At 69.2% G+C, this 54,590-nt stretch carries 41 protein-coding genes and 1 pseudogene; 16 read left to right on the top strand and 26 right to left on the bottom strand.

What is annotated here, in order from left to right; all coding sequences use genetic code 11:
• Positions 1–92 precede the first annotated feature (92 nt).
• Entirely contained in the window at positions 93–1,271 is a 1,179-nt protein-coding gene (zapE, locus tag ITI46_RS07030; RefSeq protein ID WP_209238533.1) for a cell division protein ZapE, read from the top strand.
• 117 nt (positions 1,272–1,388) lie between these two features.
• Positions 1,389–2,804, top strand: a complete 1,416-nt coding sequence (locus tag ITI46_RS07025; protein WP_209238532.1) for an alkaline phosphatase PhoX — start codon at positions 1,389–1,391, stop codon at positions 2,802–2,804.
• 22 nt (positions 2,805–2,826) lie between these two features.
• Here the strand turns inward: ITI46_RS07025 and ITI46_RS07020 are convergent, their stop codons facing one another.
• Together ITI46_RS07020 and ITI46_RS07015 are read right to left on the bottom strand one after the other, a co-directional pair.
• Positions 2,827–3,504, bottom strand: a complete 678-nt coding sequence (locus ITI46_RS07020) for an ABC transporter (RefSeq protein ID WP_209238530.1) — start codon at positions 3,502–3,504, stop codon at positions 2,827–2,829.
• Positions 3,501–4,409 carry an ATP-binding cassette domain-containing protein gene (locus tag ITI46_RS07015; RefSeq protein WP_209238529.1) on the bottom strand — a complete coding sequence of 303 codons (909 nt, stop codon included), beginning with the start codon at positions 4,407–4,409 and terminating at the stop codon, positions 3,501–3,503. Before ITI46_RS07015 ends, ITI46_RS07020 begins: the two co-directional genes overlap by 4 nt.
• Before the next feature lie 45 nt (positions 4,410–4,454).
• Here ITI46_RS07015 and ITI46_RS07010 point away from each other — a divergent pair, with 45 nt between their 5' ends.
• The 3 genes and pseudogenes from ITI46_RS07010 to ITI46_RS07000 all read left to right on the top strand — a co-directional run bounded on the left by ITI46_RS07010 (position 4,455) and on the right by ITI46_RS07000 (position 8,488).
• On the top strand, positions 4,455–5,165 hold the full coding sequence (locus ITI46_RS07010) for a peptidyl-tRNA hydrolase (RefSeq protein WP_209238528.1): 711 nt from the start codon (positions 4,455–4,457) through the stop codon (positions 5,163–5,165).
• 152 nt (positions 5,166–5,317) lie between these two features.
• Positions 5,318–6,593, top strand: a pseudogene (locus ITI46_RS07005) (MbnB/TglH/ChrH family RiPP precursor modification enzyme).
• Positions 6,594–6,859: 266 nt separating this feature from the next.
• Positions 6,860–8,488, top strand: coding sequence for an alpha/beta hydrolase (locus tag ITI46_RS07000; protein ID WP_209238527.1), 1,629 nt, complete (start codon positions 6,860–6,862; stop codon positions 8,486–8,488).
• A 116-nt stretch (positions 8,489–8,604) separates the two neighbouring features.
• Here the strand turns inward: ITI46_RS07000 and hemQ are convergent, their stop codons facing one another.
• A complete protein-coding gene (gene hemQ / locus ITI46_RS06995) occupies positions 8,605–9,321 on the bottom strand; it encodes a hydrogen peroxide-dependent heme synthase (RefSeq protein WP_209238525.1) in 717 nt (238 codons plus the stop codon).
• Positions 9,314–10,744 (bottom strand): protoporphyrinogen oxidase, encoded by a 1,431-nt coding sequence (hemG, locus tag ITI46_RS06990; protein ID WP_209238524.1) that lies wholly within the window; start codon positions 10,742–10,744, stop codon positions 9,314–9,316. The genes hemQ and hemG overlap by 8 nt, the downstream gene beginning before the upstream one ends.
• Before the next feature lie 104 nt (positions 10,745–10,848).
• On the opposite strand from hemG, the gene ITI46_RS06985 reads away from it, so the two are divergent.
• On the top strand, positions 10,849–12,240 hold the full coding sequence (locus ITI46_RS06985) for an FAD-dependent oxidoreductase (RefSeq protein ID WP_209238523.1): 1,392 nt from the start codon (positions 10,849–10,851) through the stop codon (positions 12,238–12,240).
• A gap of 24 nt (positions 12,241–12,264) precedes the next feature.
• Here the strand turns inward: ITI46_RS06985 and hemE are convergent, their stop codons facing one another.
• The gene (hemE, locus tag ITI46_RS06980) at positions 12,265–13,362 is read right to left on the bottom strand and encodes a uroporphyrinogen decarboxylase (protein WP_209238522.1); all 1,098 of its coding nucleotides are present in this window, start codon (positions 13,360–13,362) and stop codon (positions 12,265–12,267) included.
• A 73-nt stretch (positions 13,363–13,435) separates the two neighbouring features.
• Between hemE and ITI46_RS06975 the strand changes: the two genes are divergently transcribed.
• From ITI46_RS06975 to ITI46_RS06955, 5 genes are all read left to right on the top strand, one after another.
• Positions 13,436–14,107: a DUF3000 domain-containing protein gene (locus ITI46_RS06975; RefSeq protein WP_209238520.1), complete on the top strand. Its 672-nt coding sequence runs from the start codon at positions 13,436–13,438 to the stop codon at positions 14,105–14,107.
• A 312-nt stretch (positions 14,108–14,419) separates the two neighbouring features.
• Positions 14,420–15,100 (top strand): response regulator transcription factor, encoded by a 681-nt coding sequence (locus ITI46_RS06970; protein WP_099884917.1) that lies wholly within the window; start codon positions 14,420–14,422, stop codon positions 15,098–15,100.
• Positions 15,101–15,232: 132 nt separating this feature from the next.
• Positions 15,233–16,492 (top strand): ribonuclease D, encoded by a 1,260-nt coding sequence (locus ITI46_RS06965; RefSeq protein ID WP_209238518.1) that lies wholly within the window; start codon positions 15,233–15,235, stop codon positions 16,490–16,492.
• Between the two features lie 125 nt (positions 16,493–16,617).
• Positions 16,618–17,832, top strand: coding sequence for a thiolase family protein (locus ITI46_RS06960; RefSeq protein WP_209238517.1), 1,215 nt, complete (start codon positions 16,618–16,620; stop codon positions 17,830–17,832).
• Positions 17,833–17,834: 2 nt separating this feature from the next.
• Entirely contained in the window at positions 17,835–19,955 is a 2,121-nt protein-coding gene (locus ITI46_RS06955) for a 3-hydroxyacyl-CoA dehydrogenase NAD-binding domain-containing protein (protein WP_209238516.1), read from the top strand.
• Between the two features lie 128 nt (positions 19,956–20,083).
• On the opposite strand, the gene ITI46_RS06950 is transcribed toward ITI46_RS06955, so the two are convergent.
• From ITI46_RS06950 to ITI46_RS06880, 16 genes are all read right to left on the bottom strand, one after another.
• On the bottom strand, positions 20,084–22,399 hold the full coding sequence (locus ITI46_RS06950) for a DUF6571 family protein (RefSeq protein ID WP_209238515.1): 2,316 nt from the start codon (positions 22,397–22,399) through the stop codon (positions 20,084–20,086).
• Positions 22,399–22,917 (bottom strand): type VII secretion target, encoded by a 519-nt coding sequence (locus tag ITI46_RS06945; RefSeq protein ID WP_209238514.1) that lies wholly within the window; start codon positions 22,915–22,917, stop codon positions 22,399–22,401. The genes ITI46_RS06950 and ITI46_RS06945 overlap by 1 nt, the downstream gene beginning before the upstream one ends.
• 198 nt (positions 22,918–23,115) lie before the next feature.
• On the bottom strand, positions 23,116–24,672 hold the full coding sequence (locus tag ITI46_RS06940) for an ArnT family glycosyltransferase (RefSeq protein WP_209238513.1): 1,557 nt from the start codon (positions 24,670–24,672) through the stop codon (positions 23,116–23,118).
• Positions 24,673–24,857: 185 nt separating this feature from the next.
• Complete coding sequence (gene dxs, locus ITI46_RS06935; protein WP_209238512.1) at positions 24,858–26,768, bottom strand: 1-deoxy-D-xylulose-5-phosphate synthase; 1,911 nt, start codon at positions 26,766–26,768, stop codon at positions 24,858–24,860.
• A gap of 305 nt (positions 26,769–27,073) precedes the next feature.
• The gene (locus ITI46_RS06930; protein WP_307808081.1) at positions 27,074–28,465 is read right to left on the bottom strand and encodes a sugar ABC transporter permease; all 1,392 of its coding nucleotides are present in this window, start codon (positions 28,463–28,465) and stop codon (positions 27,074–27,076) included.
• On the bottom strand, positions 28,462–29,268 hold the full coding sequence (locus tag ITI46_RS06925) for an ATP-binding cassette domain-containing protein (RefSeq protein ID WP_209238511.1): 807 nt from the start codon (positions 29,266–29,268) through the stop codon (positions 28,462–28,464). Before ITI46_RS06925 ends, ITI46_RS06930 begins: the two co-directional genes overlap by 4 nt.
• A gap of 12 nt (positions 29,269–29,280) precedes the next feature.
• Positions 29,281–30,393: a substrate-binding domain-containing protein gene (locus ITI46_RS06920; protein WP_209238510.1), complete on the bottom strand. Its 1,113-nt coding sequence runs from the start codon at positions 30,391–30,393 to the stop codon at positions 29,281–29,283.
• A gap of 470 nt (positions 30,394–30,863) precedes the next feature.
• Positions 30,864–32,051, bottom strand: coding sequence for an ROK family transcriptional regulator (locus ITI46_RS06915; protein WP_209238509.1), 1,188 nt, complete (start codon positions 32,049–32,051; stop codon positions 30,864–30,866).
• A 192-nt stretch (positions 32,052–32,243) separates the two neighbouring features.
• Positions 32,244–33,167 (bottom strand): carbohydrate ABC transporter permease, encoded by a 924-nt coding sequence (locus ITI46_RS06910; RefSeq protein ID WP_209238508.1) that lies wholly within the window; start codon positions 33,165–33,167, stop codon positions 32,244–32,246.
• Positions 33,167–34,063, bottom strand: a complete 897-nt coding sequence (locus tag ITI46_RS06905; RefSeq protein WP_247745590.1) for a carbohydrate ABC transporter permease — start codon at positions 34,061–34,063, stop codon at positions 33,167–33,169. Before ITI46_RS06905 ends, ITI46_RS06910 begins: the two co-directional genes overlap by 1 nt.
• A 154-nt stretch (positions 34,064–34,217) precedes the next feature.
• Positions 34,218–35,477, bottom strand: coding sequence for an extracellular solute-binding protein (locus ITI46_RS06900; RefSeq protein WP_209238506.1), 1,260 nt, complete (start codon positions 35,475–35,477; stop codon positions 34,218–34,220).
• A gap of 231 nt (positions 35,478–35,708) precedes the next feature.
• The gene (locus ITI46_RS06895; RefSeq protein ID WP_209238505.1) at positions 35,709–36,677 is read right to left on the bottom strand and encodes a carbohydrate ABC transporter permease; all 969 of its coding nucleotides are present in this window, start codon (positions 36,675–36,677) and stop codon (positions 35,709–35,711) included.
• 18 nt (positions 36,678–36,695) lie between these two features.
• Complete coding sequence (locus ITI46_RS06890; protein ID WP_372451858.1) at positions 36,696–37,748, bottom strand: carbohydrate ABC transporter permease; 1,053 nt, start codon at positions 37,746–37,748, stop codon at positions 36,696–36,698.
• 42 nt (positions 37,749–37,790) lie between these two features.
• Positions 37,791–39,215: an N-acetylglucosamine/diacetylchitobiose ABC transporter substrate-binding protein gene (gene ngcE / locus ITI46_RS06885; protein ID WP_209238504.1), complete on the bottom strand. Its 1,425-nt coding sequence runs from the start codon at positions 39,213–39,215 to the stop codon at positions 37,791–37,793.
• A gap of 26 nt (positions 39,216–39,241) precedes the next feature.
• Positions 39,242–39,376 carry a hypothetical protein gene (locus ITI46_RS35420; RefSeq protein ID WP_280634732.1) on the bottom strand — a complete coding sequence of 45 codons (135 nt, stop codon included), beginning with the start codon at positions 39,374–39,376 and terminating at the stop codon, positions 39,242–39,244.
• 201 nt (positions 39,377–39,577) lie between these two features.
• Positions 39,578–42,382 (bottom strand): aconitate hydratase, encoded by a 2,805-nt coding sequence (locus tag ITI46_RS06880; protein WP_209238503.1) that lies wholly within the window; start codon positions 42,380–42,382, stop codon positions 39,578–39,580.
• 403 nt (positions 42,383–42,785) lie between these two features.
• On the opposite strand from ITI46_RS06880, the gene ITI46_RS06875 reads away from it, so the two are divergent.
• The 3 genes from ITI46_RS06875 to ITI46_RS06865 all read left to right on the top strand — a co-directional run bounded on the left by ITI46_RS06875 (position 42,786) and on the right by ITI46_RS06865 (position 46,706).
• Positions 42,786–44,315 (top strand): helix-turn-helix domain-containing protein, encoded by a 1,530-nt coding sequence (locus tag ITI46_RS06875; protein ID WP_209238502.1) that lies wholly within the window; start codon positions 42,786–42,788, stop codon positions 44,313–44,315.
• 383 nt (positions 44,316–44,698) lie between these two features.
• The gene (locus ITI46_RS06870; protein WP_209238501.1) at positions 44,699–45,574 is read left to right on the top strand and encodes a hypothetical protein; all 876 of its coding nucleotides are present in this window, start codon (positions 44,699–44,701) and stop codon (positions 45,572–45,574) included.
• 43 nt (positions 45,575–45,617) lie between these two features.
• Complete coding sequence (locus ITI46_RS06865; protein WP_209238500.1) at positions 45,618–46,706, top strand: IS630 family transposase; 1,089 nt, start codon at positions 45,618–45,620, stop codon at positions 46,704–46,706.
• A 179-nt stretch (positions 46,707–46,885) separates the two neighbouring features.
• Here the strand turns inward: ITI46_RS06865 and ITI46_RS06860 are convergent, their stop codons facing one another.
• From ITI46_RS06860 to ITI46_RS34620, 5 genes are all read right to left on the bottom strand, one after another.
• Positions 46,886–48,403 (bottom strand): UvrD-helicase domain-containing protein, encoded by a 1,518-nt coding sequence (locus ITI46_RS06860; protein ID WP_209238499.1) that lies wholly within the window; start codon positions 48,401–48,403, stop codon positions 46,886–46,888.
• Complete coding sequence (locus tag ITI46_RS06855; RefSeq protein WP_209238498.1) at positions 48,387–50,534, bottom strand: ATP-dependent nuclease; 2,148 nt, start codon at positions 50,532–50,534, stop codon at positions 48,387–48,389. The genes ITI46_RS06860 and ITI46_RS06855 overlap by 17 nt, the downstream gene beginning before the upstream one ends.
• A gap of 166 nt (positions 50,535–50,700) precedes the next feature.
• Positions 50,701–51,114, bottom strand: a complete 414-nt coding sequence (locus ITI46_RS34630) for a Shedu anti-phage system protein SduA domain-containing protein (protein WP_247745587.1) — start codon at positions 51,112–51,114, stop codon at positions 50,701–50,703.
• 7 nt (positions 51,115–51,121) lie between these two features.
• Positions 51,122–51,625, bottom strand: coding sequence for a DUF4263 domain-containing protein (locus tag ITI46_RS34625; RefSeq protein ID WP_247745586.1), 504 nt, complete (start codon positions 51,623–51,625; stop codon positions 51,122–51,124).
• Between the two features lie 137 nt (positions 51,626–51,762).
• Entirely contained in the window at positions 51,763–52,758 is a 996-nt protein-coding gene (locus ITI46_RS34620; protein WP_247745585.1) for an AbiJ-related protein, read from the bottom strand.
• 275 nt (positions 52,759–53,033) lie between these two features.
• Between ITI46_RS34620 and ITI46_RS06845 the strand changes: the two genes are divergently transcribed.
• Positions 53,034–54,257, top strand: a complete 1,224-nt coding sequence (locus tag ITI46_RS06845; RefSeq protein ID WP_209238497.1) for a hypothetical protein — start codon at positions 53,034–53,036, stop codon at positions 54,255–54,257.
• Between the two features lie 156 nt (positions 54,258–54,413).
• Positions 54,414–54,578 carry a hypothetical protein gene (locus ITI46_RS06840; RefSeq protein ID WP_209238496.1) on the top strand — a complete coding sequence of 55 codons (165 nt, stop codon included), beginning with the start codon at positions 54,414–54,416 and terminating at the stop codon, positions 54,576–54,578.
• The last annotated feature ends 12 nt before the right edge of the window (positions 54,579–54,590 follow it).

Here is a 54,590-nt window from a genome sequence, read left to right as displayed (position 1 = left end):
GCTGTGCTCGATGGGAACAGGCGTCGCATGCGCGCAGTGTGGCACGGCGCACGCCCGGCGGGCCGCACGCCCGCGGGCGCCTGCCGACTAGCATGACAATCGTGTCAACGACCGAAGCGCAGATATCCGAGACCGGCACCGGCCCCGACGCGACCGGCGGGCCCGGCGACGCGTCCGGCGTCTCCGGCGCGCCCCTCGCGCCCGCGCCCGTCGCCCTCACCGCACGCGAGCCGCACGTTCCGGCCGACCAGCTGGTGGCCGAGATGGTGCCGCCTCCGCGCTTCGACGGTGTGCGCTTCGCCAGCTACATACCCGACCCCGCGCAGCCGAGCCAGACCGAGGCGGTACGCGTGCTCGGCGCCTTCGCGGAGGGTCTTGGCGGCGGACAGCGGCCCGGCGGCAGCGGCAGCGGGCCGAAGGGCTGGTTCCGCCGGGTGCCGAAGCAGTCGCGGCGGAGCGCTCCGGCCGGACCCCGCGGGGTGTATCTGGACGGCGGCTACGGCGTCGGCAAGACGCACCTGCTCGCCTCCCTGTGGCACGCGGCGCCCGCCGCCCCGCAGCGCAAGGCGTTCGGCACCTTCGTCGAGCTGACCAACCTGGTGGGCGCGCTGGGCTTCCAGCAGACCGTGCGTACCCTCAGCGACCACCAGCTGCTGTGCATCGACGAGTTCGAGCTGGACGACCCCGGCGACACGGTGCTGGTCTCCAGCCTGCTGGCGAAGCTGGTGGAGAACGGGGTCGCGCTGGCGGCGACGTCGAACACGCTGCCGGGCAAACTGGGCGAGGGGCGGTTCGCCGCGGCGGACTTCCTGCGGGAGATCCAGGGTCTGTCCGCGCACTTCCGCACCCTGCGCATCGACGGCGAGGACTACCGGCACCGCGGACTGCCCGAGGCGCCCGAGCCGTACGCCGACGACGAGGTCACCCGCGCCGCGCACCAAATACCCGGCGCCTCGCTGGACGACTTCCCCGCGCTGCTGGCCCACCTCTCGCGCGTCCACCCGAGCCGCTACGGAGCCCTGGTCAGGGACGTACGGGCGGTCTGTCTCACGGGGCTGACGCCGGTTCCCGACCAGTCGACGGCGCTGCGCCTGGTGGTGCTCGCCGACCGGCTCTACGACGGCGAGGTGCCCGTGCTGGCCTCGGGCGTGGCCTTCGACAAGCTGTTCAGCGAGGACATGCTCAAGGGCGGTTACCGCAAGAAGTACTTCCGGGCCATCTCCCGGCTCACCGCGCTCGCCCGGGACGGCGGCGAACTGACGGCGCCCTGAGGCGAACTGACGATCTCCTGATCCGGTTCGTGTCTGTTGTGTCCTGAGCGGTGTGCGGGCACTGGTGCGCGTGATACACACGCTTGGTCACCTGTCCGCCACCAGGGGAGAGTGCCCATGCCCACGACCCGACGCGAAGTGCTGGCAAGAACCGGAGCCGCTGGGGCGGCAGTCGCCTTCAGCGGCGCGCTCTCGGAACTGTTCACGGGGACCGCCGCGGCCCAGGCCACCGGCGGCAGCGGGGGCTACGGCCCGCTGGTCCCCGACCCCGACGGGCTGCTCGATCTGCCCAAGGGCTTCCGCTACACGGTGCTCTCCCGCGAGGGCGACCCGCTGCGTTCCGGCGAGGGCAAGGTGCCCAGCAACTGCGACGGGATGGCCGCCTTCGCCGGGCGCCGGGGCCACACCTGGCTGGTGCGCAACCACGAGAACCGGATGGACGGCCGGGTCCCCGTCCCCACCGTGGAGGGGCTGACCTACGACCCCGCGGCCAAGGGCGGCTGCACCGTCCTCGAAGTGGACAACGACAGCGGCGACTACGGCGACTACGGCGACTACGGCGACTACGGCGACTACAAGGTGCTGACCGAACGCGTCGGCATCGCGGGCACCTCCACCAACTGCGCGGGCGGACCGAGCCTCTGGGGGACCTGGCTGACCTGTGAGGAGACCGAGTTCAAGGCCGGTGAGGAGGGCTACACCAAGGACCACGGCTTCATCTTCGAGGTCGGCTTCGACCCCCGCCGCCCCACCTCCGTCGAGCCGCTGACGGCGATGGGCCGCTTCCAGCACGAGGCGGTCGCCTTCGACCCCGGCACGGGCGTGGTGTACGAGACGGAGGACGCCTTCGACAAACCCTTCGGCCTCTTCTACCGCTTCCTGCCGAAGAAGCCCAAGGGCGGTTACGGGTCGCTGCACGCGGGCGGCACGCTGGAGGCCATGCGGGTGCCGGGCGTACCCGATCTGTCCGCCGTCACCGAGACGGGCACCTCCTTCGACGGCATCGAATGGGTCGAGGTTCCCGATCCGCTCGCCAAGGAAACCCCCGTCCGCCTCCAGGACTTCGGCAAGGGCGGCATCACCCACGCGCAGAAGCTGGAGGGGTGCTACTGGGGCGGCTCCTGCGTCTACTTCGTCTCCAGCTACGCGCGCAGCGAGGAGGGCTCGCAGCGGGACCACTTCGGCCAGGTCTGGCGCTACGACCCGCGGCGCCGCCGCCTCACCCTCGTCATCATCTTCGGCCCGGACACCGATGTGCAGCTCCCGGGCGAGGAGCCGGACAACATCTGCCTCGCCCCCAGTGGCGGGCTGATGGTCTGCGAGGACGGCGAGGGCGCACAGCACGTCTTCGGCCTCACCCGGCAGGGCAAGGTCTACCCGATGGCCCGGGGCGCCCAGAACATCGGCACCCCGGAGGAGCCCGCGTGGGGTGAGTTCGCGGGGGTGACCTTCGCCCCCGACGGCCGCACCATGTACGTCAACTGCTATACGCCGGGTACGACGTTCGCGGTCACGGGGCCCTGGAAGCACTGAGCCGCAACCCGGCGTACCCCTCTCACTCCCGCCGGGCGGCCACGGCGCAGGCGGCGGTGGCGGCGAGAGCCGCCACCGCCACCGCGCCCAGCAAGGCCGCCCACGGCAGCTGCACCTCTCCCCGGGCCGAGCCGCTGACCAGCCCGGTGACCGCCGCGTTGGCCGGGGAGGCTCCGAGTGCGAGAGCCGCCACGCTGCCCAGCAGGGTGGCGGCCACCGCGTACCCACGGGACCTGATCAACGGCCGGTTGCCCAGGGCTCCGACGGCAGCTCCCATCAGAGCGCACGCCAGCACCCCGCACAGCCCTGCCCCCAGCGCGGGCAGCAGCGGCACAGCGGCGGACCCGTCGGTACTCCGCGGGGCACTCACCCCCGCCGTCACACCCAGCGCCGCGCACCCGAACAGCAGTGCCGCCACTCCCCCGGCGGCGACACCCGCGAGGTGCGCCCGCCAGGCGCCGGCGGCAGCGGCAGCGCAGTGCCGGGCCGCCTGCGGCTCGGCCGTCACACAGCTGCGCACCAGCCACGCCGCGGTCGGCAGCAGCGCGGCGGCGACGATCCCGAGCGAGTCCAGCACCGGCTGCCCCGCCCGCACGCCGACGGCCAGCAGCCCGGCGTACAGCAGCAGCGGCGCCAGCCAGCGCTGGGAGCGCACCAGCAGGGCGAGTTGGTAACGGGTCAGTGCGAACGTCGCCCTCATACGCGGTCCCTTTCCCGCTCCCCGAACGGCTCCAGCGGCCGTACGGAGCGGATGTGCCAGCCCGGCCGTGCCGTGAGCAGCACCCGCAGCGCCGTGTCGGAGGCGGCAGCGGGCAGGGTGAGCAGCAACTCGCCGTCGGGCGCGAGCGTGCACCGCGCGCTCGCCGGCAGGCCCTCAGGGACCCCGGCGCCGGGCGCCCCCAGCGCTTCGATGCGCGTCATCGCGGGCCCTCTCGCGCCGTCGCCGGCACCGGCGACCGCCACCCTCGCCTCTGGGGCCGCCGCGCCCGCCCCGGCAACCGCCACCCGGCCCCCGGTCCCGACCCGCACGATGACGTCCGGGGCGCCGGCGAGGCGTGCCGGGTCGTGGTCCACGAACGCGACGGTGCCGCCCTCGGCGACCCGTTCCCTGACCACGCTGTCCAGGACCTCGCGCGCCGGCTGGTCCAGGCCGGTCCATGCCTCGTCGAGCACCAGGAGTTCGGGGCCACCGACCAGGGCCTGCGCGACAGCGACCTTCTGCGCGCTGCCCTTGGACAGCTCGCGCATGCTGGTGGCGGCGTACTGCTGGGCGCCGAACCGCTCCAGCCAGCAGGCGCCCTCACGGGCCGCCGCGCGGCTGCCCAGTCCCCGCACCCGGCCCAGGTGGGTGAGGTAGCCCAGAGCGGTCAACGGCAGTGCGGCGGGGAAGCGTTCGGGGACGTAGCCCCGCGTACGGGGGCGCCCGCGGATCCGCCCCGCGCTGGGCGCGTCGATCCCGGCGACCAGCCGGAGCAGCGTGGACTTGCCGCTCCCGTTGCCGCCCTCCACCCGCACCAGGGTGCCCGCCCGCACGTCGAGATCCACCCCGCGCAGGACCCAGGGCCCGCCGGCCCGATAGCGCCGTCCCACCCTCTCCAGCCTCACGGGGCAGATCCTAGAAGCCGTACCGCCCGCTGGCAGAATCAACAGGTGACCGTTTCAGACTCCCCCGCACAGCAGCCGGCCGAACCGGAGCGCTTCGTCCTTCCTCTCGTCGTGCGGATCGAGCGCGCCGCGCCGCCCGACCGTACCGACGCGCTGGAGACGGCGGCCCGCGCGGTGCTCACGCTGCTGGCCGACCCGCGTACGGCCGGGGAGACCGGCGAGTGGCACAAGCGGGTGCGGCTGTGGGAGGAGCGCCAGATCCGCAAGGTGGTACGGCGGGCGCGCGGTGCCGAGTGGCGGCGTACGGAGCCGCTGGAGGGAATCACCGTGGCCGGGCGTACCGCCGAGGTGCGGGTCTTTCCGCCGGTGCCGCTGGACGGCTGGCCCAAGGAGCTGGCGCGGCTCCAGGTGTCGGGCACCGAGCTGGACGATCCGCAGCCGCCGCCCGCACCCGGAGCCGGCATGCCGGTGCTGTGGCTGAACCCCGCGGTTCAGATGTCGGCGGGCAAGGCGATGGCCCAGGCCGGGCACGGCGCGCAGCTGGCCTGGTGGCAGCTGGACGCCGCGGAGCGAACGGCCTGGCACCGGGCGGGCTTTCCGCTGGCCGTGCGCCCGGCCCGCGACGAGGCGCACTGGGCGGAGCTGACCGGCGGCGGCCTCCCGGTGGTTCGCGACGCCGGATTCACCGAGGTCGCGCCCGGCTCCTGCACGGTCGTCGCTGAGCACCCGGCGCTGCGCACCACCGGCGGCTCCTGACACCCCGCCGGGCGGCTGAAGCTCAAGTTCAGCTCTGAGCTGCCGGATGCCGGGCATGAACCCTCGCCGAGAGAGCAGGAGTGCTCTTGCAGACATCGGGCCGCGGCCGGGGGTTGGGGCCACAGCGCTGCGGCGACGGGGAGGAGCGGTGGATGGAGAGGCTGGGCACCGGGATCGGCTGGCGGCCGGAGATCGCGGAGGGCATCGAGGCACTGCCGGGCATCGACTGGGTGGAGGTCGTCGCGGAGAACGTCTGTCCAGGACACCTGCCCGAGTCGCTGCTGCGGCTGCGGGAGCGCGGCACCGTGGTGGTGCCGCACGGGGTGTCGCTCGGCCTCGGCGGTGCCGAGCGCCCCGACCCCGGCAGGCTCGCGGCGCTCGCGGAGTGCGCCGAGGCGCTGGGCACTCCGCTGGTGACCGAGCACATCGCGTTCGTACGGGCCGGCGGCGGCGAGACCGGGCTCCCCCGGATGGAGGCCGGGCACCTGCTGCCGGTGCCCCGCACCAGGGACGCGCTGGACGTGCTGTGCGAGAACATCCGCATCGCGCAGGACGCGCTGCCGGTGCCGCTGGCCGTGGAGAACATCGCGGCGCTCCTCAGCTGGCCGGACGAGGAACTGACCGAGGGCCAGTTCCTCGCCGAGCTGGTCGAGCGCACCGGCGTGGGCCTGCTGATCGACGTCGCCAATCTGCACACCAACCGGGTCAACCGCGGCGAGGACCCAGTGGCCGCGCTGGACCGGCTGCCGCTGGAGGCGCTCGCGTACGTCCATGTGGCGGGCGGCGTCGAACGCGGCGGCGTCTGGCACGACAGCCACGGGCATCCGGTGACCGAGCCCGTGCTGGACGTGCTGGCCGAGCTGTGCGCCAGGACGGTACCGCCCGGGGTGCTGCTGGAGCGCGACGAGAACTTCCCGCCCGTCGCCGAGCTGGCAGGGGAGCTGGACCGGATCGGCGCCGTGGTGCGGTCCGCGGGCCGGCAGGCCGCCCGCTCCGCAGATCCTGGAGCCGCGGGCTCCGCAGTCCCGGAGGCCGCGGTCTCCGCGGATCTGGAGGCCGCCCGTGTCCGATGATGCGCGGGCCCGGCTGGGCCGGGCACAGGCCGCACTGCTGTCGGCGCTGGTCGCCGGGGCGCCGGCGCCGCCAGGCTTCGATCCGGACCGGCTGGAGATCCAGGCCAGGGCGCTGCGGGCCAAGCGTGCCGACGTCGTCGCCAAGGTGGCGCCCGAGCTGCCCGAGCTCCTCGGCGGAAGGGAGTACCGGCGGCTGTTCGCCGCGTACGCGACGGGGCGGCCCATGGACGCCAACTACCGCTGGGACGCGCTCAACTTCGCCGCGTACGCGCTGAAGGAGGCCCGGCTTCCGCGCCGCCGGCGCCGGGAGCTCAAGCGCTGGTACAAGCACCGCACGGGGCCCGCCCCGCGCTGAGGGGAAGTGCCTCCCGGGGGCTTCCGGGGTGCCCCTGTCCGACGGCTGCCGGCTACCCGTCGTCGTCGGCTGGTCGCGCAGTTCCCCGCGCCCCTTCGAGGCGCTCTCTTCCCGCGGAGCCTGGGGCCCCGGCGCATCCGGGGGGTCTTCCGCGACACCGCGAGGGCGCTGCTTTACATCTACGTATGAGCCGCTGAGCATCCAATATGAACGGCGGTGCCACGGGCATGGCTGACGGAGCGACAGCGAGACCAGCGGGAGCCTCAATGCGCGCAGCAGCGATCCCCTCCACAGTCGGTGCCCTGGCCCTCACCCTGGTCTCCGCCTCGGCGGCGGCCTCGGCCGCGCCACCCCAGGCACCACACGGAGCGCCCCCCTCCGCGCGCAGCGTGCCGGAAGCGGTCGGGGTACGGGACGCGGCCGAGGACGCCGCGGACGAGGGCATCAGGTGGCGGCTCTGCCCGGCCGCCGAGCACCTGCCGAAGACCGCCGAGTGCGGCACCTTCCGGGTCCCGGTCGACTACACGCGGCCGGACGGTGAGCAGATCTCCCTCACCGTCAGCAGGGCCCGCGCCACCGGCAGATCCGCGGACCATCTGGGCCCGCTCGTCTACAACCCGGGCGGCCCCGGCGGCAACGCGATGAACTTCCCCCTCTATCCGAAGCTCGGCGGGCTGTGGAAGCGCCTCAACGCGCGCTACGACTTCATCGGTTACGCGCCCCGCGGCGTCGGGCGCTCCGAACCGCTCTCCTGCCAGAACCCGGAAGCCTTCCTCAAGGGCCCCAACCACTCCCCCCAGCACCCCTCCTGGACGTTCAAACAGGCCATGAACCGGAAGGCCGCCGCCTATGCCGCCGGGTGCGCCAAGGCGCAGCCGGGCCGGCTGCGGCACTACACGACGGCCAACAACGCCCGCGACCTGGATGTGCTCCGCGCAGCCCTGGGCCAGCGCCGGCTCAACTACCTCGGGGTCTCCTACGGCACGTACATCGGCTCCGTCTACGCGACGCTCTTCCCCGGACACGTCGGCCGCCTCGTGCTGGACAGCATCGTCGACCCGGCCACCGACAACGTGTGGTATCAGGCCAACCTCGACCAGAACCGGTCCTTCGAGCGGCGCTGGAGCGACTGGAAGTCGTGGGTCGCCCGGCACGACGGCACCTACCGGCTCGGGCGTACGCCGCAGCAGGTGCAGGCGTCGTTCGACGCGGTTCGGGCGGCCGTGGACCGCGAGCCGGCGGGCGGGACGGTCGGCTCCAAGGAGCTGGTGTCCGCGTATCTGGACACCGGGTACGCGGACGCGGCCTGGGCCCCGTACGCGCAGGCACTCTCCGACTTCCGCAGGGGCGAGCCCGGGCCGCTGGTGAAGGTGGCGGCGCCGAAGATGAAGAAGGCGAAGAGCGAGGAGAACGGCAACGCGGTCTACAACGCGGTCGAGTGCCAGGACGCGCCCTGGCCGCGTGACTGGGCGCGCTGGGACCGGGACAACACCGCCACGGCGGCGGTGGCGCCGTTCAACACCTGGGAGAACGCCTGGATGAACCTGCCGTGCGCCTACTGGAAGACGGAATCGGCCAGGCCGACGGAGGTACGCGCCGACGCGGGCCGGCTCCCTCCCGTCCTGCTGGTCGCCTCCACCCGCGACGCGGCCACCCCCTACACCGGCGCCCTGGAGACCCGGCGCCGCCTGGCCGGCTCCTCACTGGTGACCGAGCGCGGCGCGGGCAATCACGGGGTGAGCGGCGGCAACCCCTGTGCGGACGCACACATCGAGCGGTACCTCTTCGAGGGCAGGACCCCCGGGTCCGACGCGGAGTGCCCCGCACGCCCCGAACCGAAGCCCGGCGCCCGGCAACAGCCATCGCCGGGCGCCGGCACGCGGGCACTCCGCTGAGGAATCGCGCCCCGAAAGAGCGCGGGGAACCGCGCGACAAGCCACAACGGCACTCGCAGCCCGCAACGGCGACCAAGGGGCACCCCCTCCCCGGAAAGAAGCCCCCCGGGCAAGCCCTAAGCCAACCCCGCGACCAGCTCGCGCAGCGGCTTGCGGCGCCCCGTGAAGAAGGGAATCTCCTCCCTCACATGCCTGCGCGCTTCCGAAGCGCGCAGGTGCCGCATCAGGTCGACGATGCGGTACAGCTCGTCGGCTTCGAAGGCGAGGATCCACTCGTAGTCGCCCAGCGAGAAGGCGGGCACGGTGTTGGCCCGCACGTCGGGGAAGCCGCGGGCCATCTTGCCGTGGTCGGCGAGCATCCGGCGGCGGTCCTCGTCGGGCAGCAGATACCACTCGTAGCTGCGCACGAACGGGTAGACGCTCACGTAGGCGCGCGGCTCCTCGTCGGCGAGGAAGGCCGGGATGTGCGACTTGTTGAATTCGGCGGGGCGGTGCAGCGCCATGTTGGACCAGACGGGCTCCAGCGCGCGGCCCAGCTCGGTGCGGCGGAGGCGGTTGTAGGCGTCCTGGAGCGCGTCGGAGTCCTCCGAGTGCCACCAGATCATCAGGTCGGCGTCGGCCCGCAGCCCGGAGACGTCGTACGTACCGCGGACGACCACGTCCTTGTCGGCGAGCCGGGCGAACAGCTCCTCCACCTCGTCCGCGTACCCGGCGCGGTCCTCGGGCAGGACGTCGCGCAGCCGGAAGACCGACCAGAGGGTGTAGCGGATGACCTCGTTGAGGTCCTTGGCCTTCTTGCCCGCGTTGGGGGACTTCTGCGGTGCCTCACTCATGGCTTGTCTTCTCACCGTTCTCGTTGACCGACTCAGCTGATGCGGGTGCTTCCAGTACGTGCCGGGCCGCGCGCTGCCCACTGGCGACGCAGGCCGGGATGCCCACGCCCTCGTAGACGGCGCCGGCCACCGCGAGGCCGGGCAGCGCGTCGGTGGCCGCCTGGATGGCGGCGACGCGCTGGGGGTGTCCGACCGGATACTGCGGCAGGCCGCCGTCCCAGCGGGAGACGAGGGTGTCGACGGGGCGCGCTTCCAGCCCGGTGGCGGCGCGCAGGTCGCGCAGCGACAGCTCCACCAGTTCGGCGTCGTCCCGCTCCAGCAGCTGCTCCTCGCCGTAGCGGCCCAGCGAGGTGCGCAGCACGAAGAGTGAGGGGTCCTGTTCGGCGACCCAGCTCCACTTGTGCGCGGAGAAGGTGGCGGCCTTGATGGCGCGGCCGTCCACGGGGGGCACCAGGAAGCCGCTGCCGTCCGGGACACGGTCGGCCTCGGACCTGCGGAAGGCCAGGGTGACCAGGGCCATCGAGGAGTACTCGACCTCGTCCAGCAGCGCGGCGGCGCCGGGGGCGTGCGGGGCCAGCAGCCGCGCTGCCGCGGGTGCGGGGGTGGCCACCACGACGGCGTCGGCGCTGAGCGCCTCGGCGTCGGTCACGGCCAGCCAGCCGACACCGGAGGGCCCGCGCCGTAGCTCGCGCACCGGCGTATGCAGCCGGATGTCCGCGCCCTTGGCGGTGCACGCCTCGGCCACGGCCTGCGGCAGCCGCCCGATGCCGCCCTCGATGCCCAGGAAGACGGGGCTGTGGGAGGCGGGCTGTGCGGCGGCGCGGTCCTGTACGGCGCGCACCGCGGCCAGCAGGGAGCGCTCGGCGCGCGCTGCCTCGTACAGCTGCGGGACGGCGGCGCGCATCGAGATGCGGTACGCGTCACCTGCGTACACCCCGCCGAGCAGCGGTTCCACCAGCCGGTCGACCACTTCGCGGCCGAGCCGCCGGGCGACGTACTCGCCGATGGCCACGTCGTCGCCGACCTCGGTACGCGGCAGCCGCCCGTCCTCGGCGATCCGGGCCAGCCCCTCGGGCGAGAGCACCCCGCCGAGCGCTGCCGGGTCGCCGGGTACGCCCATCAGGTGACCCTTGGGCATGGGGCGTACGGCGCCGCGCGTCCAGATGGCGCCCCCGGAGACGGACGGGGGCTGGAGCCGGTCGCCGAGCCCTACGGCGCGCGCCAGGTCCACGGCCTCGGGCCGGCGGGCCAGCATCGACTCGGCGCCCAGATCGACGGCGGCCGTACCGGCGATGCTGCCCGCACGCAGCTTGCCGCCGAGCCGGGCGCCGGCCTCCAGCACGGTCACCCGCGCGCCGGACGCCAGCAGTTGGTACGCGGCGGCCAGCCCGGAGATTCCGCCCCCGATGACAAGTACGTGCATATCGGCAAGTCTCGCAGAACGGTACCGGGCGCATAGCGTGGGCCCTGTCAGTGGCAGCACGTCCGGTGGGCGGCAGGGTCCGCTCGGTGAAAGGAGCGTCCGCGATGGCGGCAGCGGAGCGGATGGTGGTCATCGGCGGGGACGCGACGGGGATGTCCGCCGCGGCGCAGGCCCGCAGGCTCAAAGGGCCCGAGGAGCTGGAGATCGTGGCCTTCGAGCGGGGCAGCTTCTCCTCGTACTCCGCCTGCGGCATCCCGTACTGGGTGTCCGGCGACGTGCCCGAGCGCGACAGCCTGATCGCCCGCTCGCCCGAGGAGCACCGCTCGCTCGGTGTCGATCTGCGGATGCGTACCGAGGCCGTCGAGCTGGACGTGGCCGGGCAGCGGGTACGGGTGCGGGACCCGGAGGGCACCGAGCGCTGGGAGGGGTACGACCAGCTGGTGCTGGCCACCGGCGCCGTCCCGGTGCGCCCGCCGCTGCCCGGGATCGACGCCGAGGGCGTGTACGGGGTGCAGACGCTGGACGACGGCCAGGAGTTGCTGGACTCGCTGGAGCGCCTGGTGGAGCCCGGCGGTGACTCCCGGCGCCGGGCTGTCGTGGTCGGCGCCGGCTACATCGGCGTCGAGATGGCCGAGGCGTTCGTGAAGCGCGGCTACGAGGTGACGGTGCTGGAGAAGGCCGAGCAGCCGATGTCCACCCTCGACCCCGACATGGGCAAGCTGGTGCACGAGGCGATGTGCTCGATGGACATCGAGACGGTGCTGGGCGCCGCCGTCACGGAGATCCGCACCGACGAGCAGGGGCGGGCCCGCGCCGTGGTGACGGAGGACGCCGAGTACCCGGCGGACGTGGTCGTGCTGGGCCTCGGCGTACGACCCGCGACCGCGCTGGCCCGCGAGGCGGGGCTGCCGCTGGGCGCCTCAGGCGGGCTGCTGACCGACCTGGCGATGCGGGTACGCGGCCAGGAGAACATCTGGGCGGGCGGCGACTGCGTGGAAGTCCTCAACCTCGTCTCCGGCCGCCCCCAGCACGTACCGCTGGGCACGCACGCCAACAAGCACGGGCAGATCATCGGGGCCAACATCGGCGGCGGCTACGCCACCTTTCCCGGGGTGGTGGGCACGGCGGTCAGCAAGGTGTGCGATCTGGAGATCGCCAGGACCGGGCTGCTGGAGGCGCAGGCCGCCGCCGTGGGGCTCCGCTTCGCCAGTGTGGTGATCGAGTCCACCACCCGGGCCGGCTACTACCCCGGCACCCAGCCCATCCACGTCAAGATGCTGGCCGAGCACCGCTCGGGGCGGCTGCTCGGCGTCCAGATCGTGGGCCGCGAGAATGCGGGGAAGCGGGTCGACATCGCGGCTGTCGCGTTGCACGCGGGCATGACGGTGGAACAGATGACCGCCCTCGACCTGGGCTACGCGCCGCCGTTCAGCCCCGTGTGGGACCCGGTGCTGATCGCCGCCCGCAAGGCCGCGGCCGCTGTACGGGCGGGCTGACAGCCGCGGCCGGCGCGAACGCCCTCAGCGGCGGCTGTGCTCGTGGACGTACGCCACCAGGTCCGTCAGGGCCTGGGGGTCCGTCTGGGGCAGCACCCCGTGGCCCAGGTTGAAGATGTGGCCCTCCAGCCCCCGTGCGGCTTCCAGGATGCGGGCGGCTTGCCGTTCCACGGCCGGGCGCGGGGCGAAGAGGACGGCCGGGTCCAGGTTGCCCTGGATCGCCTTGCCGGGGCCCACGCGGCGTGCGGCCTCGTCGACCGGCACCCGCCAGTCGGCGCCGACGACATCGGCCCCGGCCTCTCCCATGAGGCCGAGCAGTTCACCGGTGCCGACACCGAAGTGGATGCGCGGCACCCCGTAGCCGGAGACGGCCTCGAAGACCTTCCGCGAGGCGGGCAGGACAGTGCGCCGGTAGTCCTCCGGGGCGAGCGCGCCGGCCCACGAGTCGAAGAGCTGCACCGCGGCGGCACCGGCCTCGATCTGCACCTTCAAGAAGGCGGCGGTGATGTCCGCGAGCCGGTCCAGCAGTTCGGCCCACAGCTCCGGGTCCCCGTACATCAGCGCCTTGGTGCGCTCATGGTTCTTCGAGGGCCCGCCCTCGATCAGATAGCTGGCCAGGGTGAAGGGCGCCCCGGCGAAGCCGATGAGCGGAGTGGCGCCCAGCTCTCGGGTCAGGATGCCGACGGCCTCGGTGACGTACGAGACGTCCTCGGGGTCCAGCGGCCGCAGCCGCTCCAGGTCGGCGCGGGTGCGGATCGGCTTCTCCACCACGGGGCCGACGCCCGGCTTGATGTCGAGGTCGACGCCGATGGCCCTGAGGGGGACGACGATGTCGCTGTAGTAGACCGCGGCGTCCACCTTGTGCCGGCGCACGGGCTGCAGGGTGATCTCGGCGACGAGCTCTGGCCGCGTGCACGAGTCCAGCATCGTGATGCCCTCGCGTACCTTGTGGTACTCGGGCAGCGAGCGGCCGGCCTGGCGCATGAACCACACCGGTGTGTGCGGCACCGGCTCGCGGCGGCACGCGCGGAGGAACGGAGAAGACGCCGTATCCGCCACGGCGCTCGCTGCGGGGTTCGGTGTCTGCGTCGGCTGGCCCTCGGGGCGGTCGTTTCCACTCACACCCGAAGTCTCCCATGGCCTAATGGGGTGTCCCTACCAGCCTGAAGCCCGCCGTCCGCCTACTCTTCGGCCCATGACTGCGGCTCGGGCGGCGAAGGCGGGAGGCTCCGGCGGAGTGGAAGAGACCAGCGGGACGCAAGGCTCCGGCGGAGGGGGCGGGGACTCGGTGCCGCCGCCTTTCCGGGCGGCTGTCGCGGCGCTGAACGAGACCCGCCCGCGCCCCGAGATCCGGCTCGCCACCCTCCCTCCGCCCCGGCGGCTGGCGCCGTACTCGTTCGCACTGGAGGCGGCCGTGGCGGACCCTGACGACGCGGACACCGAACTGGCCGACGGGCGGTTCGTGCTGCTGCACGACCCGCAGGGCCAGGAGTCGTGGCACGGCACCTTCCGCGTGGTCACGCTGGTCCGGGCCGAGCTGGAGCCGGAGATCGCCGGTGACCCGCTGCTGCCCGAGGTCACCTGGACCTGGCTGACCGGAGCGCTGGAGGCGCGCGGCGCCGGGTACGGGGAGCCGAGCGGTACGGTCACGCGGTCCAGCTCGGCCTTCTTCGGCGGGCTGGCGGAGCGTGCCGCGGAGGAGCTGCTGGAGATCCGGGCGAGCTGGACGCCCGAGGGCAGCACCCCGGACGCCGCCGCGCATCTGACCGCCTGGTGCGAACTCCTCTGCCAGTGCGCGGGGTTGCCGCCCGAGACGGGCGACGGCTCCTCCGTCGTCCAGCTGCCGCAGCGCAGGGGCCCGCGCTAGCCCTTCGCCCCTGGCGCCTCAGCTTCTTCATCGCCGCACCCCGGCGGGAGCCGCTCCCGCCGGGGTGCGGCGTTTTGTCTACAAAGACGCTGCACAATTCCGGTCACCGCCCGGCCGGTCTCTGTGTAGACAAAGGAATCTTTTGGCTACGGAAAATGACCAAGGAAACCGGATTGTGGAAATTCGGGTCACTAATTCGTGATCTTTCTCTAAAGCGGTGTGGAGAAGGTGCCGAAGGAGTCTGTGACCCTTCACACGGAATACCCGACTCGTTCGGTTCCGTCCCCCACAGCCACTCCCTCAGGAGGCCCGGTGTCTGTTCTCCTTGAGCACCCCACAAGCCTGGTCGCCTACCGCCCGAACAAGCCGACGGCCATGGTCGTCGTGGCCGACCCCCGCGTCCGTTCCACCGTGACCCGCCACCTGTGGGCTCTCGGAGTACGGGACGTGATCGAGGCGTCGTCCATCGCGGAGGCCCGTCCCCGAATCGGCAACCCACGCGACATCTGCGTGGCCGACGTCCACCTGCCCGACGGCTCCGGGCTCAGCCTGCTGTCCGAGACCAGAGCGGCGGGCTGGCCCAACGGCCTGGCGCTCTCCGCCGCCGACGACATCGGCGCCGTACGCAACGCACTGGCCGGCGGCGTCAAGGGCTACGTCGTCACCGGCACCCGCACCAACCTGGGCGGCCCGCTGCCCACCCGGCACGGTGCTGCACCCATCGGCGCCGCCGCTGCCGCGCGGATGCACCGCAGGCCGGGCGGCGGACCCGGCGGTCCGGGCCATCCGGGCGGCTACCGGGAGCTGTCGGGGCGCGAGGTCGAGGTGCTGCGCCTGGTCGCCGAGGGCCAGTCGAACAAGGCGATCGGCGTCTCCATGGGCCTCTCGGCACTCACCGTCAAGAGCCACCTCGCCCGGATCGCCCGCAAGCTGGGCACCGGCGACCGCGCGGGCATGGTCGCCGTCGCACTGCGGACGGGCATCATCCACTGACCTCGGCCCCTGCCCCCCTACTCTCCGGTTCCGCTCCGTCCTCCCCCCACGCTTCCGCTTTCCGGACGCCCGTCGACGTAACGTTCCGTCGGCGGGCGTTCGCCATTGGGTGCGCGCGGATACCCTTGACTGGTGACCGACGCCCAAGAGACCGCATCAGCATCCGCAGCTCAGGCCCCCCTCCAGGACTCCGCCCCGGCGCCGGTCCCACTCCTGGAACCACGCGAGGGCATCCCGCCTGTCACCGTGACGCCCGAGGAGCTGGCGCAGGTGACCGGCGCCTTTGCCACGGGCAGCGGCCCGGTGGCCGTCGACGCCGAGCGCGCGTCCGGCTATCGGTACGGACAGCGGGCCTATCTGGTTCAACTGCGCCGCGACGGGGCAGGCACCGCGCTGATCGACCCGGTCGCCTGCCCCGATCTGTCGGCGCTGGACGCGGCGCTCGCCGGCACCGAGTGGGTGCTGCACGCCGCCAGCCAGGATCTGCCGTGTCTGCGGGAAATAGGTATGCGGCCCACGCGGCTCTTCGACACCGAGCTGGCCGGGCGGCTCGCCGGCTTCGCGCGGGTGGGGCTGGGCGCGATGGTGGAGAACGTGCTCGGCTACGCCCTGGAGAAGGGGCACTCCGCCGTGGACTGGTCCACCCGCCCGCTGCCCGACCCCTGGCTGCGGTACGCCGCGCTCGACGTGGAGCTGCTGGTGGATCTGCGGGACGCGCTGGAGCAGGAGCTGTCCCGGCAGGGGAAGCTGGAGTGGGCCCAGGAGGAGTTCGCGGCCATCGCCGCCGCGCCGGTCCCACCGCCGCGCAAGGACCCCTGGCGGCGCACCTCGGGCATGCACAAGGTGCGCAGGCGCCGGCAGATGGCCGTCGTACGGGAGCTGTGGCAGGCGCGGGACGCGGTGGCGCGCAGGCGGGATGTGTCACCGGGCAAGGTGCTGTCCGACGCGGCGATCGTGGAGGCGGCGCTGGCCATGCCGCCGAACGCCAGGGCGCTGGCCGCGCTGCCCGGCTTCGGCCAGCGGGTGGGCCGCAAGCAGCTCGACCAGTGGCAGGCGGCGGTCGAGCGGGCCCGTGCGCTGCCGGAGGAGGAGCTGCCGCAGCAGTCGCAGGCCACCAACGGCCCGCCGCCGCCCCGCTCCTGGGCCGACAAGGACCCGGCCGCCGCGGCCCGGCTGGCCGCGGCGCGGGCCGCCGTCACCCAGCACGCGGAAGAGCTGAATCTGCCGCAGGAGAATCTGCTGACCCCGGACACGGTGCGGCGCCTGTGCTGGGAGCCGCCGGCGGAGGTGACGGTGGAGTCCGTCTCGGGCGCGCTGCGCGCGCTGGGCGCGCGCGAGTGGCAGATCGCCCAGACCGCGGAGCTGCTGCGCTCCGCGCTGACGGCTTCGTGAGGGGCTGACCGGTTCCCAGGCCGGGCCTCGTGCCGAGCCGTGACGAGGGCAACCCTTGCCAGGTGGTTACCGGCAAGTAGCATGGGGGGCGACCGACCCCTGGCCGCACCTGGAGGAGAGCCAAAGTGCCTCGTACCGCAAGGGACGTCGTCTTCGTCGACGGCGTTCGCACACCGTTCGGCAAGGCGGGCCCCAAGGGCATCTATCACGAGACCCGCGCCGACGACCTGGTCGTCAAGTGCATCCGTGAGCTGCTGCGCCGCAACCCCGACCTGCCTCCGGAGCGCATCGACGAGGTCGCCGTCGCGGCGACCACCCAGATCGGTGACCAGGGGCTGACCCTGGGCCGCACCGCCGGGATCCTCGCGGGGCTGCCGAAGACCGTCCCCGGCTACTCCATCGACCGGATGTGCGCGGGCGCGATGACGGCCGTGACGACGACCTCCGGCTCGATCGCCTTCGGCGCGTACGACATCGTCGTGGCCGGCGGCGTCGAGCACATGGGCCGGCACCCGATGGGCGAGGGTGTGGACCCCAACCCGCGCTTCGTCTCGGAGAAGCTGGTCGACGAGTCGGCGATGTTCATGGGCATGACCGCCGAGAACCTGCACGACCGGTTCCCGCATCTGACCAAGGAGCGGGCCGACGCCTTCGCGGTGCGCAGCCAGGAGAAGGCGGCCAAGGCGTACGCCAACGACAGGATTCAGCCGGATCTGGTGCCGATCTCGATCCGCCGCACCTCCCCCGAGGGCGGGGAGACAGGGTGGGGCCTGGCTACCGCCGACGAGCCGATGCGGCCGGGGACCACGCTGGAGAACCTGGCGGGGCTGAAGACGCCGTTCCGCGCGCACGGCCGCGTCACGCCGGGCAACGCCGCAGGGCTCAACGACGGCGCCACCGCCTCGCTGATCGCCGCCGAGGACGTGGCCCAGGAACTGGGGCTGCCGGTGAAGATGCGGCTGGTGTCCTACGCGTTCGCCGGTGTGGAGCCCGAGGTGATGGGCGTCGGCCCGGTGCCGGCGACCGAGAAGGCGCTGGCCAAGGCCGGGCTTTCGATCGACGACATCGGTCTGTTCGAGATCAACGAGGCGTTCGCCGTCCAGGTGCTCGCGCTGCTGGACCACTACGGCATCGCCGACGACGACCCGCGCGTCAACCAGTACGGCGGCGCCATCGCCTTCGGTCACCCGCTGGCCTCCTCCGGCGTACGGCTGATGACCCAGCTGGCCCGCCAGTTCGAGGAGCAGCCGCACGTCCGCTACGGCCTGACCACCATGTGCGTCGGCTTCGGCATGGGCGGGACCGTCATCTGGGAGAACCCGCACTGGGAGGGCAAGTAAGAATGAGCACCGCTGAGCTGCTGAAGGGTGCGGCCGAGCTGTTCCCTGACGAGGTCGTCACCCAGGCGCACGTACGCCACCTCGACCTGCCGTACGGGGCCGGCAGGTTCGCCCTGATCACGCTGGACAACGGGCTGGACCACACCAAGCCCACCACCTTCGGGCCGCAGTCGCTGGCCAATCTGAACGCCGCCATCGACCAGGTGGAGAAGGAGGCGGCGGACGGCGAGATCGTCGGCATCGGGCTGACCGGCAAGCCTTTCATCTTCGCCGTCGGCGCCGACCTCAAGGGCGTCGAGCTGCTGAAGCGGCACGAGGACGCGGTCGCCATCGGCAAGGGCGGCCACGATGTCTTCGTCCGGCTCGCCAACCTGGCCGTACCGACGTTCGCGTACTACAACGGCGCGGCGATGGGCGGCGGTGTCGAGGTGGGGCTGCACTGCACCTACCGCACCGTCTCGGCCGCGCTGCCCGCCTTCTCGCTGCCCGAGGTCTTCCTGGGCCTGGTGCCGGGCTGGGGCGGCTGCGCGCTGCTGCCGAACCTGATCGGTGCCGACCGCGCGGTCAGCGTCATCATCGAGAACTCGCTCAACCAGAACCGCCAGCTCAAGGGCAAGCAGGTCTACGAACTGGGCATCGCCGACGCCCTGTTCGAGGGCGCCGACTTCCTGGAGGAGTCGCTGCGCTGGACCGCGGGTGTCCTCAAGGGCGAGACCGAGGTCGTACGCCCCGAGATCGACCGCGGCGAGGCGTGGGACGCGGCCGTCGAGCGCGGCAAGCAGATCGCCGACAGCAAGGTGCACGGCGCGGCACCGGCCGCCTACCGCGCCCTCGACATCATCGCCGCCGCCAAGAACGGCGACCTGCGCAAGGGCTTCGAGGCCGAGACCCAGGCGCTGGCCGACCTGATCATGGGCGGCGAACTGCGCAGCGGCATCTACGCCTTCAACCTGGTGCAGAAGCGCGCCAAGCGGCCGGCCGGCGCTCCGTCGAAGGACCTGGCACGTCCGGTCACCAAGGTCGGTGTCGTCGGCGCGGGGCTGATGGCCTCGCAGCTCGGGCTGCTGTTCGCCCGCCGTCTGGAGGTGCCGGTCGTACTGACCGACATCGACCAGGAGCGGGTCGACAAGGGGGTGGCCTACTGCCACGAGGAGATCGACAAGCTGCTCCTCAAGGGCCGGGTCAACCAGGACAAGGCCAACCGGCTCAAGGCGCTGGTGACCGGCTCCCTGGACAAGGCCACCGCGTTCGCCGACGCCGACTTCGTGATCGAGGCCGTCTTCGAGGAGATGGGCGTCAAGCAGAAGGTGTTCGCCGAGGTCGAGGCCGCCGTGCCGGAGCACGCCATTCTCGCCACCAACACCTCCTCGCTGTCGGTCAGCGAGATGGCCTCTCAGCTCAAGCACCCCGAGCGGGTCGTAGGCTTCCACTTCTTCAACCCGGTGTCGATCCTTCCGCTGCTGGAGATCGTGCGGGGCGAGAGGACCGACGACGCCGCGCTGGCCACCGCGTTCGGTGTCGCCAAGAAGCTGAAGAAGACGGCCGTACTCGTCAAGGACGCGCCCGCGTTCGTCGTCAACCGGGTGCTGACCCGGTTCCTCGGCGAGGTGCTGCGCTCCATCGACGAGGGCACGCCTGTCGAGGTCGCCGACCGGGCGCTGGCGCCGCTGGGGCTGCCCATGTCGCCGATCCAGCTGCTGGAGCTGGTGGGCCCGGCCGTCGCGCACCATGTCGCGGAGACGCTGCACAACGCGTTCCCCGCGCGGTTCGGCACCTCGAAGAACCTCGGCCGGATCGTGGCGGCGGGCAAGCGGAACCTGTACCTGCCCGGCACGACCGAGCTCGACCCGGAGGTCGCCGAGCTCTTCCAGGTCGGCGACACGGTACTGACCGAGGAGGAGGTGCGCGATCGAGCGTTGGACGCCATCGCGCAGGAGGTCCGCCTCATGCTGGACGAGGGTGTGGTGGCCGAGGCCCAGGACATCGACCTGTGCCTGATCACCGGTGCCGGGTGGCCGTTCCACCTCGGCGGCGTGACGCCCTATCTGGACCGCGAGGGCGTCAGCGAGCGGGTGACCGGCCGCCGTTTCCTGGCTCCCGGTCTCGCCAGCATCCCGGAATGAGGCAGTAGCTTCCGGGAATGCGGCAGCAGCCGCTGCTCTTCCCTTCGCCGATTCTTTTGAGTTTCGGCCCCGGATTCGGGAGGGAAGAGCAGCGGCTCTTTCACGTCGTACAGGTCAGGTCGCACAGGTCACTTCGTATAAGGCTCGCGGCCTTCGAAGGCGTTGCCCTGTGGGCCGATGGCCAGGTACTTGGACTTGATGTCGTCGGCGAGGTCACCGGTGACATCGGGGCCCTTGCCGTACTTCTCCAGGTATTTCCCGGCGGTGGCGCCGAGATCGTGCTCGCCGCGGGCGAAGAACTGATCCTTGTTCTGCGGCGGATCGGGCTCATGGGGCCCGCCGAAAACAACGTCGTCGTGGAACTGCTTCGCCCATTCCACCCCGCCCGCCTGGACCAGCGGAATGACCACGCCCCACGGCCCGCTCTTGCCGACCACGCTCAGTACGCCGTTGGCGAGCGCCGGTGCGGCGGTGCTCATTCCCACGCGGGTCCAGTCGGCCGACGCGGCGAACGCCTTCTGCGCATCGGCGCTGTCGGCCGCGTACTGCGCCTCGATCTGCTGGACCCGCGAGTGGTCCAGCGTCCCCCGCGCTTCGGCCTCGGTCAGCAGGACCCGGCGCCCCGCGGCCCAGCTCTCGTCGCTCTCGGAGGGCGGGTGCTGCGCCAACCTGTCGAGGGTGTAGAGGTGTTCGGCCTGGTTCATGAGGCCGTGCGAGGTCTCGTTCTGGCCCAGCACGCTGAGGAAATCCACGGCCTGGTCGCGGCTGAGCTGCGCGGCGCCGCGGTAGCCGGGCGGAAAGGCTCCGTCGCTCTGCAGTGAGTCGCCCACCCCGGAGACGGCGCGGTTGATGTCGTCCACGTAGGCGCCGCCCATGGCACCGAGGCTGGGGGCGATGGCGGGCTGGTCGTGCAGCAGCTTGGGTCCTTCGGAGCCGCCGTAGACGTGCACGACCTGCTCCATGACGCCTGCCGTCGCGGCGGTGCGCCGGTTGCCGCCGTGCTCGAACAGCTCCGGGTTCTTCCCGGTCAGTTGGGGGTCGTCCCAGGCGTAGCCGGTGGTGGCGGCGGTGAGCGCGTGGCCGAGCGCCTCATGTCCCGGCAGCCGGCGCGGACCGCCCTGCGTGACGCCGTCGAAGATCCAGTTGCGGTCCTTGGTCAGATATTTGAGCCGGTCGTTGAGTTCGGAATCCCGGTCCACGACTCCGTTGACATCGGCCGGCTGCGCGAAGAAATCGGTGGCGGCGTCCGGATTGTGACCCAGCGCGTCCAGGAAACCGACCATCGCGTCGTGTCCGGTGTCGCCGGGTTCGCCATTCGGATTGAGGTTGTCGGTGTCGGCGCTGTTGGCCCAGTAGGCGTAGTTGTCGTGGGTGTTGAGCTTCTTGTCCCAGTCGACGAGCCGGTCGCCGTAACGGTTGAGGAAGCGGCTGTCGTACGTGCCCTTGTGCATCAGGTTGCTCATCAGCTGGAAGCCGTACGGGTGCGTCGTACCGCCGCTGCTCTCCAGGCGCTTGTCGCCCAGCGCGATGATGTCGTGCTGCCATTGCCGCATCGCCGGTGTGGGTACATGCGAGGCGGTGGCGAGCGTGGTGCTCAGCGAGTCCTGGAGCGTCTTGGCCGACTTCCACCACGCCTTGTCGTCGATCTTCGTGTCGGGGTGGTCCATGTTGTGCGGGTGGGTGGCGTTGTACCAGAGCTTCAGGGTGCGCTCGGCACCGAGCCTGGTGGCGAACTGCTCGGCGAACTGCGGGTCCCGGCTGTGCCGGGTGATCAGCGTGGTGAGGCGTTCCAGCTGGTCGGAGGAGATCTTGCCGTTCTCGGCCTTCGCCAGGTGGACGGCTTCCCTCAGGTCCTGGGCCGCGTGTTCCCGGGCGTCCTTGAGGCCGTTGTATGCCTGGTCGTTGAAGCCCCGTGCGGTGCCGTTGACGTCGGTGGTCAGCGCATGGGCGAGGTCCTGGTCCGCCTGGTCGGCGCTGTCGAGCGCGGCGCTGGTGCGGTCCCAGTAGCCGGCGATGACGGCGCTGTACGCCTGCTGGTACGCGGACCTGGCCTTCTCCTCCTCGTCGGTGAGATGCAGTTCCACGGTGCCGGTCTTCTTGTCGAGCTTGAGGTGCTTGTGCCCTTCGAGCTCGTCCTCGATGGTCTTGAGCTCCTTCTGGGCCGCGCGGAACTTCGCCAGCGCCTCGGACAGCACGGTGTGCACCCGCCTGGACTCCTCCTGCGCGGCCAGCAGTTGCGCCTTGACCCCGCGGAACTTGCGCCACGCCGCCTCGGCCGTCTCGCCCTCCCAGTCGGAGTTCGCCAGGCCCTTGATGACATCGGTGTTGAAGTTGGTGGCCACCTGCTGGAACTTGCCGGGTGCGTTCTTCCACTTGCCCACGGCCTCGTCCAGCGGGGTGAGGTCGGCGTGCCGTACGTCGGTGTAGCTGAGCCTGCCGGTCATCAGCGGCTGCCTCCGGCCGGTACGTGGCTGCCGTGCTTCGCCCCCGTGCCGTGCCCGCCGTTCCCGCCGTTCCTGCCATGGCCGCCCGCCGCCGCGTCAATGTCCGCCTTGCGCCGGTGGTCCTCCGAGGTGAAGGCGCCCGCTGCGCTGCGCAGCGCGGAGGCCGTTCCGGTGAACTGCTGCTTGACGTACGACATCTGGTCACGCCAGCGCTCCTGGAAGGTGGCGATCGCGGTGTCCGTACGGAATCCCTTGAGGGTGCCGGTGATCTCCCCGGTCTCCTTCATGACCTCGTCGTCCGCCTTGAGGAACTGGCCCCGTACCGTCTCGGCGTGGCCTGCGCGGCCCCGCAGCACATGGGCCGTCACATGGAGCCGCGGCTGTCCGTTCGCTCCGCGTCCGGCACCGCCGCCCGCGGTGCCGCCCCCGTGCGGACCGGCCCCGGCGAGCCGCATGTGCGCCTTGCTCTCGGGCGCGTACGCGGCCTTGAGGCCGGCCCACTCCTGCTCGAACGACAAGCTGTCCTCCCGTTCCCTGCCCCGTGCGAGTTGCTCCGCGTACGACGGCCTGACGCACGCGGGGCGGCGAACCTAACTTCCGCAGGGAAACAGCAGACGATCAGCAAGAGAGCGCCAACTGGACAATCGGCAGCACTCGGCAACAACCGGGAAACAATCGCGAGGACACCTGGTCAGCGGGGCAGAGGCCACCCAGGGTCAGTGGGGAGCCCCGCTCGCCCGGGAGGAGCGGATCTCCGGGCGGTTGCGCAGATAGAACGAGGAGCCGTCGATGGTGGCCACCTTCTCGTAGTGGCGGGCCAGATGGCGGCGCAGTGTGGGGATCTGCTGCACGCCGTACCGCTTGCCGCGCGAGTCGTCGACGATCAGCTCGGGCGGGCGGCGCCGCAGCTCGCGTTCGAAGTGCGGCCAGGCGCCGTCCATCGCGTACCGCTCACCGACCCGCGCCTCGCCCCGGCCGCCGCTGAAGTTGGTGAGGAACCCCGCGGTCAGATAGCGGGAGGCGGGCGAGCGCTTGGCCAGCCAGTAGCCCTCCGGGTGCATGCCCCACAGCAGCACCCGGTCCTTGCGGTCGGTGTAGGAGCGCACGGTGTCGGCCAGCCGGCGCGCATGGTCGACCTCGGCACGGCTGTCGGTGAAGCCCCAGCCGATGAAGCCACACGCCAGGAACGCGGTGGCGGCCAGCGCCATGGTGGCGGCCCGCGCGGTGAGCTCGTGCAGCGCCACTGTGCCCAGCAGGGCGAGGGGTGGCACCATTTGCAGGAAGTAGTGCCCGAAGAACTGGAACCCGACCATGGCGGCGCCGAGCGAGGCGGCGAGCCACAGCCAGAGATCGCCGGTGCCGTCGAGCGGAGCACGCTGCACCGCGGAGCGGGTCGCGTTGCGGGAGCGCGCGGTGGTGCGGGAACGGGCGGCATTGCGGGAGCGGGCGGCGTGGATGAGGGCGGCGACGAGGGGGAGGGCGGCGAGTGTCAGCAGCCCGGTGCCCGCGAGCGCGCGCAGCAGCGGCTTGAATCCGGCTCCGTCGGCGGAGAGATACGAGCCCGACCCGGTCGCGATCCAGTACAGGAAGCGGCCCGGATCGAAAGCGAGAGCAGCGCTCACCACTGGGAGCGCTGCTCCGGCAGTGGTCCGGATCCAGGCCGCCCAGCCCGCGCGGGCCTGCCACAGCAGAAAGAGCACCGGCAGCAACACGGCACCACCGGTCTGTTTCGAGAGCACTGCTCCGGCCACCGACAGCCCGGCACCGAGCCAGCGTCCCCGGTCGGCGTACCACATCGCCGCGACGGTCCAGGGCAGCATGAAGACCTCGAACGTCGCTGCCTGGGTGTCCTCCGGCTTGAGCCCGACCGTCAGAAAGACGTAGCAGATCCCCGCCGTCCACGCCGCCCGCTCACCCCAGCGGCGCCCCGCGAGGGAGGCGGCCAGCGCAGCACCCACCACGACGGCGGCGATGGCCGCCAACCGCACCGGCCACAGCGAGTCGTCCCCGAACAGCGCGAAGGCGCCCCGGTAGAGCAGCGGCACGAAGGGGGGTTTCCGGTCCACGACGGTGTCGTAGAGCACTCCCCCATCGGCGAGTTGCCGCGCCTGCGTGGCCAGGTACCCCTCGTCGGGGTTCCAGGGGGTACGCGCGAAGGAGGGGAGCCGGGTGAGAACCGTCAGGGCCAGCAGCGCCACGACGAGCCTCGCCGCCGGGGCTCCCACAACGCGCGCAACAGCGCTCTCGCGCTCCGCAGCAGGGGACAACGGCATCCCCCCAATTTAACGGCACCCCGCATGGGGGCTGCGCCCAGGCACCCCGTCAGGGGCGCGGGGAACTGCTCCCCCAGCCTTCGGCCGGGAGGTGTCCCCAGGAACCACAAACAACCCGCAGACCGCAGACGACGGCCAGGGGCACCCCCTCCCCGGCTCCAGGGACAGGGGGCACCCCGCCATGCTCAGTCGCGAGCCACTTCCGCGGCGTCGAAGCGCCCGTCCAGCTTCGCGACGAGCCCCGTCACCTGACGGGCGATGTCCGGCGCGGTGAGCCCGACCTCCGCCATGATCTCCTTACGCGACCCATGGTCCAGGAACCGCTCGGGGATACCGAAGTCCCGCAGCGGCACATCGACCCCGGCATCCCGCAGCGCCTGCGCCACGGCCGAGCCGACGCCGCCCGCACGGCAGTTGTCCTCCACGGTGACGACAACGCGGTGCTGCTCCGCCAGCGGCGGCAGCGACTCGTCGACCGGCTTGACCCAGCGCGGGTCCACCACGGTGGCGGTGATCCCCTGCTTGTCGAGCAGGTCGGCGATCTCCAGGCACAGCGGGGCGAGGCCGCCGACGGAGACGACCAGCACGTCGGCCCCGGCGGCGTCGGCGGGCTCGCGCAGTACGTCCATGCCGCCCACCCGGCGCACCGCGGAGACGGCCGGGCCGACGGCGCCCTTGGAGTAGCGCACCACGGTCGGCGCGTCGTCCACCTCGACGGCCTCGCGCAGCTGCGCGCGTACCTGGTCGGCGTCGCGGGGCGCGGCCAGCCGCAGGCCCGGCACACACTGGAGGATGGACATGTCCCACATGCCGTTGTGCGAGGCGCCGTCCGAGCCGGTGACCCCTGCCCGGTCCAGCACGAAGGTGACGCCGCACTTGTGCAGGGCGACATCCATCAGCAGCTGGTCGAAGGCGCGGTTGAGGAAGGTGGCGTAGACGGCGAAGACCGGGTGCAGCCCCCCGGTGGCGAGCCCGGCGGCGGAGACCGCGCCGTGCTGCTCGGCGATGCCCACGTCGTAGACGCGCTCAGGGAACTCCTGTGCGAAGGCGTGCAGTCCGACGGGCCGCATCATGGCTGCCGTGATGGCGACGATGTCCTTACGTTCCCGGCCGAGCTCGACCATCTCGTCGCTGAAGACGGAAGTCCAGTCGGCGCCGGAGGATTTGACGGGCAGTCCGGTTTCGGGGTGGATCACGCTGACGGAATGGAACTGGTCGGCCTCGTCCTGGCGGGCCGGCTGATAGCCGCGCCCCTTCTCGGTCAGACAGTGCACCAGCACCGGACCGCCGAACCGCTTCGCACGCTGCAGAGCCGACTCGACCGCCGCGATGTCGTGCCCGTCGATCGGGCCGACGTACTTCAGCCCCAGGTCCTCGAACATCCCCTGCGGCGCGATGAAGTCCTTCAGCCCCTTCTTCGCGCCGTGCAACGTCTCGTACAGCGGCTTGCCCACCACCGGGGTGCGGTTGAGCACGTCCTTGCCGCGCGCCAGGAAACGCTCGTAGCCGTCGGTGGTGCGCAGCGTCGCCAGGTGGTTGGCCAGGCCGCCGATGGTCGGCGAGTACGACCGCTCGTTGTCGTTGACGACGATGACCAGCGGACGGTCCTTGGCCGCCGCGATGTTGTTCAGCGCTTCCCAGGCCATCCCGCCCGTCAGCGCTCCGTCGCCGATGACCGCCACCACATGGTCGTCCCGGCCCCGCACCTCGTTCGCCTTCGCCAGACCGTCCGCCCAGCCCAGCACCGTCGAGGCGTGCGAGTTCTCGATCACATCGTGCGCCGACTCGGCCCGCGACGGATAGCCCGACAGACCGCCCTTCGCCCGCAGCTTGGAGAAGTCCTGCCGTCCGGTCAGCAGCTTGTGCACATAGGACTGGTGCCCGGTGTCGAAGAGCACCTTGTCGTTGGGCGAGTCGAAGACCCGGTGCAGGGCGATGGTCAGCTCGACCACACCGAGGTTCGGGCCCAGATGGCCACCGGTCTTGGAGACCGCTTCGACCAGGAAGGTGCGGATTTCCTCTGCCAGCCGCTCCAGCTGCTCCGGGGTGAGCTGGTCCAGATCGCGTGGTCCCCTGATGCGGGTCAGCAACGCCACCCGTACCTCCTTGCGTCTAGCGTGATCGAACGCTGTCGAGCCGTCGTTTCGGGCCGTGCCGATTCGTCCCCAACCTCCGGCCTGGGGGCACCACCCGGGGGAGGTGCCCCCAAAGTCTAATGTTCCGCCTCCACCCGGATTCACCGGACGGTGCCATCTCACTCACACGAATGCAGGGTTCTTGCCGGGGCGTCCGGACGCATGCGAGGGGCGCCCCGCGCAGATTGCACGGGGCGCCCCTCGGGTTCCGGCCGAGCCGCTGTCGAACAGTACGTACGTTCGATAGTGACCCGGTTCCGGAAGGATCAGGCTCGACCAGCGGTCTTCTGGGTCCGGCGGGAGACCGAGTCGATCACGACCGCCGCCAGCAGCACCGCGCCGGTGATCATGTCGCGGAGGGCCGACCCTGTGCCCAGCAGGGCCATGCCTGAGTTGATCGACTGGATGACCAGCGCACCCAGCAGCGCCGACCAGGTCTTGCCGCGGCCGCCGAAGAGGCTGGTGCCGCCGATGACGGCCGCCGCGATGCAGTTCATCAGCAGGCTGCCGGCGCCGGAGGACTGGTTGGCCGCGTTGATCTGTGACGCGAAGAACAACCCGCCGACGGCCGCCATCGTCCCGGCGATGGCGTAGACGGTGATCCGCACCATGGGCACATTGATGCCGGCACGCCCCGCCGCCTCGCTGCTGCCGCCGACGGCGAAGACCTGGCGGCCGTAGCTGGTGCGGCGCAGCACGAAGTCGCCGATGACGACCACGCCCAGGAAGATCACCACGGCCAGCGGCAGCCCCTTGTAGGAGTTGAAGACGGCCGCTGCCACATACGCGGGTACCGCCAGCACCACCGTACGCAGCAGAATCTCGCTGAGCGGGCGGCTGGGCACGTCGGCGGCCTTGCGGCGGCGCTGGTCCAGCAGGGAGAAGCCGAGGAAGGCCAGGACGCAGACGGTGGCCAGGCCCATGGCCGCCGCCTTGTCGGCGAAGTAGTAGTTGGTGAGATGCGCCACCAGCCCGTCGTCGTCGAGGTTGATGGTGCCGCTGGGGCCGAGGATCTGGAGCATCAGACCGTTCCAGCCCAGCAGGCCCGCCAGGGTGACCACGAAGGCCGGGACGCCGATCCTGGCGAAGAAGAAGCCGTGTATGGCGCCGGCCGCCATACCGGTGAGGAGGGCCAGCAGAACCGCCAGCACCTCGTTCATCCCGTGGTTGATGTTGAGGACCGCCAGCACGGCGGCCGACATCCCGCTGACCGAGCCGACCGACAGATCGATCTCGCCGAGGATGAGGACGAAGACGATGCCGACGGCGATCAGCCCGGTGCCCGCGCTCTGCACGAACAGGTCGCTGAGGTTGTTCGAGCTCAGGAACGCGGAGTCCTGGAGCTGGAAGACCGCGCCGATGACCAGCAGGCCGACGATGACCGGGACGGAGCCCAGCTCGCCGGTGCGCAGCCGGCGCAGCAGGTCTTCCAGGTAGCCGGCGAAGCCCTTCTGGCGCACCAGCAGCCGGGGGTCCACGGTGGCGACGGAAGCGTCCGGGGCCGCTGTCCCGTTCTCAGCGGCCCCCTTCTCCGCCGCCCCGCTCCCCGGTCTCCCGCTGCCGCCCGCCTCGCTCGGGGCCTTGGAGACGTTCACGGGCGTGTCGTCGGCAGGCGTGTCGTCAGCGGGGGTGCCGTCGGTGGGGGTGCCGGTGGTCACTTGTGCACCTCCGTCGTGCGCGCATTGTCTGCGGTCCGGGCGTTCCGGCGGGTGACGACGTTGTCACTCGCCCCGGTGATCGCGGAGACGATCTCCTCCTGGGTGGTCTCGCTCACCGTGAAGGTCCCGTTGTTGCGGCCGAGGCGCAGTACGGCGACCCGGTCGCTGACGGCTCGTACGTCGGCCATGTTGTGGCTGATCAGCAGCACGCCGAGCTCCCGCTCGCGGAGCCGCTCGACCAGGTCGAGGACCTGCGCGGTCTGCTCGACGCCGAGCGCCGCCGTGGGCTCGTCCAGGATGACGACGCGGGGCTCGCCGAGCAGCGAGCGGGCGATCGCGACGGTCTGCCGCTGTCCGCCGGAGAGCGACGCCACCGGTACGCGGACGCTGGGGATCCGGATGGAGAGGGTGGACAGCAGCTCGCGGGCGCGGCGCTCCATCTCCACCTCGTTCAGCACGGTGCGCGACTTGATCTCGTTGCCGAGGAAGAGGTTGCCGACGACGTCGAGGTTGTCGCACAGCGCGAGGTCCTGGTAGACGGTCGCGATGCCCAGCTCCTGGGCGTCGTGCGGCCGCTCGATACGGACGGGCTCACCGTCCCATTCGACAGTGCCCTCGTCGGCCGGGCCGACGCCCGCGATGGCCTTGACCAGGGTGGACTTCCCTGCACCGTTGTCGCCGACCAGCGCGACGACCTCTCCGGGGTGGATCTCCAGCTCGACGTCCGTGAGCGCCTGGACGGCGCCGAACCGCTTGGAGATCCCGCGCAACGCCAGCACGGGCGTAGCGGACACGTGAATCACTCCTTACGCGGATTACTTGATGCCCGCCTCGGCGCACGCCTTCTTGAACTTGGCGGTGCAGATCTCCTTGGCAGTGAAGAAGCCGGACTTGCCGACGTACTTCTTGATGTCCTCCTTGACCAGCGGCAGCGGCGTGACGATCTTCGTCGGGACGTCCTTGGCGGACTCGCTGTCGGTCTTGGTGGAGGCGATCTTGTCCAGCGACTCGCCGCGGGCCAGCGCGACGGCGAACTCGGCCGCGGCCGACGTCTCGGGGACGTACGGCTTGTAGACGCTCATGAACTGCTCGCCCGCCAGAATCCGCTGCACCGCGTTGAGCTCGGCGTCCTGGCCGGTGACCGGGGGCAGCTTGTCCTTGTCGAAGCCGGCGCGCTTGAGCGCGGTGATGATGCCGCCCGCCATGCCGTCGTTGGCGGAGTAGACGCCGATGATGTTCTTCTTGCCGAGCGAGGAGATGGCGCCCTTCATGTTCTCGTTGGCGTTCTCCGGCTTCCACTCCTTGGTGTCGTACTCCTTGCCGACCTTCACCTTGCCGTCGAGCACGGAGTGGGCGCCGTCCTTGTACATCTTGGCGTTGGGGTCGGTGACGGAGCCGTTCATCATGACGATCTTGCCCTTGTCGGCCTTGTCGCCCAGCTCGTCGAGGAGGGACTTGGCCTGGAGCCGGCCGACGCGCGGGTTGTCGACCGAGGTGTACGCCTTGATCGGGCCCTCGGCGAGGCGGTCGTAGGCCACGACGGGGATGTCTCGGTCGTCGGCCTTCTTGACCGAGCTGGAGACGGACTTGGCGTCCACGGCGTCGAGGATCAGCACGTCGACCTTCTTGGCGATCATCGTGTCGACCTGCTGCTGCTGGACGTTGGCGTCCTGCTTGGCGTTGGCGTAGAGGATCTTGGTGTCCTTGCCGGCCAGTTCCTTGAGCTTCTTCTCCATCAGCGGCTTGTCGAAGCGCTCGTAGCGCGCCGTCTGGTTCTCGGGCAGCAGCAGCCCGATGGTCAGCGGTCCCTTCTTGGACTTGCCGCTGTCCTTGCCGTCCGCCTGGTCGGCACTGCCACAGGCGGCCGTGGTGAGGGCGAGCGAGAGTGTGACGGTGCCGAGGACGATGCCGCGCAGCGCTGCGTGCATTGAGAGACCTCCCTGACGGGGCCGCGGCGTTGCGGCCGAGGTAGCGGGAAGTCAACTCCGAGCTGACTCAGCGGTCAATAAGCAAATCCTTAACGAGATGACAACGATGCCATCCGTTGAAGACCGAAACCCATGGCACCCCGAGAGCGCCCCGTCAGGGGCGCGGGGAGGGACTGCCCAGGCTTCGCGGCGCAACGATCAAGGGGCGCGGGGAACTGCGCGAGCGACCACGACGGCGCCGCACCCGGCAGCGAAGCAAGCGCGCAACGGCGGGTCTCAGCTTGCCCCGCATGGAGGCTGCGCTTGCCCACCCTGCGCCCCTGGCGCAGACTGCCCGAGCTTGCGGGGAGCAATTCAGGGGCGCGGGGAACTGCTCCCCCAAGCTCTCCGAGCAGGGGGTACCCCCACCAACCACAACGGCGCCGCACCCGGCAACGGCGCCGACCCCTACGGCGGGGCACCCAACGCAGCTAGGCGACAGCAGACGCCGCGGCGTCCACCAACGCGGCGTCCCCCATCTCGTCGAGCACCAGCGCCAGCGCCCCCAACACCTCGGCACGGCTGTCGAGTTCGCCGGGCAGCACCTTCAGCCGGCGAGCCGCGCTGGGGATGGCGTACCGCGCCACCGAATCCCGCACCGGCCCCAGCACCAGATCCCCGGCCTCGGCGAGGTCGCCGCCCAGCACGACCCGCGAAGGGTTGAGCAGGTTGCACAGGCTGGCGACGCCGCTGCCGATGTGCCGGCCGATGTCGGCGACGACGCGCCGGCAGCCGGGGTCGCCTTCGGCCGCCAGCCGTACCACGCGGGCCATGGTCAGATCCGTGCCGTGGCTGGAGTGCAGCAGCGGCAGCACATAGCGGGCAGCGGTGAACGTCTCCAGGCAGCCGCGGTTGCCGCAGCGGCAGACCGGACCCGACTCGTCCAGCGTGATGTGGCCGATCTCCCCGGCGGTGCCGCCCGGGCCGCGGTAGATCTGGCCGTTGATCACCAGCCCGGCACCGACGCCGCTGGCGACCTTGATGTAGGCCAGGTCCCGGGCGCCGTGTCCGGCTCCCCAGACCTGCTCGCCGAGCGCACCGAGGTTGGCATCGTTGTCCACATAGACCGGGACACCCATCCTGGCGGCGAGCTCGTCACGCGGATTGGTGCCGACCCAGCCCGGCAGGATGGCGGTGGAGCCCAGCACTCCGGTTTCGATATCGATGGGGCCCGGCACGCCCAGCCCGATGCCGATCACCTTCGCCGGGCTGATGCCGCTCTCCCCCACCAGCCGCCGCACCAGCTGCTCGGCGCGGTCGAAGCCCTGGTCGGCCGAGGCGTCCACATCGATGGGCTCGGCATCCTCGGCCAGCACCGTGTGCGCCAGGTTGCCGACGGCGACCCGCAGGTGGGAGTGGCCGAAATCGACGCCGACGACGATCCCGGCGTCGGCGCTCAGCGAGACGGCGCGGGCCCGGCGACCGCCGGAGGAGGTGGGGGTGACCTCGACGGTTCCGGCGTCCTTGAGCTCACGGACGATGTTGGAGACGGTCGCGGCGGACAGCCCGGTGGTCCGGGCGATCTCTGCCTGGGTGAGCGAACCGGCCATGCGGACGGCCCGCACGACGCGCTCCAGGTTTGCCCGGTGCAGCGAGGACTGCGACCCAGGAGTCTCCACCACTGTTCACTCCCCGTTTGTCTCCAACATCTGAACCCTAAGCAGAGCCCCGGCGGTTCTTCCCGTCAAGCCCTTTGAGCTCGGCTGGGACCGGCTGGCGCTCATTTGTGGCACATCATACGGAGCGGAGCAGGGCGGACGCGCTGGGTCCCCGGCCGGTGGCCGGGGACCCAGCGGGGCGTTGCGCTCACATCACTTGACGGAGCCCGCCGTCAGTCCGGAGACCACATGCCGCTCGATGAAGGCGAACAGGACGATCACCGGCACGATGGCGACAACGGACGCGGCGAACAGGTAGTTCCACTGCACCGTGTAGGCGCCGATGAAGTTGTTGATCCCCACCGTCAGCGGCTGCTTGTCCGGCTCGGTCGAGAGGGTCAGCCCCATCACGAACTCGTTCCAGGACGAGATGAAGGTGAAGATCACCGCGGTGACGACACCGGGCAGCGCCAGCGGCAGCGTCACCTTGATCATCGCCCCGAACCTGCTGGTGCCGTCCACCATCGCGGCCTCCTCCAGCTCGGCGGGGATCGACCCGATGTAGGCGGTCAGGATCCATACGGCGAAGGCGAGGTTGAACGCGGCGTTGGTCAGGATCAGCGTCCAGACCGAGTTGAGCATCTCCAGCTGGTGGAACTCCCGGTACAGGCCCACCAGCAGCGCGGTCGGCTGGAACATCTGGGTGACCAGCACCAGCAGCAGGAACCACTTGCGTCCCTTGAAGCGCATCCGCGCCGTGTAGTACGCGGCCGGCAGCGAGACGAGCAGCACCAGCACCGTGGCACCGCCCGAGATCAGCAGCGTCACCTGGAGGTTGTCCCCGAGCGAGGACTCCTTCCAGACGTCGATGAAGTTGGACCAGTGCAGCTTGTCCGGCAGATAGGTGCGGTCACGCAGCTCGTCGGCCGGCCGCAGCGCGGTGACGATCATCTCCAGGTACGGCGCGAGAAAGAGCGCCGCGAGCAGCCAGGCGACAGCGGTGATCACCAGCGTGCGCGGCCGGAAGGTGCGCTTCGGCGGCCGTACGGAGCGCTTGACGGGGCCCGTGGGGGCTGTCTTGACGGTCCCGGGTCCGGGTTCCGAGCCGGATCCGGCGGTCTGTGTTGCGGTCGCCATCAGTCCTCCTCGTTCCACCGGCTGACCTTCAGGAAGATCAGCACGAGCACGACGACCATCAGGAAGTTGACCACCGACATCGCCGCCGACTCGCCGATGTCCGTCTCCTTGAGCTTGTACATGAACACCGTGGTCGTCGCGGTGTCGCTGCCCGGTCCGCCCTGCGTCATCGCCCAGATGATCGGGAACGAGTTGAAGACGTTGATCAGGTTGATGACCACACCGACGAGGAACGCGGGCCGCAGCAGCGGCAGCGTGATGCCCCGGTACGTCTGCCAGGAGCCCGCGCCGTCGATCCGCGCGGCCTCGTAGACGTCCGCCGGGATCGTCTGGAGCCCGGCCAGCAGGGTGTAGGTGGTGAACGGCAGCGAGACGAAGACCGCCACGAACATCATCCACGGCCAGGCGGTGCCGGCCGAGCCGAGCCAGTCCTTGGACTTGTCGATGATGCCGAGGTCGATCAGCGCCGTGTTGAGGACACCGGCCGTCTGGTTGAGCATCCATTTGAAGCCGATGGCCGTCATCAGAACCGAGGCGGCCCAGGGGGCGATAAGCGCCCAGCGGGTGATCCGGCGGCCCGGGAAGCGCTGGTTGAACAGCTGGGCCAGGCCCAGCGACACGACCATCGTGACGCCGACGACCACCACGGTCCACAGCGCGGTCCAGAGGATGACGTGGGAGAAATCGGTCTCGTCGAAGAGTTTCTTGTACTTGTCGGTGCCGGCCGGGCCCCGCACGATCCCCGCGATGCTGATGTTCAGGAACGAGGTCCTGACCAGCTCGATGACGGGCCAGACGACGACAACGGCAATGAGCAGGACGACGGGAGCGATCCAGGGAAGCGGGCCGAGCCGGGCCAGCCCGCCGCGCGAGCGGCGGACCGGCGGGGCCTTCAATGACACGGGGACTCCTTGCGATACGTGCTGAAGCTTGCGGCGCGAGCCGCATGGTGCGGTTGCGCCGCCGCCGAGCCCTCCCTGAAGGATCCGGGAGCACCTCCGGGCCGGAGGCTGCGGGAGGGCCCGGCGGCGGACGCGACCGATACGGGGCCTACTTGTTGGCGGCCGCCTCTTCCGCCTTCTTCTGCAGGTCGCCGAGGACCTTCTTCGGGTCCTCCTTGGCCGCCTTGCCGCCGGTCTTCTTGATCTCGGCGGAGACGACGTCCCAGGAGGGGTCGCCCAGCGGGTAGAACTTCGCGTTCTGCAGCTCGTCGAAGAAGGGCTTCAGGTCGTCGTGCTTGCCGTTGGACTGCATCGTCTTGAGCGCGTCCTGGGTGACCGGCGGGAAGTTGTACATCTCATCGAACTTCAGCATCTTCTTCGAGTACACGAAGTCGAGGAAGGTCTTGATCTGCTTCTGCTTGCCGCCGTCCTTGAAGGCCATCATCCAGTCGGCGACGCCGAGCGTGGACTTCAGCGGGCCCTCCTTGCCCGGGATGGAGGTGACGCCGTAGTCGACCTTGCCGTCCTTGGCCATCTGGACCAGGCTCGGGTGACCGTTGAGCATGCCGACCTTGCCGGCTGCGAAGTCCGCGAAGGCGGTCTTGCGGTCGGTGGTGGCCGGGTTGGAGTAGGTCAGACCGGGCTTGACCAGCTTGTCCTGGAGCCACTTGAAGGTCTCGACGTTCTTCTTGCTGTCGATGGTGTACTTGCCGCTGCTGTCGGTGTAGCCGCCGCCGTTGCCGAGCTCCCACATCATGGTCTCGCCCTGCGCCTCCTCGGGGCCGAGGGGCAGCGCGTAGGGGGTGTCGGCGGCCTTGGAGTCCTTGATCTTCTTCGCGGCGTCGGCCAGCTCGTCCCAGGTCTTCGGGGGGTTCTTGATGCCCGCCTTCTTGAAGACCTTCTTGTTGTAGAAGAGCACGCGGGAGGAGGAGACCCACGGGATGCCGTACTGGGTGCCGTCCACCTCGCCGGCCTTGGCGAACGACGGGATGAGGTTCTTCTTCGTCTTGGGCGAGAGAACGTCGTCGGCCTTGTAGAGCAGGTCGTCGGCGACCTTGTCGGCGTAGCCGCCGGTCTGCAGCAGGTCCGGAACGTTTCCGCTCTGGATCATCGTCTTGACCTGCTTGTCGATGTCGTTCCAGTTGATGACCTGGACGTCGACCTTGATGTCCTTGTGCTTCTTCTCGAAGTCCTTGGCGACCGCGTCCCAGTAGATCTTGGAGGCGTTGGACTTCTTGTCGCCGTAGTCGGCGGCCACCAGTTTGATGGTGTTCTTGTCCCCGGAGTCACCGCTGTCTCCGCCACAGGCGGTGACGCCAAGTGCCATGGCGAGCACTGCGGCACCGGCCGCCGCTGCTCTCTTGTTCATGTTGCTCAACCCTTCGACATCGGTGTCGACTTGCTCGCAGGTGATACGTCACTCCGGGCGCGACCCGGATCCCCCAGGCAACGTCGGGCGAGGAGAGCCCCGACTGCTTGGCGAGGTGATCCCCGTGCCGCTACGGCGCAGAGACTACTCACGGCATATTCCGCCGCACAGGTCTAGGCCACTTTCGTGGCCAACCTGAAATCACTGCCCGCCGCAGCCGGTTCGGGCTGCCTACTTGAGGGCGCCCGCGGTCAGTCCGGCCTGCACCTGACGCTGGAAGACGGCGTAGACGACCAGCACCGGGAGCATGGCGATGGTCAGCCCCGCGAACAGGGCGCCCCAGTCCCCCGCGTAGCCCTGGGAGACCGTGAGCGCCGCCAGGCCCTGGGGCAGGACGTAGTTGTTCTCGTCCTCGTTGTTGAGCAGCAGCGGCAGCAGGTACTGGTTCCACTGACCGAGGAAGTTGAAGATCCCGATGCTCACCAGTCCGGGCTTGGCCATCGGCAGCATGACCTGGAAGAAGGTGCGGGTGTGCGAGGCACCGTCGATCATCGCCGCCTCCTGGACCCCGCTGGGCAGGGTCCGGAAGAACGAGGTGAGAAAGAAGGTGGTGAACGGCAGCGAGTACGCGATGTAGGCGATGATCAGGCCGGGACGGGTGTCCAGCAGGGACATGTTGTCCATGATCGTGAACAGCGGGATCAGCGCCAGGATCACCGGGAACATCATGCCCCCGGCGAACAGCAGGAAGATGAGCCTGTTGCCGGGGAAGGTGAACCGGGCGATGACGTAGGCCGCCATCGAGCCCAGCAGCATGGTGCCGGTCAGCGAGCCCGCCAGGATGATCAAGGAGTTGAAGGCGTACCTGCCGATCTTCGCCTCGGTCCAGGCGTTGGCGAAGTTCTGCCAGTGGATGGAGGTCGGCAGCCCCATCGGGTCGTTGAGGAAGTCGGCGGTGGGCCGGAAGGCCGTCAGCGCCACCCACACCAGCGGGCCGGCCGCCATCACGACCCAGGCGATCAGGAAGGCGTGCGAGAAGACGTTCAGCACGCCGCTCTGGCCGCGTCCGGCGCTCTTGGCCCCGTCGTCGGCGGACCGCCGGCCGGCGGCCGGTGCGGCGGAGGCGGCGGACCCTCCCCCCGCCCCTGAGGCATCCGGCTGGTCGGTCACGGCGTCGGAGGGCATCGGTTCGGCACTCATCGCTTCGCTTCCCGCTTCTCAGTACTCGATCTGGTCACGGCGCCCGATCCTCATCACGATCAGCGTGAAGATCATGCTCAGCACGAGGAGCACCACGCCGATGGCCGTGGCATAGCCGAACTGGCCCTCCCGGAAGCGCTCGTAGAGGTATACCGGGGTCACCTTCAGCGCGTGCGGCGGCACCATGATGAGGACCACCGCGAAGGCGTCCAGGGCCTGGATGCCCATGTAGATCCAGCCGGTGCGCACGGTGTCCCAGATCAGCGGCAGCGTGACCCGGAAGAACGTGGCGACGCGCCCCGCGCCGTCCAGCAGCGCCGCCTCGTAGATGTCCTTGGGGATGGCGCCCATGGCTGCGGAGAAGAGCACCACGTAGAAGCCGACGAAGCTCCAGGCGATCACCGCCATGGTGGAGAAGAGGGCGAGCTTGTAGTCACCGCCGAGCCAGCGCTGCTCCAGGCTCTCCAGCCCCACGGAGCCGAGCAGACCGTTGAGCAGGCCGCTGCGGGAGCTGTAGACCTGCTGCCACACCACGGCGATCAGCGCGATGGACAGCACCTGCGGGAAGAAGTAGACGATCTTGTAGAGCGAGGAGCCTGCCACGCCCGAGACCGCCCGGCCCCTGCGGTGCCGTCCGCCTGCGGTGATCATGTAGGCGAAGAAGATACCCAGCGTCAGGGTGATCAGCGGAACGACGACCAGCAGCAGCAGGCTGGACTCCAGGGAGTCCCAGAACTTCTCGTCGTTCCACATCTTCACGTAGTTGTCACCGCCGACGAAGTTCGCCGTGGTGCCGCCCGCCCAGTCCGTGAACGAGTAGTAGATCGCCTGGAGGAACGGGGAGATGACGAAAACCGTGTAGAAGAGCAGCGGCAGGGCCAGGAAGCCCACGATGAAGCGGTACTTGTCCAGGGTGCGGTACCTGCGGTCGGTGCGCACCCGCTCCGGGGTGAACCGGGGCGGCAGGACGACGGCCAGGGCGAACGCCAGTCCGCTGCTCGTCCTCGTTCGTCCGGGAGGCTGCTTCCCACTCGTCTGCCCGCCCGTGGCCGGCCGTGTCTCAGTCTTCACGCCGCTCCGATTCTCCCCGGGACTCCGCCGCTGCCCGGCCGCTCAGGACTTCTTGATCTTCGTGACGTCGGGGTCCTTGGCGGTACGGTCGGCGGCCTTCTGCATCGCGTTCATGGCCTCCTTCACCGAGCTCTCGCCGTTCATGAACTTCCCGACGACCTCGTCGAAGTCCACCCGCCACAGATCGGCGTACCACTCCTTGAAGAACGCGATCACGATGTTGTCGCCGGCGGCCTTGACGGCCTGCTGCGCGCTCTTCACACCCGGCGGCAGTTCCATGCCGTCGATGGCGCCCTTGACCACGGGCATCGAGGAGACCTCGCGGAAGAGGTTCACCGCGGCCTTCTTGCTGTACATCATCCGCATCCACTCCAGGCCGCCCTGCCGGTTCGAGGCCTTGGCCGGGATGATGTAGGGCTCGCCGGGCGGGGCGTAGAGGGTGCCGTAGGGCATCGGGTCACCCTTGTCGAAGGAGGGCGTCGCGCCGACCCGCATCTCGAAGTTCTTGGGCGTGGTGTCCTTCGCCTCGTTCTCCACCCAGGAGCCGTCCGGGATGAAGACGGCCTTGCCCTTCGTCCAGGCGGTCTGCGCCTCGATGTGCGCGTTCTTGCCGTCGAAACCGGTCAGCACGTACTTCTTGGCGAGCAGCTCCTCATAGGCTTCGAAGACCTGCTTGACCGCGTCGGTCTTCCAGGCGTTCGGCTCCAGGTAGTCGAAGGCGTCGAGCTGCTTGCGGCCGCCCGCCTGGCCGAACATGGCGTACATGCTGAAGAACATGTAACGCGGGTGGCCCGCCGGATACGTCCAGCCGTGCATCCCCTTCTTCTTGGCCTTCTTGCAGAGGGCCAGCATGTCGTCCCAGGTCTTCGGGTACTCGGCATCCAGCTTCTCCCGGAGCATCGTGTCCGAGTACCAGATGCCGTAGACGGTCTGGGCGATGTTGAGCTGGTAACAGGCGTCGCTGCCGAACTGGCCCATCTCCAGTACGCCGGGCACCAGGGTGTCGCGCACCTTGACGTCCGGGTCGTCCCAGCTGGGCGCGTCGAGGAGTTCGGTAACGTCGCTGACCTGCTTGTTCTTGACGAGCTTCGAGATCGACATCATCTCTGCGCCGGAGTTGTTGACCACGTCCGGCGGGTCGCCCTTGATGATCCGCGGCTGGACCTGGGTGGCGATCCGCTCGGTCTTCTTCTGGTCGACCTTCGCCTTGGGGTAGCGCTTCTCGTACATGTCGCTGACGAACCGCGCGTACTTGTCGTCGTACCCGCCGTTGAAGATGTACGCCTGCAGAGGGGCGTCCTCTTTGACGGACAGCGGATTCTTGGCCGACTTCTTGCCCTTCTCGGCCTTGTCGTCGGAACCGCCACCGGTGGCGCAGGACGTCAGCGAGCCGAGGGCCGGCACGGCGAGCAGTCCGGCCGCGGTGGCCTTGACGACATCGCGACGGTTGACGCTGTTGGTTCCCATGCTCAAGTCCTCGCCTTCTCCAGGACTCAGGCGGTGTACCGGTCTCCCGTCAACTCGCCACCGGCGAAGGGCCCGACACCGCGGGTCAGTTGAAGCTGGGTGGTGCGGATCTTGCGGATGGTGCGCCAGTGATACGGCGCCCGCGCACGGGTACCGTTCAAGGTGCGGACAGGTATAGTCCACTCTTCGCCACCTGGGCAAGATCGAGAACGGCCTGGCCCGCCATCTTTCCCGAGTTGAGACCTCCATCCAACAGTGCTGCTTTTGCCCACGAGTTCGGAGCGCCTCGGCAAGGTGCGTACACGACGACGGGCCGTACCCCGTTGCAGGGGTACGGCCCGTCGTACGAGCGCTCTCGCGCGTCAGTCGCGGATCAGCGAGCGCAGGACGTACTGGAGGATGCCGCCGTTGCGGTAGTAGTCGGCCTCGCCGGGGGTGTCGATGCGGACGGTGGCGTCGAACTCGACGCCGGTGTCCGTGGTGACCTTCACCGTGGCGGGGATATCACCGTCGTTGAGCGCCGTGATGCCGGTGACGGAGAAGGTCTCCTCGCCGGTCAGGCCCAGGTCGAGCGCGGAGCCGCCGGTGGGGAACTGGAGCGGGAGGACGCCCATGCCGATGAGGTTCGAGCGGTGGATGCGCTCGTAGGACTCGGCGATGACGGCGCGCACGCCCAGCAGCGCGGTTCCCTTGGCCGCCCAGTCGCGGGAGGAGCCGGAGCCGTACTCCTTGCCCGCGAGGATGACCAGCGGGGTGCCCTGCGCATGGTAGTTCTGCGCAGCGTCGTAGATGAAGGAGACCGGGGCACCTCCCGCTTCGCTCTCCCGGGTGAAGTCGCGGGTGAAGCCGCCCTCGGTGCCCGGCGCGATCTGGTTGCGCAGCCGGATGTTGGCGAAGGTGCCGCGGATCATGACCTCGTGGTTGCCGCGCCGCGAGCCGTAGCTGTTGAAGTCGCGGCGCTCGACACCGTGCTCGGTCAGGTACTTGCCCGCCGGGGTGTCGGCCTTGATGGCACCGGCCGGGGAGATGTGGTCGGTGGTGACCGAGTCGCCCAGCTTGGCCAGCACCCGGGCGCCGGAGATGTCCTGCACCGGAGCCGGCTCCATGCCCATGCCCTCGAAGTAGGGGGGCTTGCGCACGTAGGTGGACTCGGTGTCCCACTCGAAGGTGTTGCCGGTGGGGACGGGGAGCGCCTGCCACTGGGCGTCGCCGGCGAAGACGTCGGCGTAGTCCTTGGTGAACATCTCCTGGCCGATGCAGGAGGCGACGACCTCCTCGACCTCCTGCTCGGAGGGCCACAGGTCGGCGAGGTGGACCGGGTTGCCGTCCTGGTCGGTGCCGAGCGCCTCGGTGGTGATGTCCACCTTCATGGAGCCGGCGATGGCGTAGGCCACGACCAGCGGCGGGGACGCCAGGTAGTTCATCTTGACGTCGGGGTTGATCCGGCCCTCGAAGTTGCGGTTGCCGGACAGGACGGAGACGACGGCCAGGTCGTTGTCGTTGACGGCCTTGGAGACCTCGTCCGGCAGCGGCCCCGAGTTGCCGATGCAGGTGGTGCAGCCGTAACCGACGAGGTTGAAGCCCAGCTTGTCCAGGTACGGGGTGAGCCCGGCGCGGTCGTAGTAGTCCATGACGACCTGGGAGCCGGGGGCCAGGGTGGTCTTGACCCAGGGCTTGCGGGTCAGGCCCTTCTCCACCGCCTTCTTGGCCAGCAGCGCGGCGCCGACCATGACGTACGGGTTGGAGGTGTTGGTGCACGAGGTGATGGCCGCGACGGCGACGGCGCCGTGGTCCAGCTCGTAGGCGGTGCCGTCGGGGCTGGTGACCTGGACCGGGTTGCTGGGGCCCTCGCCGGCGGCGGAGACGAGGTCGGCGTGGCTCGGGCGGCCCGCGCCGTTCTCCTCACGGCCGTAGGCCGGGGCGTCGCTGGCCGGGAAGGACTCGTCACTCGCCTCGTCGACCGGTGACGCCTTCGTAGTGTCGTGCTCGGAGATGTAGTTGGGCAGGTCGGCGAGGAACTGCCGCTTGGCCTCGGACAGCGCGATCCGGTCCTGCGGGCGCTTCGGACCGGCGATGGACGGGACGACCGTGGAGAGGTCCAGCTCCAGGTATTCGCTGTACTCGGGCTCCTGCGCCGGGTCGTGCCACAGGCCCTGGGCCTTGGCGTACGACTCGACCAGCGCCAGCTGCTCGGCGCTGCGGCCGGTCAGCTTGAGGTAGTTGATGGTCTCCTCGTCGATCGGGAAGATCGCCGCGGTGGAACCGAACTCGGGCGACATGTTGCCGATCGTGGCGCGGTTGGCGAGCGGCACGGAGGCCACGCCCTCGCCGTAGAACTCCACGAACTTGCCGACGACGCCGTGCTTGCGCAACATCTCGGTGATGGTGAGCACCAGGTCGGTGGCGGTGGTGCCGGTCGGCAGCTCGCCGGTGAGCTTGAAGCCGACGACCCGCGGGATGAGCATCGAGACCGGCTGGCCCAGCATCGCGGCCTCCGCCTCGATGCCGCCGACGCCCCAGCCGAGGACGCCGAGGCCGTTGACCATGGTGGTGTGCGAGTCGGTGCCGACCAGGGTGTCGGGGTATGCCTGGCCATTGCGGACCATGACGGTGCGGGCCAGGTGCTCGATGTTGACCTGGTGCACGATGCCGGTGCCGGGCGGGACGACCTTGAACTCGTCGAAGGCGGTCTGGCCCCAGCGCAGGAACTGGTAGCGCTCGCGGTTGCGGCCGTACTCCAACTCGACGTTCTTCTTGAACGCGTCGGAGGTGCCGAAGGTGTCGGCGATGACGGAGTGGTCGATGACCAGCTCGGCCGGGGCCAGCGGGTTGATGCGGTTCGGGTCGCCGCCCAGCTCCTTGACGGCCTCACGCATGGTCGCCAGGTCCACGACGCAGGGCACGCCGGTGAAGTCCTGCATGATCACCCGGGCCGGGGTGAACTGGATCTCCTGGCTGGGCTTGGCCGAGGGGTCCCAGTTGCCGAGCGCGCGGATGTGGTCGGCGGTGATGTTCGCGCCGTCTTCGGTACGGAGCAGGTTCTCCAGCAGGACCTTCAGGCTGTAGGGCAGCCGCGCTGAACCCTCTACTTTGTCCAGCTTGAAGATTTCGTACGACTCGTCGCCCACCTGCAGCGTGCTGCGGGCGTCGAAGCTGTTCGCCGACACGACAGTCTCCTTCAGTGCCTTGAGTGCATCGGCCGCCGGTGCGCTATGGTGAGCGGAGCATGAAGTTAGGTAAGCCTTACCAATCCTTACCGATGCCAACCTGTTCTCGCCCTGCGACAGCGACCGCGACGTATGCCGTCGCCAGTTATCTCGATGTCGAGATAACTCTAGTACACGACCGCCCGACGGTCATGCGCTGCCCCCGGGTGCCCGGCGCACGGCATGCCGACACGTACACAGGGGGACATATCGCCGCGGGCACCAGGCGGTCCGGCATGCGCACTGCTCCGGACCGAGCCACCGCGCAAGTCGGCTGTGGCATTCGGGCGGTTGCCGAAGGGTTGCGGGCACCCCGTGCCCCCCGAGCGCGTGACTATCTCAGATCTGAGATACGGTTTCCTCCATGACCGACGACTACCTCGCACGAATCGGCCAGTTGATCCGCGATGCCCGTCAGCACCGCGGCTGGACGCAGTCGCAACTCGCGGAAGCGCTCGGCACCAGCCAGAGCGCCGTCAACCGGATCGAGCGCGGGAACCAGAACATCAGCCTTGAGATGATTGCCCGTATCTCCGAGGCGTTGGACAGCGAAATCGTGTCGCTGGGCTACTCGGGACCGATGCATCTGCGCGTGGTGGGCGGCCGTCGGCTCTCCGGCAGCATCGACGTCAAGACGAGTAAGAACGCGTGTGTGGCCCTGTTGTGCGCCTCGCTGCTCAACTCCGGCCGTACGGTGCTGCGTCGGGTCGCCCGCATCGAGGAGGTCTACCGCATCCTGGAGGTGCTCTCCTCGATCGGCGTACGCACCCGGTGGATCAACGGCGGCGCGGACCTGGAGATCGTGCCGCCCGCCGAGCTGGACCTGGACTCCATCGACCAGGAGGCGGCCCGCCGTACGCGGAGCATCATCATGTTCCTCGGCCCGCTGCTGCACCGGATGGACCGCTTCCGCATTCCGTACGCGGGCGGCTGCGATCTGGGCACCCGCACGGTCGAGCCGCACATGAGCGCGCTGCGCCACTTCGGCCTCGCGGTCACCGCGACCGAGGGCATCTACCACGCCGAGGTGGAGGCGGGCGTCGCCCCCCAGCGGCCGATCGTGCTGACCGAGCGCGGGGACACCGTCACCGAGAACGCGCTGCTGGCCGCTGCCCGGCACGACGGCGTCACGGTCATCCGCAACGCCTCGTCCAACTACATGGTCCAGGACCTGTGCTTCTTCCTGGAGCAGTTGGGCGTACGGGTCGAGGGCATCGGCTCGACGACGCTGACGGTGCACGGCGTGCCCGTCATCGACACGGACGTGGACTACTCCCCCTCCGAGGACCCGGTCGAGGCGATGAGCCTGGTCGCCGCCGCCGTCGTCACCGAGTCGGAGCTGACGGTGCGCCGGGTGCCGGCCGAGTTCATGGAGATCGAGCTGGCCGTCCTGGAGGAGATGGGCCTCGACTTCGACCGCAGCGCGGAGTACGCGGCCGACAACGGACGCACCCGGCTGACGGATCTGACGGTGCGGCCCTCCAAGCTGGAGGCGCCCATCGACAAGATCCACCCGATGCCGTTCCCCGGCCTGAACATCGACAACGTCCCGTTCTTCGCCGCGATCGCCGCCTCGGCGCAGGGCAAGACCCTCATCCACGACTGGGTCTACGACAACCGCGCCATCTACCTCACCGACCTCAACCGGCTCGGCGGCAGGCTCCAGTTGCTCGACCCGCACCGAGTCCTGGTCGAAGGCCCCACCCGCTGGCGGGCCGCCGAAATGATGTGCCCCCCGGCCCTGCGCCCGGCCGTCGTGGTCCTGCTCGCCATGCTGGCCGCCGAGGGCACATCCGTGCTGCGGAATGTGTACGTCATCAACCGCGGCTACGAGGATCTGGCGGAGCGCCTCAACGAAGTGGGAGCGCAGATCGAGACGTTCCGGGATATCTGAGCAGCGGCTGCCGCCGCGCCCCGCCTGACCTGCTGCTTAGCGGGTCAGAACCTCCAGGTGCGCCTCTCGACGAGGCACTGCACATCCGCCTCGACCTCGGCAAGATGCGGCGTGACCTCGGTCACGCCGCTATTCGTCGTGTGGAACAGCTTCAGGCCCCATCACCTTCCCCTCCTCGACCCGAAAATCGAGAACATCAGGGAGGGGCAAGGTTGTTTCCGTCAGACCGTGCGAGCGAATGAAGATGGTGTGAGAAGCCGCCTCCGGACCGCCGGGGCACACCAGCGTCCCATGGCCCTAGTGTGCTGAGTCGTTAATTCGTTGGCAGTAGGTGGTGAGGGTCTCTCTCCGGCTGTCACACGTGGCTGCGAAGCTCTCTGCCCATGACGGCACAACCACGCTGGACCGACGACCTGTTCCCGTTCCCCACCCCACCCGCACTCGCCAAAGTGGTCGACATCGCCTGGGAGGAGGGGTTCCTCACGACGGACCTGTACGAGGAGGGCCTGTACGATGCTCCCCGCGTGCAGACCAGCTTTGCCTTGCCCTTCGACCTGTGCGAGGTACCCCTCGCGCCCCAGGGGTGGGAGTACTGCTACGCGGGAGAAGCGTTCCGCCGACACCACGTACCGTTCATGTCCGTACCGGAACTCCTGCCCTTCGCGGACCTTGGCACCGGCACCTGCGTCGGATGGGTGGTCCCCGCGCCGGAACTCGGGCGCACCGACCATCCCGTTGCTTCCTTCGGCCACAAGGAGCCGGGCGTCATCGGCCGGAATACCCTGGACGGCCTCACCTTTCTGCTCTCCCTCGCCCTGCGCAGTGGAGGAGAGCGCCGCCGTACCCAGGTGGCACGCCTGTCGGCCGAACTCGGCATCCACCCGACCCCGGAGTACGGCGTCACTCCCGACGGCTGCGACGCGGAGGTCCCCCTCGATCTCGCGCCGCCGGCCGGCTGGCGCCACGAACCCGACCCGTCCGGCATCGGTATCGGCGTCCTCGCACCGAACGACGCCTTCGCCGACGAGTACCCCTCCTTCACCGGGGAGACAGACACCATCCTGGCCGACGCCTCCCGGATGCTTGATGCGGGCCGTCCGGCGAGCGCTCTTCTGGGACTCACCGCCGCCTACCACGAGGATCCACTGGGCCTCCCGGACCTCCACCCCTTGTGGGCCCGTGCTTACGACGATCTCGACCGTCCTTTGTTCCGTGAACGTCTCGACGTCATGCTGGAGGACCACCAGCAGGCGTTCTAATGCTGTGAGTTGGAAGCGTCTGGGTGGTTGATGAGGTGGGTGGATGCCGAGTCCAAAGCCGTTGCCGCTGGAGTTGTCCGATCAGGAGCGCCGGGTGTTGCGGGGCTGGTCGCGGCGGCGGACGGCGTCTGTATCGCTGGTGCTGCGCTCGAAGATTGTGCTGGCCTGTGCGGAGGGCGCGTCGAACTCGCACGTCGCGCAGATGCTGGGCGTCTCGCGGGAGACGGTGCGCAAGTGGCGGGCGCAGTTCGCCGCGCACCGGCTGGAGGGGCTGATGGACCGGCCGCGTTCGGGGGCGCCGCGGAAGATCACCGATGAGCAGGTCGAGGCGGTGATCGCGAAGACTCTCGATCAGGCGCCGCCGAAGGGGGACACGCACTGGTCGACGCGCTCGATGGCCCAGGCTGCCGGCATGTCGCAGTCGGCCGTCTCCCGGATCTGGCGGGCCTTCGGGCTCAAGCCCCACATCGTGCAGACCTGGAAGCTGTCCAGCGACCCGCAGTTCGTGGACAAGGTGCGTGACGTGGTGGGCATCTATCTCGCTCCGCCTGAGAACGCCCTGGTGCTGGCGGTGGACGAGAAGTCGCAGATACAGGCCCTTGACCGCACGCAGCCCGTTCTGCCGCTGGTACCCACCGTGCCCGCGAGGATGACGCACGACTACGTCCGGCACGGCACCACCAGTCTGTTCGCCGCTCTGGACATCGTGTCCGGCTCGGTCATCGCCCAGCACTATCGCCGCCACCGGCACCAGGAGTTCCTGCGCTTCCTTAAACTCATCGACGAGGCTGTGCCCAAGCACCTGGATCTCCACCTGATCCTGGACAACTACGCCACCCACAAGACCGAACAGGTCAAGAAGTGGCTGCTGCGCCACCCGCGCTTCCATCTCCACTTCACCCCCACCTCCGCATCCTGGCTCAACCTCGTCGAGCGCTGGTTCGCCGAACTGACCAACCACAAACTCCGTCGATCCACCCACCGCAGCATCGTCGAGCTCGAACGCGACATCCGTGGCTGGATCAATGAGTGGAACAAGGAACCCAAGCCGTTCGTATGGACCAAGACCGCGGACGAGATCCTGGAAACCCTCGCCGCGTACTGCACACGAATTAACGACTCAGGACACTAGGGACCACCGAATCCCACATACGTCCCACAGGCCCCTGGGCCGTGCACTCGCGTGATCGCGTTAACGCAGGTCAGCGCCCGGAAGGCCCTGAGTAGAGCAGGCGCCTTCTAAACGTCTGCTCCGTCTCAAGTGCAAGCGCCGACAGCCGACCCTTTCGAGCCACCTACCTCTAGGCGGTGTCAAGTCGCCTCAATCTCACCGCTGATGGACCCGCTATCCGCGATCCTGCGGGTCGCCTGCTTGGCTCTGGTTAGTGCCACGTAGAGCGTGCGATGATCTTCCCTGGTCTGGACGAGCCCTGCTGCCAGAGTTTCACGCTCTGAGTTGGTCAAGAGAACGCCGACGTTGTTCCACTCGCGGCCCTTGGCCTGGTGAGCCGTGAGAGCAGGGATCAGTCGATTCCCATCGGCATGCAGAAGAACACGGAGGTTCTCCAGACGTGCCGTGTGGTGATGATTTCTCTTCTTCGGGAGTCTTCGCCGAGTCTCCGCCCCGACGACCTCATTGAGGTCTGACCAGATCCCCGCGATTCCGGCCGTCCCAGCCAAATCAGTGATGAGCTGCTGCAAGTTGGGTCTCAAGCGCTCCAATGCTTCAGCGTCAATACCGAGCGTGATGAGTGCCTCTTTTTGGAATGTGGCGTCGACTCCGAATTTTTGCTTCGTCACTTCGCTGAGCAGGAGCGTGCAAGCTGCTTCGTGTACTTGTCCCTTGGCGGATCCGTACGCCAGCGGAAGGACGTGGGGTCCGGAGCTCCACAGAGTCTTCCACTGCAACGACAACACGACGTCCACGTCCCCCGCTTGCCCCCGCGGGAGGATCACTCCATGGCCGGCCCGCAGCTCATCCGCCAGGCGCTTCTGCCCGTCAGTTGTCCAACGGAAGGACCTTCGCAGTGGGCGCTGGACGAACTGGGTATCGCGTACCAGCTCCGGTACGAGATCGGGTCGAGCTCCCCGAAAGCCGTAGAGGGCCTGCCACGGATCACCGACGACGGTGACTGCGAGCCCGGCGTCCACCGCGAGCCGCACGAGAGAGAGATCGAAGGCATTCGCGTCGAAAATCTCGTCGACGATCAATGCGCCTGCGGTATTCGCGAGACAGGCCAAGACCGCGTCGCGAGCGCCTTGAAGTGCCAGCGCCGCTTCGAGGAGAGTGCGAGCATCCTGATGGGTGCAGAAGCCTTCGGCCAGAGCCGCGGCGACGTCCTGTCTGCTGGGTCTGTTCGCTTGGGTGCTCCGTCGCAGGGTTTGGACCACAACCTGATTGCCGCCCAGTGCCACGGCTGGTTCCATACGCGACCACTTGGTGGGCAGCTGCACTGGCCAAGAGTCGATGACGGTGAGACTGCGGTGTCCGCTTGGCCAGCAGATGTGCCCCGTATCCAGCAAGTAGACGAGCAGATCACAGACGACGGTGTCCAGCGTGACAATGCGGTGCGGCCACGCAAGTACATCCGGGCCCCACTGACGGAGCACACGGTCACGCAGCTCAGCGGTGGCGGAGCGAGTGAAGCTCACGGCCAGCACGGCACGCTGGTCGCCACCGTGAAAGCGCTGGATGCCGAAGCGCTGTGCGGCCACGGCGGTCTTTCCTGAACCCGGCGCTGCTCTGATGTAGACGCGGCGGTGCGGTGTTCCGGCTGCGACCAGTTGTTCACCGGTGAGTCCGCCAGCGATGTCATTCCGTGTTCCCACCGAACTCCTCCCACGGGTCCGCCGTCGCAGGTTTGGTTGCCCACGCGTTGGTGTCCCATGGGGTAGTTGCCCACGGATCACTAGGAGCAGGGCCAGAAGCAGTGGCTGGCCAAGTTCCAACTGGCGGAAGATCGGACGATGGAACGGCACTGGGGCTGAAAGAGAAAGGTTCAGGAGCCGTGGGCCAGGTTTGCGTTGGTGTCTGTGATTCCGGTGCCTGCTGTTCTTCGGGGCCGTTCTCCGACTCCGCCACGGGCTGCGGGCAGAGGAAGTCGAAGAGCTTCACCAGATGGTCCGGAACATGGATGGGCTCGTCACGTTCGATGGCGTCAGCGAGGCGAACGGCGAGGGCATCCGCGAACGCGCCCTTGTCCTTCGCATGGGGACCCGCCGGTGTATCCGGGGCGCCCCCCTTGCCCTTGCGCGCACTCTTGAACAAGTCGTAAACAACCCGATCGGTGACCGGTTCGGTGAGCGGTTCCGCTCCAATGTCAGCCAGGGCCAGCTCTATGAGACGCTCGTTGCCCTCCGTGATGGACGGCTCCAACGTCGGGTGATTGATGAAGGCTTGTACGACCTCTGAGTCGTGATCGGCCAGCCAGTCCGGGTCGGTTGGATGCTCAACGAATGGCTTGTCACTGTCGCGCAGTACGGCCAATCGTGTGCAAATCTCGGCCCCCTTCGTGGCCAGGAAGCGGGAGGTCCACGGACCGACTTTGTTCCCGGTGTAGACGATGCTGAGAGCCTCGATGAAGGTGTGCTTCGCCGGGTCCTGTCCGGCCCATGCCCTGCCGAAGTCACGGATGATGGCGGCTTCGGTCACGCCTTCGACCACCACGAGTCGCTCGGCGAACAACGCGGCGGACCGACTGGCATCCATGTGGAGACGGGCCATACGCAGCGTCTCGTCACGCTTGATCATGGGGATCTTGGTGATCGGACGGCAGACTCTGCTGCCGTCCGCAGCGCGCCGCAACACCACGAGCTGTTCCGGATCACAAGAGGTGATGACGTCCGTCGCATGGCTGGACAGGACCACTTGCAGTTCCGGCCGCTGCCGTACGGCCTTACGTAGATAGCGGACGAGCGCGTGCTGCAGCTGAGGGTGAAGGTGGGCCTCGGGCTCCTCGATGATCACTGTGGCGTGGAAGGGGGTGCTAGGGAAGAACGAATCAGCCTCGGACTCAGCTTCCGCCGCAGCCTGCTCCAGGCGTTCCCGGGCCAGGCGCTGCTCGTCTTCGTCCGTCATTTCTCCAGATGCCTCGCCACTGTGGGGCGGCTCTTCCGCTGCCGGGTCACGGCGGGTGGAGTCAGGTATCGCGGCAAGAGTGACCGCGATGTGGAGCAGATTGACGTACCCGAGGCCCGAGACCTCCAGCGGACGGGCCGAGGCACGACCTTCTATGACGGCCAGCATCAGCTCAAGGACGCGGGCAAGGTAGGAGTCGTCTATGACTTGGCCCCGCACGTACGGCCACTGGCGCTGCACTCCTGCGGACAGGGAGGCCAGGTGATTGCCGATGCGTTCTTCGACTGCTTCGATGAGTCCGTCCTTGGCCAAGTTCTCCAGCAGGCGGGACGCTTTGACGCGCAACGGCACGAGGCTGCGGCTGCCGTCCAGTCGCTGCTGCTCCGCTCTCAGCAACTCGATGAGGATGCGGGTCTCGCGACGGGCCAGCTCGTCGAGCGGATGCCGCCACGCCGGCAAGTAGATGAACTTGAAGGGGTCCATACCCAGTGCCGTGTCATGCACTCGGTTGCGGTCCACCCTGGCGCGGACTGTTCCCAGATTGCGCTGGAACTCTGTGAACCATTTCTGCGCGACACCGTCCGACGTATAACGCCAGGATTGCTGGATCCGCTGACCCAGAGGTCCTTCAGCTGCGGTGTCCTGCTCAAGGCTGTACTGCACCTCTACGCCGGGGCTGCCATCAGCTCCCAGAACCGCAGTCCCCAGGCGGGGCAGGTGTGGGAAGCGGCTGGTGTGGGCCAGGTACAACGCATCCATGACTGTTGTCTTGCCCGCGCCGTTCGCACCGATCAGGACGCTGAAACGTCCCGGCAGCTCACACTCGATCGCCCCCTCCGCACTCGCCCGCAACCCGGAAACGCTCACACGGCTCAGAAACAACGCCGCCCCCTCAACGCCCCAATCGCATCTGACTGCTCCATCATCCCTACGGGCACTGACAGCGGTAGCCCCCCACGTCCGCTGGCCGCCCAGCCGCGCACACCATGACTGCGGCCAAAAACGCGGACAGGGGATCAGGTCACGCCTCGGTGCGGTCGGATCCGCCTCAGCGATCCTCCAAAATGAAGCAGGCCCGTTCGTAGAGTTCGTCGAACGTGATGACTTCGACGTCCTGGATAGATCGCCTGTACTGTTCGAAGGAGGTGATCTTCTCCGGGTTCGCCGCCATGCCGTCGCTGAACTCGCTAAGACTTCCGATCACCAGTACCTGCCGGGGACGGGCAGTGGAGATTTCGATGTCGATCGGGGCGCCGTCGTCCCGGTAGTACCTGTGCAGTTCACCACTGACCAGGCGTAGGGCCTTGTGTGCAGTCTTCTGCACCTGCGCCACAGCGCCGACGACGTCCTTGGAGACCTGGTAGACGTCTGGCAACCGGTACGGCGCGCTCGCCAGCAGGGGTGTCCGGTGCGTCTTGATCTCACAGAACAGCAGGCTGCTGATGAAGCCCTTGGAGCGCATGACGGCATCACTGCGCTTTCCCGCCCCCCGTGAAAATGTTAGCGCCAGCCGTGATGCGCTCCAGCTTGCCGTCATCGAGGGGGCCACAAGCGACGAGGGTGAGGCCGTACCCGAAGATCCACGGATTCTCCTCGAAGAAGCCCTGCCAGACCGCCTCCGGTCCTGCCACCCGGCCGCGCTGCCGCTCGAAGAACTCCGGGTCGGCCAACAGCTGTCTGAAACGTTGGAGTTGCGACTTGCGGTTGCTGATCAGCCGGATGTCCTCTTCCGTGAGGGCACCGCCGACAGCAGTCCTGACGGCTTCGAGGAGCGTCGTGCGGTCCTGGTCGGCCAGGAGCCGAGCCAACTCGGCTTCATCGCCAACGACCAGCCGCAGGCTGCTTCCGGGAAGATCCAGCCCGACGCAGCCCTGGAGGAAGCTGATGACCTTCCAGAAATTCTCGTGGACATCACTGGTGTCAACGAGCGCCTTGACGCTCTGAGGGGCCTCGGTGCCGGGAATCGCCTCCATGGCCGCTGTCCTCGCAGCCTTGGTCTTGTCCTTCTTCCACAGTTTGATCCTGGGCGAGAGGACGCCGTCCTTGTTGATGAGGGTGACATGGCACAACGTGGCCACCTGCGGCCGGTCGTCGAGGACGAATTCGGTGATCAGACGCCCCCGCGCGTGTCGTAGAAGTAGGGAAATCCGTGGCCGCGTATCTCAAGATCCGAGAAGTCCTGCAGCGCGACGTTGAACTCCGTGGTCGGCGGACCGATGCGGAGGCGCCGAACGACGGGTGGATCGGGCTCGGCCGTCTGGTTCCTCCAGTCCGGTGGGACAGCTGGCAGGAGCGCTATGTCGCCTTCGACCACGACGGACTGAACATCTTCGCGCTGAAGTCTGGTGAGCACGGATTCGAGTCGCTGCCAGATCGCGTCGGTGACCGCTTTTGTGAACGCGGGCAGAAGAGTTCGATCCACGGTGAGGACAGCCTCGTACGTATCGACCGTCCATCCGTCACCCGGCATGGGGTGGTAAATGCCGCCGTCACGGCGCAGCGTGAGGACGGCCGGGCGGAGCAGGTCGCGGGCGACCTCCTCGCCGTCGCGATCGAGCAGGCTGTAGGTGTACCCGAGAACAAGGTCGAGTTTGCCGATGTCGTCGTCGGCGAGCGGCAGCGAGACCATCGGGCCAGTGGCCGGCGTGGGGAACGGTATGTAAATCGGCCGACCCGACAGGAACTCGAAGGCGCGGAAAGTCCAGCCGTCCGGCCCGAGGAGGCGGTTCAGCTCCTCGACTCGTCGGGATGACTGGTCGACGTCGGGCTGTACCTCTGGATGAACGAGCCGTGCCAGGAAGGCGAGAAGCACCTCATCAGGACCATCGAAGAGTTGGAAGCGTGGATCCTCGAAGACCCAGTCGTCCGGCAAGTCCAATGGATTGTTGATCCGGTGCTGGACGATGTCGCCACGCGCCGTCGTGAACCGGGAGTCCATCGACGGCAGCCCGTCCAGGTCGTACAGGCCCTCCAGGAAGTCAATCTCGTCGAGCCGTCCACACCAGGGGCCGCCCTCGCCGCTTAGGTAGTCAAAGATGCCGCGTCGCGTCACCGCCGTGATTCTCGGCGTGCTACGCGGAGCCAGCGAGGGTTCGGACTGAGTCATGCACCCAGGATGGACGTACGCTGGCTCACCAGGCGGATTATTGGACACTCTTTGGTCCTCTCGGCCTCAGCAGGTGACGTCGTCATCCAGGGCTCTAACGTGACGGGTCGGCCCGCCGCGCCAAGCCTCGCAGTCCCCGGGGACCCTGACGGCGAAGACGCCACCGTGTCCGTATGCCCCATATCAGCGCGTCCTGTTTCCGCAGTTCAGCCCCGATTGTCAGACCCCGCCCGTAGCGTTGTGAGTCCTACTCGTGACGGCTGCGGGGAGCACCAGTGGACGACGACCTTCAGATCGACAGCGACGATGACCTCTTCCGCAACCCCGTCTTCTATGAACCGGCCGGCCGCAACCTCGACCTGGACCGCCCCGACCTCGGCGTCCCGCAAGGCCAAGACCTCCTGAACGTGCTCCTGCGCATGCGAGGACGTGTCCCCGTCGAAAAGCGCGGGCTCATCTGCCCCGACTGCCGGGACCTCCGCGGCCGGCGCGTCCCCATGTACCTCGTCCAGCGTGACGGCGTATGGCTCGCCTCCCACTACCGGAAACCCGGGGAAAAACCCATTAGCCACGAGTCCGACGAGCACCTCGCCCGCAAGGAACGCGTCGCGAAGGACTCCGAAGATCACGGCTTCCACGCCGACATCGAGTCGCAGACCGCCGACGGGCACGCGCGCCTCGATGTACGCATCAACGGCGCCAACGGCATCGTCCTGGGCTACGAGCCTCAGCTGAGCACCCAGACAGCCCGCGGAATGCGGGCACGGGAAAGGTTCCGGCGCCGCGGCGGTATTCAGTCGGTCTGGGACTTCGCCGACCCCGACCACGCAGGCATCGGCACCGTCCCTTACGTCCGCACGCCCAACCTGCCAGCCTCCGTCATCCGCGTGCAGAAGAACCCCGTCGCGGTCCAGGACGGCAACTTCGTCCTGGAGGAGGGGCAGTGCAGCCAAAACGGCGCGCTCACCCGGTGCCCGGAGAAGCCCTACGACCCGGAGAACCCCACCGACGCCGGGTACTGCGGGGGCTGGCACCGCGTCCTCATGCCAGCCCATCAGTCGAGCACCTTCACAGGGGAAGGCGGCCTGACCCTCACCCGGTTCATCGTGGAAGCTGCGGCCGGTGAGCGGATCCCGTTCCAGCGGGGCGGCCACCACGGTTGGCTCCCCGCACGGCAGTGGCAGCAGTACCTCGAGGCGAACGGGCCCGCCCTGGACGACAAGGAGCTCCAGCCATCCGTACGGCAGGGGGACCGGCGCGGCAGGTGCACCGAGGACCGTCCGGCTTCGGAGGTGCGGGCTGAACCGAAGCAGAGACGCGGCAGCCGCGCGATCGTCCTTGAGTCCCGCCCCCGGGAAACCGAGGCCGCCAGGGTTCCGGTCGACGCGTCGGGTCAAGCGATCCCGCTCTGCCGCTTCGGCTGCGGTCAGCCCGCAAGCCTTCCAGGACCCGAAGGGCTGCCCGAGCACTTCTCGTGCCGCAGGAAGCATGAGGGGTGATCTATCGGCCACCGCTGACCGCCCCTCGCTGCGTCACTTGGTGCCACAGCCCCCTGCCCGGTTCGGGTGGGGGATGTCGTGCTTCCGCCCCGCATGTCAGTCCCCGGTGCCACAGGGGACGCAGCACACCCCGCACCCCTCCCCGAGGAGCCGACCATGGCCGAGAGCACCACCTTCCGCGCCAGCACCGAGCAGGACGCCCTCGCCGACCACGTTGTGGAGTTCCTCAGCCGGGTCTCCCACGCACTCCGGAACTTGGCCGACTCTGCTGACCACGCGGCGAAGATGGTGCGGAAAGTGGACGCGGCACGGCGAAGCTGAACCGGCACACCC

Source organism: Streptomyces oryzae (assembly GCF_017676365.1).
Taxonomy (GTDB): domain Bacteria; phylum Actinomycetota; class Actinomycetes; order Streptomycetales; family Streptomycetaceae; genus Streptomyces; species Streptomyces oryzae.
Note: the sequence above shows the minus strand (reverse complement) of the source record. Positions and strands in the feature narration are given on the sequence as shown.

Excerpts from the sequence above, each read along its gene's own strand:
- ITI46_RS06865 (WP_209238500.1), top strand. The coding sequence starts at position 45,618 with ATGCCGAGTCCAAAGCCGTTGCCGCTGGAGTTGTCCGATCAGGAGCGC.
- ITI46_RS06910 (WP_209238508.1), bottom strand. The coding sequence starts at position 33,167 with ATGGCGACCGCAACACAGACCGCCGGATCCGGCTCGGAACCCGGACCC.
- ITI46_RS34625 (WP_247745586.1), bottom strand. The coding sequence starts at position 51,625 with ATGGAGGCGATTCCCGGCACCGAGGCCCCTCAGAGCGTCAAGGCGCTC.
- zapE (WP_209238533.1), top strand. The coding sequence starts at position 93 with ATGACAATCGTGTCAACGACCGAAGCGCAGATATCCGAGACCGGCACC.
- ITI46_RS34620 (WP_247745585.1), bottom strand. The coding sequence starts at position 52,758 with ATGACTCAGTCCGAACCCTCGCTGGCTCCGCGTAGCACGCCGAGAATC.
- hemQ (WP_209238525.1), bottom strand. The coding sequence starts at position 9,321 with ATGAGTGAGGCACCGCAGAAGTCCCCCAACGCGGGCAAGAAGGCCAAG.
- ITI46_RS06875 (WP_209238502.1), top strand. The coding sequence starts at position 42,786 with ATGACCGACGACTACCTCGCACGAATCGGCCAGTTGATCCGCGATGCC.
- ITI46_RS06870 (WP_209238501.1), top strand. The coding sequence starts at position 44,699 with ATGACGGCACAACCACGCTGGACCGACGACCTGTTCCCGTTCCCCACC.
- ITI46_RS34630 (WP_247745587.1), bottom strand. The coding sequence starts at position 51,114 with ATGCGCTCCAAGGGCTTCATCAGCAGCCTGCTGTTCTGTGAGATCAAG.
- ngcE (WP_209238504.1), bottom strand. The coding sequence starts at position 39,215 with ATGGGAACCAACAGCGTCAACCGTCGCGATGTCGTCAAGGCCACCGCG.
- ITI46_RS06900 (WP_209238506.1), bottom strand. The coding sequence starts at position 35,477 with ATGAACAAGAGAGCAGCGGCGGCCGGTGCCGCAGTGCTCGCCATGGCA.
- ITI46_RS06895 (WP_209238505.1), bottom strand. The coding sequence starts at position 36,677 with ATGAGTGCCGAACCGATGCCCTCCGACGCCGTGACCGACCAGCCGGAT.
- ITI46_RS06985 (WP_209238523.1), top strand. The coding sequence starts at position 10,849 with ATGGCGGCAGCGGAGCGGATGGTGGTCATCGGCGGGGACGCGACGGGG.
- ITI46_RS06955 (WP_209238516.1), top strand. The coding sequence starts at position 17,835 with ATGAGCACCGCTGAGCTGCTGAAGGGTGCGGCCGAGCTGTTCCCTGAC.
- ITI46_RS07000 (WP_209238527.1), top strand. The coding sequence starts at position 6,860 with ATGCGCGCAGCAGCGATCCCCTCCACAGTCGGTGCCCTGGCCCTCACC.
- ITI46_RS06940 (WP_209238513.1), bottom strand. The coding sequence starts at position 24,672 with ATGCCGTTGTCCCCTGCTGCGGAGCGCGAGAGCGCTGTTGCGCGCGTT.
- ITI46_RS06840 (WP_209238496.1), top strand. The coding sequence starts at position 54,414 with ATGGCCGAGAGCACCACCTTCCGCGCCAGCACCGAGCAGGACGCCCTC.
- ITI46_RS07020 (WP_209238530.1), bottom strand. The coding sequence starts at position 3,504 with ATGAGGGCGACGTTCGCACTGACCCGTTACCAACTCGCCCTGCTGGTG.
- ITI46_RS06975 (WP_209238520.1), top strand. The coding sequence starts at position 13,436 with ATGACTGCGGCTCGGGCGGCGAAGGCGGGAGGCTCCGGCGGAGTGGAA.
- hemG (WP_209238524.1), bottom strand. The coding sequence starts at position 10,744 with ATGCACGTACTTGTCATCGGGGGCGGAATCTCCGGGCTGGCCGCCGCG.
- ITI46_RS07025 (WP_209238532.1), top strand. The coding sequence starts at position 1,389 with ATGCCCACGACCCGACGCGAAGTGCTGGCAAGAACCGGAGCCGCTGGG.
- ITI46_RS06950 (WP_209238515.1), bottom strand. The coding sequence starts at position 22,399 with ATGACCGGCAGGCTCAGCTACACCGACGTACGGCACGCCGACCTCACC.
- ITI46_RS06920 (WP_209238510.1), bottom strand. The coding sequence starts at position 30,393 with ATGCACGCAGCGCTGCGCGGCATCGTCCTCGGCACCGTCACACTCTCG.